The organism is Paenibacillus sp. FSL H7-0350, assembly GCF_038593195.1.
Lineage (GTDB): Bacteria > Bacillota > Bacilli > Paenibacillales > Paenibacillaceae > Paenibacillus_AQ.
This window is the reverse complement of sequence record NZ_CP151972.1, coordinates 3,979,334-4,037,004: the sequence shown is the minus strand read 5'-3', so window position 1 is coordinate 4,037,004 and position 57,671 is coordinate 3,979,334. Positions and strand designations below refer to the sequence as shown.

The window sequence follows — 57,671 nt, the reverse complement described above, 5'->3', positions numbered from 1 at the left end:
AAAGGGGGCCAGCGCCTTCCCAATGATGAGTTGTACTTCGGGCTTGCAGAACGAAGTTCCGCTGGAACAAAGGGAATGTGGAGGTTCCCATCTATACAATTCATCCCTTTCCGCAATTGGTTCATTCCATTCTACAATAGTCCTCACCGATAACAAAGAAGCTCCCTCTTCATCATCTTGAACTGTGACCCGATTTGAGGACGGTTTAAAAGAAACACCCTAGAGCTAGCTCGCTAGGAGATGACTCCTGAATTCGTCAGGAGTCATCTTTTTTAATGTCCATTGGTATCGCTCGGAGTTATAGTAGGCAATATATTCCGAAACACGAGCCCTGACTTCCGTAAGATTCTGACAATCTCGAACGCTCATTTCATCTTTCATATGCCCAAAGAATGACTCCATCGATGCATTATCCCAACAGTTCCCTTTACGGGACATGGACTGTTGAAAACCTGCCTGCTCAATGAGAAGACGAGTTTTAGGATGCGTGTAGTGCATGCCCTGATCGGAGTGGAAAATGGCTTCTGGATGAAGGTTTCCATCCAGCCGTTCCAGCAGGCGCCGAATCGTCTTTTCAACGAGTGGTAACTCTAGTGTCCCTGCTACACAGTCGGCAAGAATTTGTCTCGTTGCTCCATCTTTTATGCACGAAAGATAAGCCCACTGTCCGTTTCCGTACCGCAGATACGTGATATCGGTTAGAAAGACTTTCTCCGGCTCGTTCTGGTCAAATTGGCGTTTCAGTAAGTTTGCACAGGTCTGATGCTCCTGCGTAGCCTTTGCCATCTTACGGTACGGGTTAGCTTGCCGTATGGCCGCGACAAGGTTAAACTTACGCATTAATCGGCGAATCTTCTTGTGGTTCATGGTGACCCCGCTGAGGTGCTCCAAACGCATCTTAATCACCAAAGCGCCAGCTCTTCCTTGTAATGCGTCGAAGTGTTGCTTAATAAGAACAAGGTCACGCTCGTCGTCGGCTGTACGAAGTTGGCGTCTTTGCTCGGAGCCCAGCCATCTGTAATAGCCACTGGTGCTCACGGCGGCGACTTCACAGAGATAACGCGTCATGCGGCTGAGTCCATGGGCTCTCAGGGTGTAATGAATGATCTCGTAGCGCTCCGAAGGTGTTAAGGTCTTCCTTTGTTCCGTTCGAGCGCTTCGAGCTTTTTTAGAAAGTCGACCTCAGCTTCTAGTAATTTGATCTTCGCCTTTGCGCGCTTCAGTTCTTCGTCAGCAGACAAGGGACTTGCAGGCTTTCGCCCAGCGCTGCCTTTGCCACGCCGTTCTTCCAGTAGTCCCAGTTCACCATATTTAGCAAAGCTATCTCTCCAGCGTTTCAAACTATGCTTTGGTTTTTTAGAACCGATGAGATCCAGGTCAAAGCCCGCCCTAAGAAATATTTCTGACGGGGGTGTCCCCTCGTTGTAGGCCTTCACTGCCGCCAACTTAAACTCAGCAGTATACGAAATATTCGTCTCGGATACTCGCTGAACATTTGGATTCTTCTCTAATCTTCTGATGATATCTTCCGTAAATAGGGTTCGATTTAAGTTTCCCACAGCCTTATCCCGCTCCTTTTCCAATATTCTGATTAAAACACAAAAGACCCACAAGATGGTCACTTTTTTCAAAGTGTCTTTCTTGTGGGTCACAGTTCATCTGAAGGGGGAGCTTCTTTCATACAATCAGCGGCCAGGGTCTCAGTCCGGCTGGCCCTCAGCGACCTGGATGGTGAAGATGAAGGTAGCTCCGCCCACCACATCCGGCTTGGCATAGATCGTACCGCCCATGAGGTCGACCAGCATTTTGCAGATGGACAGACCGAGTCCGGTGCCGCCGAACTTGCGGTTGATGGTGGCTCCAATCTGGGTGAACGGCTGGAACAGGTATTTCATCTTGTCCGCCGGAATGCCGATCCCCGTATCTTCGATAATGAACTCTAGCTCCAGCAGCTGGTCCATGACCTGCCGGAGGCGGACATCCACCTTGACGCCGCCGGAATGCGTGAATTTGATGGCATTGCCGATCAGGTTATTGAGTACCTGCCGCAGACGGTTGGGGTCACCGGTGAGCAGGGCAGGGATGTCAGGATCAATAAAGGTCTCCAGAGTCAGGCTGCGTTCTCTGGCCAGCGCCCGGAACAGATCAACGGTCTCCTTGAGGCAGGAGTGAAGATTGAACAGCTCGTAATCGAGCTCCATTTTACCGGATTCGATCTTGGTGAAGTCCAGGATATGTGTAATGACAGAGACAAGCGCGTGACCGCTGGTATGAATGATCTCAGCCATCTCCTGGTCGTCAGCGGACAGCTCGGAGGAACGAAGCACATCTGACATGGCAATAATTCCGTTCAGCGGGGTACGGATCTCGTGGCTCATCATGGCGAGGAAGCCGCTCTTGATCCGCAGTGCCACCTCGGCCGTCTCCTTCAGCTCGGTCAGGATGCTGTTGGCGGTCTCCAGCTCCTGCGTTTTGAGCTGCAGCTCCTTGTGGGTCTGGTAGAGACGGACGAAGCCGTCAATCTTGCTTTTTAACACGGTCGGATGGAACGGCTTAGTCAGGTAGTCAATTGCTCCGGCCGAGTAGGCCATCATATAATTCTCCAGTTCGGAGGTCAGCGAGGTTAAGAAAATAATAGGGATATCCCGGGATTTCTGACGCATCTTAATCCGCTTCGCCGTTTCAAACCCGTTCATGCCGGGCATGAGCACATCCATAATGATCAGGGCGAACTCCTGCTCCAGCAGACATTTCAGAGCATCCATGCCGGTGAGGGCATGAACCAGCCGGTAGGGCGACTCGGCCAGCAAAGCCTGAATGGACAGGAACTCGTCTGTCCGGTCATCTACAACCAAAATATTAATCGGATACTCCATGCTGCCTCCTATTGAATCAACCATAATTTCAGCACTCTCACCAGTTGTGTGGTATTAATCGGTTTGGATATATAATCGTTAGCTCCTGCTTCAAGGCATTTGACCCGGTCTTCCTCCAGGGCGCGGGCGGTCAGCGCAATAATGACGATCTGATCATAGCCCGGGTTACGCCGGATATGCTCCATCGTCTCGTAACCGTCCATCTCCGGCATCATGATATCCATGAAGACCAGTTCAACGCCCGGGTGGGTCTCCAGATGCTCCAGGGCTTCTCTGCCATTCTGGGCAAAGCTGATCTCCATATTATAACCTTCCAGCACACTGGATAACGCAAAAATATTACGCATATCATCATCCACAAGCAAAATACTTTTGCCGGCAAAGGCGGACTCCGGATTATGCAGATTCTCAATCAGGCGCTGCTTATCCAGAGGCAGGTCTGCATGCTTGCGGTGGAGGTACAGGGCAGTATCATCATAGAGACGTTCCATTGAACGCACGTTCTTGATTACAATACTCTCAGCGTAGTGCTTAAGGCGCTGCTCATCTGTCTTGCTCAGATCCTTGCCTGTATAGATAATGACCGGCAGGGTCTGCAGCTTGCGGTTGGTCTTGACCTGCTCCAGCAGGTCGAAGCCGGAAATATCCGAGAGGCCCAAGTCAAGCACCATACAGTCAAAATGATGGCTCGCCAGATGCTCCATTGCTTCTCTTCCGGTACCCACCGCAATAATGTTCACATCGGGATGGGCGATGAATTCAACAAGACTGCCGCGCAGAACCTTGTTGTCTTCGACAATCAGCAGACTCTTCACCGGACGGCGGATATAAGTCTCGATCTGGAGGAAGGCTGCTTCCAGCTCCGCATAATCATTCGGCTTCTTCCAGAAAGACAAAGCGCCCATCGACAGGCTCTGCTGGTTCTCCTCGGCTGTAGAGATTACATGCACAGGGATATGCCGCAGCTCCGGCCGGCTCTTCAGGCGGCTGATAATGGACCAGCCGTCCAGAACGGGAAGATGCAGGTCCAGCAGAATAGCATCAGGCTTATAGGCATGGGCCAGGGCAAGTCCCTGATCGCCCTGGAAGGCGACGATGGCCTTGAAGCCCCGGCTGCGCGCCAGCTCCAGCAGCCGGGCGGCGAATTCGGCGTCCTCCTCGATAATCAGCAGGGTGATATCTCCGCTTAGCAGATTGCCCCGGTCATCATCCATCTCCGCATATTGCAGCAGCTTCGGATTGGAGATGGAAATGTCGGGCACGAAGGACTCGCGGAAGGCCGGATTCTCACGGCGGATAGGCTCGGAAGCCGGAATCTCCGGAGAGGCTGCTGCTGAATAGGCTGCGGCAGCAAGGGTCTGGGCATCCTCTCCCGGTTCCACAGCGGGAATAATCAGGGAGAAGGTGCTGCCCTTGCCCTCCATGGAATCCACCTCAATTCTTCCGCCGAGGAGTGTAGCCAGCTCCCGGCAGATCGTGAGGCCGAGGCCAGTGCCGCCGTATTTGCGGCTGGTGGTGCCGTCCGCTTGCTGGAAGGCCTCGAAGATGCTCTCCAGCTTAGAGGCGGCGATGCCGATACCGGTGTCGCTGACGGCGAAGATAACCTCCCCGCCGCTGGTGCGGATCGACAGGGAGACGGAGCCTTGCTCCGGTGTGAATTTGATGGCGTTGGATAACAGATTATTCAAGACCTGCTGCAATCTGTGACCGTCAGTCATCAGATAATCAGGCAGCCGGTTGTCGGAATGGACATCGAACCGCAGGTTCTTCTTCTTGGCCTGCTGCTCGAAATGGCGGTGGATATGATTGCTGAGATCCTGCGGGGAGACCGGCTCGATGACCGGGGTCATTTTGCCGACCTCCAGCTTCGCCAGATCAAGAATCTCATCGATCAGCTGCAGGAGATCCTTGCCTGCCGAGAAGATCGTATGCACGTATTCCAGCTGCTTCGCTTCCAGATTGCCGTCCTTGTTCTCGGCAAGAATCTGCGAGAGGATCAGCAGGCTGTTCAGCGGGGTGCGCAGCTCATGGGAGACATTCGCCAGGAATTCTGATTTGTACTGTGCAGCCATGAAGATCTCCTGTGCCTGAGCCTGGATCTCCTCTTTCTGCTTCTCGGTAAGCTCGACTTGAAGCAGCAGCTGATCATGGGAGGCGGCCAGCTCCTCCTTCTGGGTCTGAAGCTCATCGGCCTGAGCCTGCAGTGTATCTGTCTGGGACAGCAGCTCCTCCGTCTGAGATTGTAACTCCTCCGTCTGGGCCTGGAGCTGCTCCTTCTGCTCCAGCAATTCACTTGTCTGGGCCTGCAGCTCATCGGCCTGGGCCTCAATCTCGGCTTTTTGCTCCTCTGTCAGCTGCATTTGCGTCTGGAGGTGTTCATTGGAGCTTAGCAGGCTCTCAGCCTGAACCTCCAGCTCTGTCTTCTGGTCATGCAATTGCTCAGTCTGCGTCCGGAGCTCCTCGGTCTGAGCCGCAAGCTCCTCGGTCTGAGCTTCAAGCTCCTGCGTCTGGGCCAGCAGCTCCTCGGTCTGAGCTTCCAGTTCATCCTTCTGCTGTTGTGTCTCATTCAACAGTTCTTCAATTCTGGCGACATCCGCCAGCGTATTCATCATCACGCCCATGTTCTGTCCGGTGCGTTCAATCAGCTGCATCTCCTTGGAGCTGAACGGGCTTAAGGCCGCCAGTTCCATGACAGCTACAACTTCCTGTTCATGCTTAATAGGAACGATAATCAGCGAGGAAGGGGCAGCTTCTCCGAGACCGGAGCGGACCTTGATATAATTCTCCGGGAGATCCTGCAGAACGATCATCTGCTCATCCAGTGCGCATTGTCCGACCAGGCCGCTGCCCAGCGGTATGGATTCCTGTTGCCTTGCGGCATCATCGAAGGCATAGCCGGCTGCGAAGCCCAGCTGACTGCCCTGCTTCAGATAAATAGCCCCATAGCTTCCGCCGACAGCGGTAGCCAGCCTGCGGATGAACACACGTGAGGCTGTTTTCAGCTGGACAGAGCCCTGAAGCAGCAGCGCCATCTCTGACACCTGCGTATTAATCCAGGCCTGTTCCTCGGCTCTAAGCCGCAGCTCGCGCTCTTCAGCGGTTCTGTGGTGAAGGTCAGCTGCCAGCCCGAAAAAGGAAGCCGCCAGCTGCCCGAATTCATCCGTCCGCACAGTAGCCGCCGCCGCAGGGTTAAGACGGTCTGCGGCGATATCCTGCGAGATCTCCATAATCCGCTTCAGGCCGCGGTCTACATTCCGTCCGATACTGTAAAGAAGTCCGATACTGACCAGAATGCCGACCGAACCTAACCCTGCTGCAATCATGCGCGAGCCACCCTCCATAAAGAGGAGTGATATAGTAATCATACTGCCTAGCAGCAGTATAGTAACTGAAGTTGCTAACCACACCTGTTGTTTTATTCTCATTGTTCGCCGCCTTTGTTCAGTTAGAATGTTAAGCTATATAATTATAGCTTTTATGGAACTTCAGTGATATAGAAGACAGGAAGAAAACACCGTACACCTAAAATTTACATGGCGTTCCGGAGTCAGGCCTGCTTTTGCCTGGGGTTTCATGAAAACTTTGAAATCACCGCAATTTACTTAAAATTTTGCTTGTAAGCAGCGGGGAGAGCGTGTAAGATAACAGACATGCTTCATGAATAGATTTCATATAACAGATTCATATAACTCATATAATCTTGGGAATATGGCCCATAAGTTTCTACCGGATAGCCACTGTAATTATCCGACTATGAGTGAAATAGCGCATCTAGGGTTCCGTTTCTTGTGCTGCGGCACGGGAAAGGCTGGTCCAAGCGATGCGGACACGTATATGTGTTACACCACCAAGGGACAAAAACCCAGAAGGACAGATTCACTTGAGAGAAACACTCAGGGAATCTGTCTTTTTTATTTTATCTGCTTTTTTATTTCTAAGGAGGAAGATCCGCTGTAATGAAAGTATTGGAAGAACGTATTAGACAAGAAGGCTTAATTCTATCGGAGACTGTACTGAAAGTGGACTCGTTCCTGAACCATCAGGTAGACACAGCGCTTGCGCTTGCGATCGGGAAGGAATTCGCAGCGGTCTTCGGGGACCGGCAGATTACCAAGGTGCTGACTGTAGAGGCGAGCGGCATCCAGTTCGCCATGGCGGCGGGAATTGCGCTGGGCGTGCCGTTCATATACGCCAAGAAGAAGAAGGCAGTCACCTTGTCTGAAGCGGTGTATTCGGCACCGGTTCACTCCTTCACCCGTCAGGAGGACTACCAGATCAGCATCTCGCAGAAATATCTCGGACCGGACGATACCGTATTGATTGTCGATGATTTCCTGGCTACCGGTGCGGCACTTGTAGGGTTATGCGATATCGTAGCAGAGTCCGGGGCGCAGCTGGCGGGGGTCGGCTGTGTCATCGAGAAGAGCTTCCAGGAGGGCCGCGGTCTGCTGGAGCAGCGCGGAATTCCAGTGTATTCTCTGGCGCGGATTGCTTCCATGTCGCCGGGGGAGATTCATTTCATAGATAATGAAGGATTAATCAAGGAGAGTGCAGGATGTTAAGCAAACAGAAGATATTCGCCTTAGGGCTTCAGCATGTACTGGCGATGTACGCCGGAGCGGTCATAGTACCGCTGGTTGTCGGGGGAGCGCTCAATTTGAACGGTACGCAGATGGCGTATCTGATTGCAGCGGATCTGTTCACCTGCGGACTGGCAACTCTGCTGCAGATTATGGGCAGCAAGTATTTCGGAAGCGGGCTGCCGGTGGTTCTCGGCTGTACCTTCACGGCCGTCAGCCCGATTATCGCCATTGCTTCAGGCTCCAATCTGGCAACGGCTTATGGGGCAATCATTATCTCCGGGTTGTTCGTGGTGCTGGCAGCTCCGGTGTACGGGAAGCTGCTGAAGTTCTTCCCGACCGTAGTCACCGGCTCGGTAGTCACAATCATCGGACTGTCGCTGATTCCCGTTGCGATGAATAATGTGGCCGGCGGCCAGGGAAGCGCCGACTTCGGGCAGCCCCGCAATCTGCTGCTGGCTCTGATTACTCTGCTCGTTATTCTGGCCGTGAACCGGCTAACCACAGGGTTCCTGCGCTCCGTATCCGTGCTGGTGGGACTTGTAGTGGGTACTGTAATCGGTTATGCCATGGGCATCGTGCATTTCTCTACCGTGACCACAGCTTCCTGGGTGAGCGTTGCACAGCCGTTCTACTTCGGCTGGCCGCAGTTCAGCATCACCGCGATATTCACAATGATTATCGTGAATATCGTGTCTATGGTCGAATCGACAGGGGTCTACTTTGCCGTTGGTAAGGCGACGGACCAGCAGGTGGAGCAGAAGCAGATCGTGAACGGCCTGCGCTCCGAGGGACTGGCCATCATGCTGGGCGGCCTGTTCAACGCCTTCCCGTACACCGCATTCTCCCAGAATGTCGGCTTACTGTCGCTGACGCGGGTGAAGACGCGGAATGTTATTTTTGCGGCTGGCGGAATTATGATCGTACTCGGTCTACTGCCTAAGCTGGCAGCATTGACTACAGTTGTGCCGAATGCGGTGCTGGGCGGGGCGATGATTGTCATGTTCGGCTCGGTCGCCGCTTCCGGCATGTCGATTTTGTCCGATGTGGATCTGCGCAAGGACGGCAATCTGCTGATCGCCGCCTGCAGCATCGCGGTGGGCCTCGGCTCTGCGGTGCTTCCGTCCATGTTCGACCAGCTGCCGGAATTCGCCAGAATGCTGCTGCAGAACGGAATCGTATCCGGATCGCTGACAGCGATCATTCTCAATATCTTCTTGTCGAAGACCCAGGAGAGTGTGGTTCCTGCAGCCGCCGCTCCGGAAACAAAGTAAAATATTCCATACACGTAACTCTAATCAGATGAACAGCCGATTCCGAAATAAATGGAACTCGGCTTTTTTTTGCTTCAGATGAACGGAGCCTGTTGTATAATTTATACAATGACAACTAGAAGGGACTGGCAGAGGATATGAGAAGGTATTGGCTGAGTATTCTCGGCAGTCTGGTGCTGGTGCTGATCGTTCCGCTGCTCTCGGTCCTCCAGACACATCAGACCAAGGGAGACAGGCCGCAGGCCGTGCAGGGCGTGATTGACCTTCGCTCCTGGGACTCCCGCCACGACGGAATTATGAAGCTGGATGGAGAGTGGGAGCTGTACCGTGATGTGTTGCTGTCGCCCGGGGATTTCCATCCGGTGAATGCAGGTAAGGAGGTTCCCGCTGCCTCTACGATGATTCAGGTTCCGGGGAAGTGGAACGACGAGATCGCTGAAGAGGGCGAGCGCAGAGCTAAAGGCTATGCTACTTACCGCCTTCAGGCGAAGATTACTCCAGGGGAAGCTGTAGTCTATGGTCTGCGCACCAGCAACATCCGGAGTGCGGGCAAGGTCTATCTGAACGGACAGGAGATTGGAAGCAGCGGAACTCCGGCAGCCTCGCCCTCTGAGGGTAGACAGAATAACATGCCTTTTATGGGATTCGCCTCGGTAACCGGGGATACCCTGGAGATTATTGTGCAGGTGGCTAACTACAGCTACTCTTCAGGCGGAATCGTTCAGCCGATTGTAATCGGTAATCAGGCCGCTATTTTGAAGCACAGGGAATTTGCCCTGTTTGTAGACGGGGCTTCATTGATCGGATTCTTCGTGTTATCTCTCTTCCTGCTGATGTTCTCCAAGGTGAGGGAGAGCCGGGGGGTCACATTGTATCTGGGCTTGTTCTGCATAGCGGCCTTTGTCTACATTTTCACGCATGGCGAAAAGCTCATCCTGACGGCGCTGCCCGGCTTCCCTTACGAGATTATACTCAAGCTGCAGCTCGCGTCCTCTACACTGGTCTATTATTATCTGCTGCACTATGTCGCCAATTCAGTGAATTACCCGATGTCTTTCGGGGTAATTAAGGCCTCCAGGCTAGTTACGGCATTCCTGCTGCTGATTGCTGCCTTCGTCCCGGCCTATCTGTTCAGCTATCTGGAGGTGCTGCTGCTGACCTGGGGCTCGGTAAGCCTGGGCTTCGTGCTCTACTCCATGGTCCAGGGCACCCGGAGAAATCCGAAGAATATGTTCCTGATGATGGTCAGCATCGAGAGCCTGAGCGTGGTTATTATCTATTATCTGGTCAGCTTCATGGGCCTGGGCTTCAGCTATTTCATCCTCTCCTACGAGATTCTTCTGTTCGGGTTCGTACAGGCAATTCTGATGACCCGGCAATACGCAGCCTCCTTTCAGGAGGTGGAACAGCTCTCCCGCCGCCTTTTGTCGCTTGACGGATTGAAGGATGACTTCATCTCTGACACCTCGCAGGAGCTGCGGAGACCGCTGCAGGGGATTGTCAACATGGCCAAGGTGCTGGCACAGGGTACGGCCGGCTCCATCAGCGCTGCCCAGCAGGATCAGTTGCTCACGATTGTCTCCACCGGCAAGCGGCTTACAGCCCTAATCCATGATATGTCGGACTTCGCGAAGCTGAATCACGGCGCGCTCTTCCTCCGCCGGCAGGCCGTCGATCTCCGCATGGCAGCTTCCTCCATTATGGCGGTCACCCGTCAGGTCTATGGCAACAGCCAGCTGGAATTCCGGCTGAATCTGCCCGGGCAGATTCCGCTGCTGGAGACGGATGAGCAGCGGCTTGCCCAGATCCTGCATAATTTATTGGCAAATGCAGTGAATTATACGCCCAGAGGCGTGATAACGCTGTCTGCTGAGGTTAAAGAAGAGTATGTTGCCATTATCATAACGGATACCGGTCAGGGCATCCCGCCTGAGCGTCTGCGTACGATCTTCGATGCAAATGATCCAAGCGGTCCTGCCGCGAGTAAGGTCTACCGGGAGAACGGGCTTGGCCTCAGTATTACCCAGAGACTTGTAGAGCTGACAGGCGGAGAGATTGCGGTGCATTCCGAGCTGGGGCACGGCTCGGTCTTCAGCTTCACCCAGCCGGTATTGCAGCGAAGCAATGCGCTGCTGGAGGAGGCATTCGGGGAGCTTCACGGCTGGGAGACAGCGCCTTCGTACCCGCTTCCTGGAGAAGAGCCTGTGCTGCTGCCGTCTGAGGACTGTTGCTCCATTCTGGTAGTGGATAATGATCCTGTTAATCTTCGCGTGCTGGTCGGCGTACTGCAGCTGGATAACCATTCAGTGATTACCGCCAGCAGCGGGGCTGAGGCGATTCAGATCATCCAGCAGCATCCTGAGCTTGATCTGGTGATTGCCGACTGGGTGATGCCGGAGATGCCTGGGCTTCTGCTCTGCAAGGCCATCCGTGAACGGTTCACTTTGTCCGAGTTACCGATTCTGCTGCTTTTGGCGAGCAGCCGGCCTGATGACATTCTTGCAGCCTTCGAGGCTGGAGCGAATGATTATCTGAGCAAGCCGGTGGAGGTGCGCGAATTCAAGGCACGGATGCAGACCCTGCTGGATATGCGCAAGTCGATCCGCGTATCCGTCCAGTCGGAGATTGCTTTCCTGCAGGCGCAGATTAAGCCGCATTTCTTATATAATGCGCTGAACGCAATTATCTCGGTCTGTCCGGTGGACCCGGACAAGGCCACAGAGCTGCTGCTGGACCTCAGCCAATATCTGCGGAGCAGCTTCGACTTCCAGAACCGGGGACAGACGGTTTCTATGGAGAAGGAGCTGGGACTGGTCAAATCATATCTTGCGCTGGAGCAGGCACGATTCGATGAACGGCTGAATATTGAGTTCGATGTACCGGAGGATGTAATGGCGATGGTTCCGCCGCTAAGCATTCAACCGATTGTGGAGAATGCCGTGAATCATGGCCTGATGCAGAAGGAGGCCGGAGGGACAGTAAGGCTGACCGTCGAGCTGCTGCCGGGCAGGCTCAAGGTAGCGGTCACGGATGACGGTGTAGGCATGACCCCGGAGAAGATTGCAGAGATCCTCTCGGAAGAGCGGACAGAGGGGGGCATTGGACTGCGCAATATTCAGCACCGTCTGCTCAAGATGTACGGAGCAGGCCTGAATATCGACAGTGCACCGGGAAGGGGGACCGCTATATCATATACCATCCCCACCTAAAGGCAGCTGAGAACGACGAAGAGGAGGTGAGTCTGGACGATGAAGGCCATATTGATTGACGATGAGAAACCGGCACTGCAGCATCTGGAGCGTATGCTCCAGAAGGATGGACGTCTTACGATTACCGGGAAATTCACCTCGGCACGCCTGGGGCTTGCGCATCTGGAACGGGAGAAGGCGGATATTGTATTCCTGGATATCGGGATGCCGGAGATGAACGGACTGGAAGCCGGTGAATACATTGCCGGGCTGGACCGGAGTATCCGGATTGTCTATATCACCGCGTACAGTGAGTATGCTATCGAAGCCTTTGAGCTCAATGCTGCAGATTATTTACTGAAGCCGGTGACCTCCCAGCGCTTAAGCAAAACCCTTGAGCGTCTGGAGGTCGGCAAGGAGAGCGCTGAAGGGAAGATGCCGTCTGCCCCGGCGTCTGCGGCGCCCGTTAAGGAGCTGTCCATCCTCTGCTTCCACCGCCTTGAATTCACAGACAGCACGGAGCCGGGGCGCAAAATGCAGTGGAGAACAAGCAAGGCGCAGGAGGTCTTCGCCCTGCTGCTGCATAACCGCGGCCAGTGGATACTCAAGGACACCATTGTGGATCTCGTCTGGCCCGATTTCAAACCGGAGAAGGCCGTTACGAATCTGCATACAACGGTATACCATATCCGCAAGTTGCTGAAGGCTTGGGATATGGAGGTGCTTGTGGAATTCTCACAGGAGCGGTACAGGCTGACCAAGGAGCAGGTGCTGCTGGATGTGGAGGAGTTCGAGCTGGGCTACGCCGGTACGCCAGTGGAGTCCGAAGAGGAATGGCTGCGCCGGGAAAAAATACTGAAGCTGTACCGTGGAGACTATCTGCAGGAGCATCATTACGACTGGGCAGAAATCCGGCGCAAGGAGCTGCAGGTCCGGTATATCCGCATGGCGCTGCATTCCGCCGAATATGAGCTGTCCTCCGGGCGGCCCCGGCTGGCGCTGGAGCGGCTGCTGGATCTGCAGGCAGCAGATCCTTATTCCGACCAGCTCTGCAGGCTGATTCTGCGAAGTTACGCCGACCTGGGGGATTTCATCGGGTTCAGGACACACTACGATAAGTACAAGGAGCTCCTGGAGAATGAGCTGGGTATCCGCCCCGATCAGGTTATGGACAGCTGGGTCCAGAAGGTATTGTAAGCCCGTAGCCGGCCACTGCAAAACTGCTTGTTGTCATTATTATTTATATGCTGTGGTATACATATTCAAGGCTGCGGAGTTGAAACGAAAGCGTTCATGACAGCGTATCAGAAGCATACGAATATTCAAGAGGAGATGGAGTGGGAATGGATAACGGGTTGAAGGTCATCCTGTTCGAGAAGCTGCCTGAAGGCGACCTGCAAATGATTGAAGAGCGTGTCTGGAGCATGAATATGGTCACGGCGCTTGAACATGTCAATTATATTGTCGTTGGCGGCCGTGAGTTCGAGGCGGTTGAGGGAAGGCTGAATGTGGACGAAGGGAAGCTGGAGCTTCTGCTGGTTCCCATGCGTACGGAGGGTTAAGGATGAATACCAGGAAAGGAGGTCCCAAGTTGGCAAAAGACGAAAGTGCTAAAGAGCCCGCAATCAGCAGGCTGTTCACGCCGGACGGCAAACCGGTCCGCGTATTATCCACCTCGCTCGGCATTGCCCTGCTGGCTAACGCATTATTCATTCCCGGCGGCGCAGGCGCAAGCGGCAACGGCGGCGGGGAGCCTAAGCTGGTCTCCTGGTCTACCGAGGAGGTTAAGCAATATTTCGATAAGAATGTAGACTGGAATATTCCATACCCGGAAGACCAGGAAGAGAAAGTTCAGGAAGGGCAAGGGGCTGTGACCTCCGGCGGTACGACGGTAATCAACAACTACGGCGGCTATAACTCGGGGTTCGGCTGGGATGATGTGCTTCTGTACCACATGCTCTTCAATAGCGGTTCGTTCTATTCCTCCAGAGGCTGGTACAATGACCGGCCTACTTATTATGGAGGTACACGCAATACCTATAAACCGCCCTCCTATAATAGCGGACGATTCCAGAACAAGCCGGTGGCCGGCTCAGTGGTGAAGCCGAAGACTTCAACTTCATCCACCGGCTCTATTACAAGAAGGAATACCTCTTCCAAATCGGGCGGCATCGGGGGTACCTCCAGCGGCCTGGGTTCGAGCAAATCCAAATCCGGCTCCAGTAAAAGCTCCGGCAAAAGCTCGGTGCGCTCCGGAAAGAGCGGGTTCGGCGGATGATCCAGGCGGAGCAGGCATTCGAATATATAGACCAGTCCAGTCTGGAGCGCGCTCCCCGGGTAGAGCGGCTGCATGAGCTGGGCTTCACCTGGGCGGATCTGGAGGAAGAGGAATACTGGCTGGACGCGGTGGCTGTGATGCGTAGTGAGACCTACGAGGAATTGAAGGAAGCCGCCGCAGCGCTCTGGGCGATTCTGGATAAGGCCGTGCGTTATGTCCATCTCAGACATGACCTGTACGACCTGCTGGGGATTCCTCCGGTGCTGTGGCAGATGCTGGATGACTGTCCATTGCCGGAGCCGGGACTAATCAGCCGGTATGCCCGGTTCGATTTTGCCGTGGCAGGGGATGGTACGATCAAGCTGCTGGAGCTGAATGCGGATACTCCCACCGGTTATGTGGAAGCATCTATTGCTACGCCGTGGATCTGCGCGGAAGCAGGCGTCGGAAGCGCAAATGCGGCCATGAAGCAGCAGCTTGCCGCAGCCTGGAGCGTGGAACGGCCTGACACGGTAGCCTGTGTGGATTATGGCAGCCATGAGGAAGACAGTGGAACGATTGAGGCGCTGGCCGCGCATAGCGGACTGGATGTCCGCTGTGTCGATTGCCTGGATCTGTGGATTGATGAGGGCGTGGTCAAGGACGGGGAGAACCGGATCATAGAGCGGATGTTCGCGCTGTATCCGAAGGAGTGGATGGCCGTAGATGAAGGCGGCGAGGCTCTGGCCTATGCCATTGAGAGCGGGAAGCTCCAGCTGTTCAATGGACCACATAGCATCATCCTCCAGTCCAAGGGGCTGATGGCTGCTGTCTGGGGAATGTATGAGCTTGGCCTGCTGTTCACGGAGACGGAACGTGAGGCAATCTCCCGGTACATCCTGCCGACATACAATAAGGCGGTCTTCTCAGAGAGCTTTGTATCCAAATCCGTATTCGGCCGTGAAGGAGGATCTGTACGGATCTTCGATGACAACGGCGCGCTTGAGATCGAGGACGAAGAGGGCTACGACAGCAGCCAGCTCTTCCCCGTGGTCTATCAGAAAAGGGCCGAAATGGCCCGGATCATGACGGCGGAGGGTGAGCTGCACCTGCTGACCGGCATGTTCGTTATTAACGGAACGCCCTGCGGGCTGCTTGGCCGGGCCGGCGGGCCGATTACAGGCAATGCCAGTCATTTTATCGCGCTAGGAGTGAGGGGGCTTGAAGATGTTCAAGAGTAGAGAGGGGCGTGCTGCCGGGCACAGATCCCGGAGCGCCCTGCTGACTGCAGTGCTGCTATTGGCGGTTATGGTGCTGAGTGCATGCTCAGCGAATAGCGGCAGTGTATTTCACACGGGTACTAATACAACGGATAGTGTATCACGTGTACCATGGGATTACCGGGTGGTGGAAGGCAAGGTTGGCGATCTGGTCGGCAGCGATATGACTATATTGCCGGATAATGAGCTGCTTCCCAACGACGGGAATTATGCTACAGGTGACACGGTCTGGACGCTTCAGTTCATGGACGCCGAGCTGGTGACGGATGCCGACCAGAAGAATGAGATCAAGCTGTCCGCCTGGACGACGCTTAAGTCTTACGCCGACCAGAAGGCTGCCACGGAGGATCTGGCTAATCTTAAGGTATCCATCACAACGGATGTAGACCTGGTTGGCGTGTACAAGACGGAATACCAGAGCAAGACCAGAAATTTCGCAGTGCTGGAGCTGCCTTCCGGCAACCGGATTAAGCAGCCGATTGACGACAAGCGTTATACCGCACTGGAGAAACAGAAGAAAGTCTCTGTGGTGCTGGAGGAAGTACATGATTTCGCCGACTATGATTCGGCCTATGCGAAATTTCGGGGGTGGGCTAAATGACGATCGTAATTAATCTGGTGGTCAGTATTCTGACCATTGTTCTGCTTCAAGTGCTGGGTATGGTAATCTTCGCGCTCATGACTCCCTTCAAGGATATGGAGGAGCTGAAGAAGGGGAATGTGGCAGTAGCGCTGGCGTTCGGCGGCAAGTTCCTGGCGACGGCGGTCATTCTTGGGGTGGCCGCCTACACCAATACCTCCATCTGGTTCATGATGCTCTGGTTCGCGGTAGGCTATGTCTGCCTGATCGCTTCTTACTGGATCTTCGAGCTGTTCACTCCCGGTTTCCGGATTTCAGAGCAGCTGGAGAAGGGTAATGTTGCGGTTGGTGTCATGCTCTGCATGGTGTTCATCGGGACGGCCTTCGCAGTCAGCAGTCTGATTATTTAGTTTTGGCAGTCGGGCGGCGGCTGTGCCCCGCAAGGGACTCGGCGCAGGCTGATGCCCGCCGGCCCAATTCACCCGGGAGGCAGGGATGAGCGTTGCATTTTCTAATCCAATTATCCGGCAAGCTGCTCCATCTCAAGAAGAAGTCCATTGCATTTATTATTCTTGCCTTCATTCTTCTAAGCGCAACCATCGCCTTCCTGCTGGAGCCGAACACGTTTCATAGCTGGTTCAACGCCTTTTATTGGGTAATGACCACCATGGCTACTGTCGGGTATGGCGATTACTTTGCCGCTACCATCACCGGCAAGGTGTTTACGATTTTCTTATATATCTTTGGCATCGGTCTGCTCAGTCTGGTAATAGGCAAGATTGTTGAGGCCATGGGCGAGATGCAGCGCAGGAGAGGAGCCGGAACCTTGACCTTTCACGGACATAATCATGTCGTGCTGATTAACTGGAACCGCAAGACACAGGCGGCAGTAGATGAGATTCTGTGTTACGACAGGGAATGCAAAGTGGTCATTATCGATGAGAACGGACGGCATCCGCTGGAATCCATGGAGCAGGTCCACTTCATCAGCGGCGATGCTGCAAGCGATGACATTCTGCTGAAGGCGAATATCGGGAGCGCCAGAGCAGCGATTGTGTTCAGCGACACCCGTATCGACGAAGCTTCCTTGAGCGACGGCAAGTCGCTGCTGATTGCTTCCAGCATTGAGCGGATTGCCCCGCAGGTACATACAACCGTAGAGATTATGCAGGAGAAGAACATTAAGAACTTCAAGCATGTGCAGGTGAACGAGTTCGTGCTCTCCCATGATGCGATCTCCAGACTGGCCGTCCGCTCTGCTCTGCAGGAAGGCAATTCTGAGGTGATCACCCAGCTGCTCAGCCGCGAGCACGGGGATGATATCTATGAGATTCCCCGCCGCAGCGGCTGGACAACCTATGGGGAGGCCTTTCAGGACCTGCTTCGCCAGGGGGCGACCCTGCTGTCCGACCGCGGTGATCTGGGCATTAACCGTAAGCTTGGCCAGCCGATTCCGGCAGATGCCAGACTCTACATCGTCGCCGATGAGGCCACGTACCGGAGAATCAAAGAGAGCTAGAGGCAATACTAAGGTATTCATAGGAGCTGTTCCGGTCGTTAAGACCTGGAGCGGCTCTTTTTTTGGGGCAAAAAGGAGAAAAATGTGATGCTGACACATAATGTTCGAAGAAACAGTAAATAATGTGACAATAATTACCGTTATATTAGTATGAATCAATTGTTAGTTGTCATTTAAGGATGTGATCGATTGGGAAGCGGATATAAGAAGGCTGCTGTTCTGGGGATGTCGCTGCTCCTCTTAACCTCCTGCGGCGGTAATCAGGCCGGGCCAGCGCCATCCTCTCCCGGCTATACTCCGGCGGTCTCTCCAGCAGGGACTACACGGCCGGATGAAGCGCCGCAGCTAGAGCCTACACTGGAACAGCAGGAATTATTCAATTTCATAAATACGCAGCTTACAGGACCCGATGGTGTATATACGAATCTGAAGGAGACCTCTGAATCGGCAGAGGTGGCTACCGGCCATGAGATTCTAAGCGAGTCCGCTTCTCTTCTGATGGAGACCGCCGTCCGGACCCGTAATCAGGAGCTGTTCGACCGGCAGTGGGAGACAGTCCGGAGAACCTTCGATATGGAGGGTGGTTTCAGCTACCGCTACAGTCCCAAGCAGCAGAAGCGTTATCCCGTGAATGCAGCGGTGGACGACCTAAGGATGATCGGAGCGTTATATGAGGCGGGGCAGGCATTTGACCAGCCGGAATATACCAGAGAAGCCGATAAATATGGAGAACGTTTCTATAAAAACAACACTAAAAAAGGTTACATTTATGACATCTATGACAATTATTTGAAAATGGTCAACGGATTCGTAACTTTATGTTATATTGATCTGAGTGTGTTGCAGAAATTGTCGATATCTAGCGAATTACAAGATATTTTGTTGAATAATATGAGCGGTATTTTGGAGGAGGGATATTTGTCCGATTCTTTTCCATTCTATGAGACCCGCTTCGATTACAAGAGTGGACAGTACAGCTCCGAAGGCATCAACTCGGTAGAATCTCTGCTGACTATTCTGCATCTGGCAGAGACCGGCCGTCAGCGGCCGGCAAGCATCAGCTACATCAAAGCTCAGGTCGCAGCGGGAACCTTATTCGGACAATATACCCGTGAGGGCAAGCCGGCTAATGACATTCGTTCAACAGCGGTCTATGCGCTCACTTCCATGATTGGAGCTGTGCTGGAGGATGGTGACCTCTATCAGTCCAGTATGGACCGGATGAATGAATTCAGGGTGACAGATCGTTCAAGTCCGCTATATGGCGGCTTCGGTGATCCTGCCTCCGGGCAGGCGTACTCTTTTGACAATCTCATGGCACTGCTGGCTTACTCCTATAAGGCTCCATAATATAACCAAAAGGGGAATCGGAATGATAGACAACTTAGAGCTTACATCCACCCGGCCCGGTATCACGTTAGCTGGCTTTCGGATTACTCCGGCATTTGCCGCCGCGTTCTGTGTGCTGCTGGTGACGGCTATTTCGCTGTTTACCTCCCCTTATATCGGCATGGCGGATAACGGAGACTTTTACCGGATTATATATAGCAACGGCCTGTATTTCAACGCTCCGGACTATGACAGCCAGTACTTCGGCTATTTCGTGAAGCAGTTCGGAATCTTTCAATATTTCAACGAGAACAGCACGATGGTGGTCTCCTCCCAGTCCCTGTTCATCAAGCTGGCGATCTTCGTCAACAAGCTGTTTTTCAGCCGCGAGGTCTTCGATATCCGCTTCCAGGCTGCAATCTACACAGTGCTGTATGTTGCCGCAGTCTACTTGCTGGTTGAAGCGATCACGCTGAAAATGTCGCCTAAGCGGGGTATGGCGGTCGCGGCGCTTGCGGTGTTCATTTTCGGGGATACAGGCTACACCAATTATTTCAGCTCCTTCTTCGGCGAGAGCCTGGTGATGGTGACCATGATTCTGGTGTTCGCCTCCTGGCTGCTGCTGTACCGGAAGAGATATAACGATTATGCCATGCTGGCGATCCTGTTGATCAGCACCCTGATCCTGACCACCTCCAAGCAGCAGAATGCCCCGGTGGGGATGGTGATTTCCCTGCTCTCAATACCGCTGGTGCTGATCCGCCGGGACAAGCTGTTCCGCTGGGTTACGCTGCTGTCGGCGGGTCTGATGATGTTCGCCGGAATTGCGACGTATCTTAATATCTCCAAAGAGTTCGTGAATATTAACCAGTACCATGCGATGACGCGCGGGGTACTGATGGAATCCAAGAATCCGGAGACGGCGCTGGATTCCTTCGGCATCAATGAACAGTACGCGATTCTCAAAGAGAATACGTACTATGACCAATACGGGACGGTGGATGTGAAATCCGAGCTGCTGGATAAAAATTTCTACAGCCGTTACGGCTTCGTCTCCATTCTGACCTATTATGCTTCTCACCCGAATGAACTGGGCTCGATCCTGGATACGGCTGCTGAGAGTGCCTATAAAATCAAGCCGGCAGCTATGGGGAACTATGAGCAGTCGGCAGGTAAGGAGTTCCGGGCGCAGAGTCATTTCTTCAGCTTGTACAGCACGCTTAAGGAGAAGCTGGCTCCCCGCCCATTTGCCTTCATTCTTCTCTGGATGGCCGTGACGATAGGGGTCTATATGCCATCGTTCGTCCGGTCCATCCGCACCCGGGATTTCCGGGGCATGCAGCGTCTGCTGGTGATTCTGGCAACGATGCTGGTCGGACTGTCGGGTATCGTAGTCTCCATTATCGGGGCGGGTGACGCGGATATTGCCAAGCATGAGTTCCTGTTCACGCTGGCCTTCGACCTGATTATCTTCCAGACGGCTGCCAGCGTAATCGGACGCGGAATCTCTTCACGCAGATCAGTGCCGTCTGCGCCGTCTGCACGGCCGCTCAAGGAATATGCGGCGCTGAATAAAGGGGTGGGCATGTGAGACGCAGAGGGATCTTCATTCTGCTGTTCATTGTATTGGCAGGTGATCTGCTGCCCTCTGCCGGGCGGGCATCCGCTGCCGCTTCTCCGGCTCCGGCGCAGCGGATTCTGCTGCTGTTCGACAGCCTGGCGAAGAATACAGGCCAGGAAGGGAATGTGGCCGAGCTGCAGCGGCTGCTTGCAGCCAACAGTGTACAGGTCACGCTGAAGCCCATCTCCTCTTATGCGCCGGGCGGCATGAAGGGCTATTCCGGCGTGATCACTGTGATTAACAATGATGAGCTTGAGATTACGAATCAAGCCTACCTGCAGGAGGCAGCTGGGTATAAGGGGGCTATGCTGCATGTTGGATATAGACCGCCTGCCCGGATGCAGCAGGCGCTGCGGCTGAAGACCGGGGTATGGCATAGAGCAGGTGCAAGCCTCTCCATCGGCGGATTCACCGGCATTCCGCTGGAGGCCGAAGGGATGCCTTATATAACAGCTTCCGACGCGGGGCGTTCTTATGGAACTTGGTCCTCATCCGACGCGGGGGCAGAGGTGCCGTTTGCGGTAAGCAGCGGCCGGGTGGCATACCTTCCTTATCTGAAGCAGGGCGATTTCACAGCCATAGCAGCGGCCTATGTGCTGAAGGACTGGCTGCACTATACTGCGGAGCCGCAGATGTATCTGGTCATCAAGGAGATCTATCCTTTCTCGGATCTTAATCTGCTGGAGCAGATGGCAGACCGCCTCTATAGAAGCGGTGTTCCCTTCATCGCCAGTGTACGTCCGGTATTCGCGAATACGGATTTCCCCGCCATGAAGCGGTATCTGGAGGCGCTCAGAGCCGTCCAGTCCCGCAACGGAAGTATCGTTGTCAATGTCCCGGCGGTCAGACCGCCGATCAATTCGAATGACCGGTCGCTGCGCGGGAAGATGAATCAGTTCATTAATGTGCTGGCGGAGGGGGGCGTGGCACCGCTCGGCGTTGCTGCCGAGAGCTATTGGACGTATGACAAGGAGTATTCTGCCGCAGGCATGGGGTTCTTCAATTCGGCGGTGCTTTTTCCGGATGGAGAGACTCATTATATGGAACAGACTGACACTTCAGTGGCCTTCTCTTCCTCTCTGTACAGTCTGCCCCCGGAGCTGCTGCAGGGAATTGGCAGAACAGGCAAGGCGATGCCGGAGCTTCCGCTGAATACAGCGGTGACGCTGGATCTTCCGGAGGATGAGCGGGGGTTGGAGGAACTTCTGCGGAATTTGAATGCGGAATGGTATACCTTCGCAGACTATAAGCAGGAGGCCCATACGGTCCGCACGGACATGCACACCCTTGAGTCTGCTGACGGGGTGATCCGCATGGATGGCAACACACTGGATGTCGATTATACCCCGCAGAAGGTCGCCGTTGATTTCCAGTACAAGGAGAAGCAGGCGACGAGCTTCAACCGGCTGTTCAGCGTGCAGAATCAATTCTTCATCATCGTGATCCTGGCTGCGCTGCTCTTGTTCGGCGGCTTGCTCACTATCGGCTACAGGCTGTACCGCAGGAAATATTTGAACAAGTAATCCCGTGAAAATATAGCGAGTTTAGGAGAATACTATGACGATCTCAGACGTATTGATGGTGATCGCGGTCATCTGTATCTGGTCCCTGCTGCTGGTGAATGTGATGCTGATTATAGCGGGGTATCTGTACTACATTCAAACGGAAAACGAACCGGAGCCGGAGATTACCGGGGAGCATCCCATGGTGACGATTATGGTTCCTGCTCATAATGAAGGAATTGTCATCAGTAAAACCGTGGAATCCCTGCTGGCACTGGATTACCCGCATGACCGGTATGAGATTATCGTCATCAACGATAATTCGTCAGACAACAGCGCCGGGCTGCTGGCTGCTATCCAGAAGCGGAATCCGCTGCGCAAGCTGATCATTATCAATACAGACGCCGTCACAGGCGGCAAAGGGAAATCCAATGCGCTCAACATCGGCTTCACCCGCAGCAGCGGGGAGCTGATTGCGATCTATGATGCCGACAATACGCCGGAGCGCACGGCGCTGAAATATCTGGTGGCAGAGATTATGAATGATGCCTCCCTGGGGGCGGTAATCGGCAAGTTCAGAACCCGCAACCGGGATGCCAGCCTGCTGACCCGGTTCATTAATATCGAGACTCTGTCCTTCCAGTGGATGGCACAGGCGGGGCGCTGGAAGCTGTTCAAGCTCTGTACGATCCCGGGAACGAACTTCATTATGCGCCGGACGATTGTCGAGAGTATCGGCGGCTGGGATGTGAAGGCGATTGCCGAGGATACGGAGATCAGCTTCCGCATCTATATGATGGGTTACCGGATCAAGTTCCAGCCGAAGTCGGTCACCTGGGAGCAGGAGCCGCAGACGGTGAAGGTATGGTTCAAGCAGCGGACACGCTGGGCGAAGGGCAACATCTATGTCATTGTGAAGAACCTTCCGCTCCTCGTCGACCGGAAGGCGGCGAAGATCCGCTTCGATATTCTGTATTATGTCTCAATCTACTTCCTGCTGCTGATCTCGCTGGTCACCTCCGATATTCTGCTTGTGCTGCATGCCATGGGGTATGTACATACGACCATCGCCGGACTCAGCAGCTTCCTGTGGCTGCTCGCCATTGTGCTGTTCGTGGTGGGGATCTTCGTTACCCTGACCACGGAGAAGGGCGAGATGAGCCTGTCGAACCTGTGGATCATTCTGCTGATGTACGTCTCGTATTGCCAGCTTTGGATGGTAGTGGCCGCTTACGGGCTGTACAACTATCTCAAAGACGTTATTTTCAAACGGGAAGCCAAGTGGTACAAAACCGAGCGTTACTAGTGCGCCGGAGGTCCAGAAATAAGATGTCAGGAGATACGGAACATGATGAAAAAACAGATTCTAACAGTGCTGCTCTGCCTCTCCCTCTTCCTGGTTCAAATCCCTGCGGCGCAGGCGGCGGTGCTTCCCGGTGAATCCGGAGCAACGTATGAGACGCTGTTCACGGGCAGCGACGTCTCGCTGAGGGGCGCAAGCTCCCAGCAGCAGTTCTTCACAGTCATGGATTACTGGAATGTGGATAAGGTGATGATCAATCTGCAATTCCAGACCTCACAGATCAGTGAGGATAAGCTGTCGAGCGTAACACTGTCGCTGAACGGTATTCCGTTCTTTTCCTTCCGGCCGTCCCTGGATAATAACGGACAGCAGAGCCTGAGCGTGGAAGCGCCCAAAGGGTTCCTGACGAAGGGGAGTAACACGCTAAGGATACAGGGGAGCTTAAGAACCACGACGGGCGGCTATGAGCTGTGCAATATCGATGATATGCAGGACAGCTGGCTGCATCTGTTCAACACCTCGAATATTGCTGTGAATTATACGCCGAAGCCCATTACTGGAGGCATTCAGGATTTCAGTGCCAGATTCTCAGGAATGGATATGGTAAAAAATGCACAAAGCCTGCTCGCCGTGCCACAGAATGCCAGCGGGGCAGAACTGGAGAGCGCTACCTACGCCCTCTCGGGATTCGCCAAAGGCAACACGCTGAACGACAGAACCATTCCCCTGCTGCCTTACCGCGAGGATACCGTCAAGGACAAGAGTGCGGTAGTGCTGGTAGCTATGTATGATCATCTGCCGGAACGGGTGAAGAAGCTGGTAAGTACGGCGGACGACCTTGGCACTCATGCGGTCATTCAACTGGTGGATAAGGATTCCCTGCCAACGCTGGTGGTGACCTCGAGGGACGAGAGCCTGCTGATCAAGGCCGGACGGCTGATGGCAAGCCGGGAGCTGATGAGCCAGCTCCGCAAGGATCTGAAGGTTGTTACTAATGCTACCGATGTAGTGAACCCTGCGCCGGCCATCAGCTCGAACATTACGTTCACGGAGACGGGGGACAAGCTCACCGGGCCGAATCATCAGGAGCAGACGTATTTCGTCTCCCTCCCGTCCAACCGCTCCATTGCGGATGACGGCAGAATCAGCCTGGATTTCCGGTATGCGGCGAATCTGGACTTCAACCGTTCCCTGGTGACGGTGAGCATCAATAATACGCCCATCGGCAGCAAGAAGCTGACGAAGGAGCTGGCGAACGGCGATGTGCTGAATCTGAGTGTGCCGCAGAGCCTGAATATCTCCGGCAACTTCACCGTGACGGTGGCTTTCGATCTGGAGCTTGCGAGCATGCTCTGTACACCGAACAAAGAGCAGATGCCGTGGGCTTACATCAGCAAGGAATCACTGATGCGTCTGAACACGAAGGACCGCACCGACCTCCTGCTGAGCAATTACCCTTATCCGTTCCTGCGGGACGGCATCTTCAACCGTGTGGCGGTGGTGCTGCCGGAGGAGAAAGATGATTACACCTACCGGAGCCTCGGGAATGTCTTCAATATGCTCGGGCAGTTTGCCGGAGGAAATACCGGTGATGTCCACTTTTACAGCGATAACGCAACAGCGGATAACCTGAAGGACAATAATATTATTGCGATCGGGAGCTATAAGAATAATAAGGTGATCCGTGACAACAACGGTAAGCTCTTTTTCAAGTATAACAAAGACGGATCAACCCTCCTCTCCAATGAGAAAATCGCCCTGGACGAGCAGTACGGAGCCGCCATCGGCACGCTCCAGCTCCTGGAATCTCCTTACGAGAGCGGACGCGGCCTGCTTGCAGTCACTGCGGTTAGCTCCGAGAGCTACTTCTTAGTCTCCAAGCTGATCGGGAGCGAGAAGGACAGGTGGAGGGTGTACGGTGACGGCGTTGTAGCGGATAAGGACGGCACGGTGAATGCCTACCGCTTCAAGACGGTCTCCGGAGCCAAGGCGGACTCGCTGGTCTCGCGGGTGATGGAGCGCAGTGATGTGCTGGGCTTCGTGACGGCAGCGGTGATGATTGTGACGCTGGTGGTCGTGGCGCTGATTCTGATGCTGCGCAAACATAAGAAGAAACGTGGTGATCAAGCGTGAGACGTAACCGCAGCAGTCTAACCTCGGATCTGGGCTTCCTGGCCTTTCTGGTCCTGATCTTTGCCTGCATCGTATATATCGCGGGCTCACCGGATAACTACGTTCAGAACATTATTATTCTGAATGTATCGTTCATCCTGGCGCTGGTCACGTATTTCACCACGGTCACGGCGGGACTGACGTTGAATCTGGCGTTTGTCTTCGGCTACGGCTTCTTCGTGGTCTATCAGACGGTCTCCCAAGGCGCTTCTATCGGTGTAGAGACGTATTTCTGGCTGATTATGACCCCGCTGCTTACGGTGGTATTGTGGGTCTTCACCACAAGCACCCGTGAGCTGCAGGCGGAGAATGAACGGCTGCTGAAGCGCACGAGTAATCTGGCTGCGGTAGATGAGAATACGGATCTGCGCAACAGCATTTCTTTTCAGAAGGATGCCAGCCTGTTCACCGGAATCTCGGTCCGTTATAAAATCCCGCTGACGCTGCTTGTGGTGAAGGTGAAATACTGGAATGAGATCCGCCGCCTGATCCCGGAGGAGCAGCTGTCCGAAGCCATCTATGATGTCTCGCAGCTCAGCCAGTCTAGCATTCGTACCAATGATGCGCTGTATCTGCTGGACAAGGAGGATGCTACCTGGGGCCTGCTGCTCTTCACGGACCGGGAAGGGGCCAAGATTGTCATTGAGCGGATCAAACAGCGGCTGCAGGACCTGAATGACTCGGAGTTCTCCGGCAAGTACAAGGTCACCCTGGGGCTGAAGATCGGTGCGGTGGAATATGCGGCGGACACCATCGAGAATCCGCTGGATTTCATTGTCCAGGCCAAAAAGGAACTGGAATACGATGTATAATGAGTGGGAGCAGGAAGTCCTGCAACCAATCTGACAGGAGGACTGGACGATGGATTTGGGTCTTGAGGGGAAATCGGTGCTCGTTGCGGCAGCGAGTAAGGGGCTGGGACTGGCGACCGCCCTGGAGTATGCCCGTGAAGGGGCGCGGGTGACGATTGCCAGCCGGAGCCTGCCGCAGCTGGAGAAGGCGCGGCAGGCGATCCGTGAGGCTACGGGGCAGGAGGTCGCCGTAGCGGAACTGGATGTGACCCGCCCGGAGGAGATTGCCCGGGCGGTGCGGACGGCCGCCGAATTCGGCAGCGGCCTGGAGGTGCTGGTCACGAACGCCGGCGGGCCTCCGGGCGGCAGCTTCGGGGATATGGCCGACGCTGACTGGAGCGGCGGCTTCGAGCTTACGCTGATGAGCGCGGTCCGCCTGATCCGCGAGGCGCTGCCGCATATGCGCAGCGCAGGGGGAGGGCGGATCGTCAGCATCAGCTCGGTCTCGATCAAGCAGCCCATCGCGGGGCTGATTCTCTCGAATGTGTTCCGCGCAGGCGTGAGCGCGCTGAACAAGAGCCTGGCTACAGAGCTTGCCCCGGAGGGCATCCTGATCAACAGCCTGGCCCCCGGACGGATCGGCACAGACCGGATACTCCAGCTTGACGGCAAGCGGGCGGACGCGCAGGGCATCACGCTTGCACAGATTCAGGAGGAAGCCCTGAAGGCGATTCCGCTGGGGAGAACCGGCACGCCGGAGGAGTTCGGCAAGGCGGCCGTATTCCTCGGTTCTTTTGCGAATACGTATATTACCGGACAGTCCCTGCTGATCGACGGCGGAATGGTGAAATCGCTCTAGGACAGGCTCTTGACTCAGCGGCTCATTTCACGTATGATAGTATGGCGTGTAAAAATCGGAAGATTTACGCATCTCCCTTCGTCTAACCGGATTGTTCAAATAGACCAAGAGATGGCTTCAATACTTCTTCATAAGTTGTATTAGTTCGGAAAGGAGGTTACTACAATGAAACAAGGCATACACCCTAAGTTCAACCAGGTTATTTTCTTCGATGCTAGCGTAGGCTACAAATTCCTGAGCTCATCCACCAAATCATCCGGTGAAACAATGGAATGGGAAGACGGCAACACTTACCCAGTGATCCGTGTAGACTCCAGCTCTGCATCCCACCCGTTCTACACAGGTAAACAAAGAGATACCGAAACTGGCGGCCGCGTTGACAAGTTCAAACAACGTCTCGCTCAGAAGAAATAATGGTATTCCTATAGAGGATATTCCCGCATCCATGCAGATGGTGAAGGAGTATCCTCTTTGTTTTGCGTACTTACTTTTGTAAGAAAGATTCATTTGTACGAAAGAGTAGGATATAATAAGGCAAATCAATCTCAAAAATAGGAGAAATATGACATGCCGTGGATGCAGGGTTATCCGTTTTACTTGGTAATGGGCAGCGTTCTAAGTCTCTACATGGGCATCGGTTCTTACAGGCACCGCCATACACCAGGAAGATGCTATTTATGGATATTGATGCTGCTGGTCAGCATGATCTTCGCAGCTACGGCCGGAGAGATTCTACCCGGTTCCTTCGCGGCGAAGCTATGGTGGAAGAATGTGCAGCAGGGCCCGCTTTTTTTGAGTGCGATCTTCACCTATGCGGTTATTAAAGAGTATGTATCCCGTTCCTCTGAGGGTTTGTCCAAGAGGCTTATTTACTTTTGTATCCCGGCGGTGCTTGATGTGCTGCTGATCTTCACTGACTCCTACCATCATCTGATGCGTAGCGAGGTCGGACTGGCTACGGTGGCTGGTGTTACCGGAATCGTAGTGAAGCCCACGGTGCTCAGTATGATCCTCATCGCGTACGATCAGTTATTCGGACTGTATGCTGTGTATTTGCTGGCCATCTCTCTCCTGAATGGGCCTAAGTATTATTTCCGCCATAATGCGTTGCTGTTATTCAGTCTGCTGGTGCCGGTCCTGGCGGTGTTCCTGCTTCCGCTGCTGCAGATTACGATTACAGGTTTCACAGCCTTCACCTACTTGCCGCCAATCGTGGCCGCTTACCTCACCTTGTTCCGCGATCCCAGATTGTCCTTATATCCGCTGGCTAAGAATAAAATCTTCGAGAATATGAAGGACGGCATTGTCTTGACGGACCGCTACGATTACATCATGGATGTGAATGAGGCGGCAGATGCTATGCTCTCCGAGCTGCTGGAGGAGAAGCCGGCGACCTGGATGGGCACTAGCATTCAGCCGCTGCTCAGGCAGCACGGACAGTTGTCGGTCTGCTATGCCGAGCGGCGGGAGGGGCAGTTTGAAATCGAGCCTCCCGGCCGGAGCGGGTCCTGTTATGGAGTGGCGCTCATTGCTACGGAGCAGGTCCGGGGGAAGGGGGCGGGGATGCTGCTGGTCTTCAGTGATCTTAGCGAGAAGAAGAGGTATGAGCGGGAGCTGCTGCATCAGGCCACGGTGGACGATCTGACCGGGCTGTACAACCGCAGGCATTTCATGAGGCTGGTACAGAATTACTCTGCGCAGATCGGCGCGGGTATGGCCTTGCTGCTGTTCGACATCGATGATTTCAAATTAATTAATGATACATACGGACACATGGCCGGTGATCAGGCGCTGGTGGATTTATCTGGCAAGATTATGCAGGTATATCATAACAAAGGGATTGCCGGGCGCGTAGGCGGCGAAGAGTTCGCCGTCTGCTTCTCCGCCGGCAGCGAAGCTGCGGCCTTGAAGGAGGCAGAGAGCTTCCGCACCGCTATGGGCGAGCACATCGTTGAGCTGGACGGGGGACATCACATCCAGCTTACGGTGAGCATCGGCATTGCTTTTACGGATCAAGCGGATGTGACCTTCGAGGATCTGTACCGCGAGGCGGACGAGGCCCTCTATCTGTCCAAGGCTACCGGGAAGAACCGGGTAACCTTAGGCCGCGAACCGCTGGTGCGTCAGGCGGCTAAGGGGTAGGGGGCGGCGGGTTTACACGTTGATCCTTTCCTCCCCGAATCAGGTGTGAAGCGATAGGCGCGGCCTCACCCGGGCTTGTTCTGGCTGAGACGCGTCAGCTTCAGGACCGTGCTGCTGCGGTCGTAATGGATCGCTACGCCTAGCTCGGAGCATAGTGCATCTAGCGGAATCATGACTTTCCCGTTCCGCAGCTCCGGCGGAGTTCCGGTAAGGAGAACCCTCCTCCCGTTCACGGTCAGAATCATCGGCGGCTCGAATTGCTTCAGCTGCTGGATGGACAGCTCTGGCGTGAGTGTCCGGTTCCCTTCATTGATCCGTGGAGCATTCAGCGTAGTTCTGGAGCCGAGGCCCAGCCCGATATTGAATTTCAGATGGATGCCGAGTGAATCGCAGATTTCCAGCAGCTTTTCGTTATAGGAACCGTAAGGGAAAGCGATAGCCGAATCCGTATTGTCCAATTCTTCTTTCAGCCTGCGCTCTGCATGAGCGAGGTCCCCGGTTACTCTTCTGTAGTATTCTTCATTCAGTTCATTCCGGTTCTCGTCATGAATGTACAGCAGGGAGCTCGCCGCCGGGCGGGTGCCGCCCTCTGCATCGACCACTGCATAATAATGCAGATTATACGTATGATTATAAAAGCCCATTCCGGCGCGCTTCATCTCCCGCATCTGCTCCCAGGTCAGCTTGGGCACCTGATGCTTATTAGTGTTGTCCACATCGGAGACAATGATGAAGTTCACTGCAGTGTAGCCGTACTTTTGCAGAATGGGAAACGCCAGCTTATAAAAGCTCTCATAGCCGTCATCGAACGTCAATAGAACCGCATTATCGGGAACCGGCGCGCGGTCAAGCATGAATTCCCGGTACTGCTTCATCGTAATGACATGGAAGCCCTCCTGCTTCAGCAGCTGCATCTGCTCATCGAACTGTGCGGCGGGTAATACGCCGGGATAGAGCATTAACGGGGTTTCCGTCAGATGGTGATACATGAGTACCGCCACATGATCCTTGTAGTACACACCCTTGGGGAGCGGAGCCTCCTTCTCCCAGCCGATACGCGCATGTAGAATCCGTTCAGCGAGGTCTTTATCCACCATCAGCTTGTGATCCGCTGTCAGCGCGTAGGCATCTGTCGTGATTTTGACTCCATCCAGCCCGGTAATGTTCAGCTTGGTCGTCGCCTTATGTCTAAACGGCACAGGCAGGAGGACCACCAGCAGCAACAGGATGAGGATATAACGTTTTTGCGGTTTGTGCAGGTTCAGTTTCAATGTCCGATTCTCCCCATCTCCCGAATATACAACAATAATAAACCTATAAGGTCTGCCAAGACAAAAATGTGACAGGATCTTAACTAAGTAATGTGGTTTTTGTTAGGTCTGTGGTGGTAATTAGAAATATAGTAATATCAATATATTAACAATTTGCCGATTAGCAGATACTGGGGGGCGGCTATGGAGGATTTCAGAGATCGGATGAGGGCTGTGCAGCAGCAGCAGGACGGGCTTTTGAAGGAATACCAGTCTTTAATTGAAGAATACGAGAGCAGTGATCTCGTCCGCGAGAACGAAGTGTTAAGACGGGAAAATGGGGCAACCAGGCAGAGCCTGGCGGAGCTGAAGGCTCAGGCGGCGAGGCTTGAGCGCGACAACTCAGAGCTGCGGACTGCGCTGGCGGAGCAGATTCTGGATGAGAAGCTGGGTATTCTGCGGGTATCGCGGCAGAAGCTGCAGACTTATTTTGCCTCACGGGATCATGCGTACCTCGACCGGCTGACGTCCTTCGAGCAGGACGCGAAGCGGCGTATAGAGCAGATGTACAGTATCGGGACCCGCGAGCTGGGCCAGGAAAAGACCCAGATCACTTATATTCTGGATGAGGTGCAGGCGAAGCTGAATGAGAGTATTCTGCTGCGCAGACAATGGCAACGGGAGGCAGAACGTTCGCTCAGAGGGACGATAGACAGCGGTCTGGATGATTTGACCGCCGAAGGGGTTGACGAGGAGACCTTGCTGCGCCGCCGTAAGCAGAACCGGATCGAAATGAAGATCGGCCTGAACTGGATCAACCGCCTGGGGATTCTGCTGCTGATCCTGGCAGTGGGCGCCGGGTTCAGATACACTTACTCCACCTGGTTCAATGATTATATGAAGGGCAGCGCCTTCTTCCTGCTGGGGGCAGTCATGCTGGCGGGCGGGGAGTGGCTGTTCCGCAAGGGGCGGGGAGCCTTCGCTTTGGGGCTGATTGGCGGCGGGGTGTCGGTGCTGTACGGCTCGATATTTTACAGTTATTTTCTGCTGGAGATTATCGGGTTATGGGCCGGGATCGGCCTGTCGGTGCTGGTTACGCTGTCCGCTGTGCTGCTGTCGCTGCGCTATGAGTCACGGACGATCTGTTCTATGGGGCTTGTAGGAGGGTATCTGCCGCTCTTCTCTTATATTGGAGCCTTCGGGCTGGAGGGCAGTGCAGTGTATGCGGCAATGGGGTATCTGTTCGTGCTGAACCTGCTGATTCTGCTGATCTCTCTGCGCAAGCGCTGGGTGGTTGTCAATTACATCAGCTTCCTGTTCAACACGCCGTCTATCCTGCTGCTGATTTATCTGGCGGATAGCTACGCCGCGGGCATTCTCTGCGCTGTGCTGACCTTCGCCATGTATCTGGGGATTACACTCTGGTATCCGTTCAAGTTCAAGACGAAGCTTAACTGGCTGGACTTCGGCCTGCTGGGCTGTAACACGCTCGTTAGCTGCATAACGCTGTATCTTCTGTTCCTGAATGCCGGGCTGGATGAATTCACAGGCGCGCTGGCGCTGGCCTTCTGCCTCATGTATCTGGGGCTTGGCGTGCTGCTGGAGAAGCAGATGCCGCAGGAACGCGAGAGCCGTCTGCTCTTCTATGTCACCTCACTGACCTTCGCCATCCTGATGATTCCGTTCCAGCTGGGAGCGGCCTGGTGGTCGATCGGCTGGCTGGTGGAAGGCGTGGCGCTTACGGTCTACGGACATCTGTACCGCTTCAAAATGGCAGAACGCGCAGGCTGGGGCATCCTTTCCCTCTGTCTGCTGACCTTCTTCGGATTCGACGTTCTGCTGCAGCTCTCGGATTATAATGCGGTAATCTACTACACGAACTCCTATTTCGATCTGAAATATACATTTATTACGGCGGGAATGGTGATTGTAGCCTTATTGTATGCCATCCGTTATTCGAATCAGGAGACGCTGCTCCGCAGTACGCCTGCGGAGGTGCAGGCTACCGTATGGTTCAAATATGCGGCTATCGTCAATTTCTACGGGTATGCAGTGTATGAAGCATTGCGCCTGTACGACTGGATGGTGCCGGAGGATATGGCGCACAATGCCTTTTACAAGCTGCTGCTGGCGGGTCTGCTTACCTCTGGACTGGCTTATGCGCTTCCGAAGGTGAATGTTCTGTATGACAAGGTGGTCGGCATTATGGTATTGGTGCTGCACGGGATTGCCTATGCGGTCTGTATCGGCATTACGCTGGGTCTGCCCAGTCTTCCGGAAGGGTGGTCCGGCAGCACTGCTGCCGATGTAGCGGCGCTGGGTCTGCTTATTCTGTTCAATGTATTCGTATGGTTCAGCAGTGCAAGGCTGCTGCGGACAACGCTGCTGCGCGATTATAAGAATATAGAGCTGTATCCGGTAGCTATGGGTATCTATCTGCTGGTGATGGTTACGGCGTTCCTGGGAGTGCAGATGCAGGTACGTGACGGCGGGCTGGCCTTCAGTCTGCTCTATCTGCTGCTGGCTGTGCTGTTCATTATGTACGGCTTCTGGAAAAGATATCTGTATATCCGCCGCTTCGGACTGGCGCTGTCCCTGCTGGCAACCGGCAAGCTGTTGCTCTATGACTTGACTCTGCTGAATACCGGCAGCAAGATCATCGCTTATTTCAGCTTCGGACTCTGCCTGCTGGGGATATCCTACCTCTATCAGCGGATAACAGTCAGAATGGAGGAAGCTTATGCGCTTGCTGAGCAAGACAGGCCGGAGAGCTAGGGCGGCTGTGCTGCTCGCTGTATTGGGCGGACTCGTGCTGGGTTCCGGCACCTTCCCGGCGCACAGTGCGGCAGCGGCATCCGGCGGAGCGGAGAAGACGGACGGCGGGCAATGGAAGTTCTCTCGCGAAATCTCCGTGCCGGAGGCGGCTCCGTACTATGAATTGTATCTTGATGAAGCGGTGTACCGTTCGGCGGCAGAGGACTTGCGTGATCTGCGTATACAGGACAGCACCGGCGCTCCGGTTCCCTATTATATGGAGAGCGGAGCGGAGACGGTGGAGGAGCATAGCGCGGTCTATGCCTCAGAATTGATTCACAAGGCAGTGAAAGGAACGGATACCCTGCTGGATTATCAGATTAAGCCGCTTGCCGAGGATGTCGATATTCAGGGGAACCGACTGGTGTTCGAGTTGCCCGCAGAATCCTTCCTGAAGCATGTGGAGGTATGGGGAGGCTATGACGGGCAGGCCTGGGAGCAGCTCGGCACAGGGGATCTGTATGCCACAAGCGGGTTAAGTGCGGACAGCATTACGCTGGAGCGCAGCTACAAGTTCGGCTATTACCGGCTTGTAGTGAAGAACAACCCGGAAGGGCTGGAGTTCCCCGGCCTGACCCTGGTAGACAGCAGCCGGGAGTGGAGTACGGCTGCATTCATGCGGCAGAAGACGCCGCAGACAGAGATTAAGCAGGTGGAGAACCGTACCGAGATCATGATAAGCAACACGGACCGGCTGAAGATTGGGAAGGTGATGCTCGGCAGCACCGGGAATTTCCTGCGGCGCTATGAGCTGTATGACAGTGCCGGGATTAAGATACCGGTCACCGGAAGCGGAGAGCTGTACCGGCTGGACTTCAAGGATACCCGGATCTCCCGGACGGAGATTCAGCCGGAGGCCCCAGCCTCATCTAATAGCCTGCGTGTGGTTATCTACAATCTGGATGATGCCCCCATCTCCATCACAGATATTAAGATCGAATATCTGGTAGACCGGCTTGTATTCGCGGGCGGGGAGAAGATGCCGTATTCCTTGCTCTATGGCAATGCGCTGGCAACCGCTCCGCAGTATGATATTATTAATTTCAAAGACCGGATCGGCGGGGAGAAGCTTGTGCAGGCTGCGCTGGGTGCAGAGACCCTGGTACCGGTAACGGCAGCAGATCTGCCCGGCACAAGCTGGTGGCTTCAGGGCCGCTGGGGCTTCAATGCCATTATTATTGCGGTCTCGCTGCTGCTTATTCTCATCGTTGCCCGCAAGCTGGGCCAGGCGAAATAGGAGATGCGGCACGAACCCGCAGAAAGAAGGATTACCGCATGACCCTGATTATTATTGGTTCCATTCTGCTTGCAGTTGTTGCCGCTGCGTATCTTCTCATGACCGTCTATCCGGCGTTCGGGCGGAGGGCCGGGACGCAGGAGAAGGCCCGTAACCTCCGTTCCGCCCATTACAGCAAGGGCAAATTTGCTTATCCGCAGACTGCAGACCTGAGCGGTGAGAAGGCCGGAGGCAGCGGACTCTCCATTCTGAGAGACTTCATTAAGGGCAACCCTCACTCCAGACCCGCTGAGCCTCTTCAGCCGCAGCCGCTGTCGCCGTCCTCTATTGGACAGGGCCGCGACACCCGGGTTACCTGGTTCGGGCATTCAGCGGTGCTGCTGGAGATGGACGGCCTGAACCTGTTCCTCGACCCTATGCTGGGCCATGCACCGTCACCGTTTCCGTTCATTGGCGGCCGCCGCTACAGCAAGCAGCTTCCGCTGGAGGCTGCCCTTCTGCCGCAGCTGGATGCGGTGGTGCTCTCCCATGATCATTATGATCATCTGGACTATGGGACCATCCGCCAGTTGAAGGATAAAGTGGGACTGTTCATTGTACCACTGGGCGTTGGCGCCCATCTGCGCCGCTGGGGGGTGGCCGCAGAGAAGATCCGTGAGCAGGACTGGGGCGATACGCTCAGCTATGCAGGGATTACCTTCACCTGCGCCCCGGCACGACATTTCTCGGGCCGGAGTTTGCTGGACCGCAACACTACACTGTGGTGCTCCTGGATTATTCAAGGGGAGAAGACCAAGGTCTTCTTCAGCGGAGACAGCGGGTATGGCCCGCATTTTGCCGAGATCGGACGTACGTATGGTCCCTTCGATCTCACGCTGATGGAATGCGGCCAATACGATCCGCGCTGGGCAGATATCCATATGCTGCCGGAACAGACTGTCGAGGCGCACATCGATGTGCAGGGAGGTCTGCTGATCCCCATCCATTGGGGCGCATTCACCCTGTCGATGCATGACTGGACCGATCCGGCAGAACGGATCTCGGCTGCTGCGGCGCTGAGAGGGGTACGGTTGGCCACGCCGAGAATCGGGGAGACTGTAACCGCAGGGGCCGCCGGATATCCGGTTCTTCCCTGGTGGAGATGAGGCTGCGCGCACGAAGGGGACTTGTGGTACAATCAGGGTTCACAGAACCCAAGGAGCTGACGAACGAAGATGAGTAATGAAGTGAACGAGCAGGAACTGGTGGAGGTATTATCAGCACAGACGAAGGTGGCCCAAGATGTCATCCGGCTGGTGCTGAAGCATGAGCAGGCGTTCATCAATAAGGCCAAGGCCAATGCCAAAGGCGAGATTGATATCGATAATGATGATCTGGTCGACTATGTGACTGCGCAGCGCGATGTGAAGCTGGACGAGCTAACGGTGGAGACTATTCTGGATGCAGAAATGGATTACTTGATGGACAAGGGACTGGCCGGATATATCGACTGAATCCTGTAGCCGGAGGTGCATGGCGGATTCCAAGAACCCGTGCGCCCGGCAAGGTTTCTCTAAAATTTAAAATTTATTTCGGGTAATTGGCAATAATCCTTTGCATTTGGGAAAACAGTGTGCTACAATGAAGTTAATCATAAATTTAACCCTTAATTCACATATTGTAAAAGGTTATCAATTTGTGTTTGAAGCCTTTTCCAATGTGTGAATTTTTATTTGTTCGTACAATACGTAGGAATAAAAGGACATGTGTTAAATAAACTTTGGAGGTAATATCATGCAAACAGGTACAGTAAAATGGTTCAACGCAGACAAAGGTTTCGGTTTTATCGAGGTTGAAGGCGGAAGCGACGTATTCGTACACTTCTCCGCAATCACTGGCGACGGCTTCAAATCTTTGGACGAAGGCCAACGCGTTGAGTTCAACGTAACTCAAGGCGCTCGTGGACCACAGGCTGAAAACGTTGTAAAACTGTAATATCACAAATAAACTGCCCTTAACATCAGTTGAGGGCAGTTTTTTTTATGACTAGGTAAGAGAAAGAATAAGCATCCGTTCTGACACAACAGTCCGTAGGACGCACTAACCAAGCTATTAGGAGGGGTACTTATGTATTTTCGTAAAAAAGCGATGGTAGATCTTCCACAGGAAGAGACAGCCATCTGGTCCTGCACCAAGGAAGAATGCACCGGATGGATACGCGACAACTTTGCGTTCCAACATGTGCCGACCTGCTGGCAATGTAATTCACCCATGACCCGGAGCATGAAGATGCTGCCTACGCTCGTTAATAAGAATTTGGACGCGAAGGCCATTAAGAAGAGCGTTACTATTCGTTAGGCTGCCGCCCTCTGATCGGTTCATATAGAATTAGAGAATAGCAACCCTAGTACAGCAGTCCGTTCCTTGCCCGCAATGGGCTATTTTTTTTGTTTGACAATAATGGATAATACAGGGATGATGGAGCTATGAGACAATATTTTCTGCTTCTGACGCTCCTTGCGGTTGCCCTGAATACAGTGGGGATTTTTTATCATAAGCCTATGTTTAACATTATCGCAATTGGTATGATTCTGATCTTGATTCCGCTGGATATTTATCTGGAGCCGACCCGCCGCAAAGTCATGAGTTACTGCATCGGCGCGGTATTGCTGGCTCTGCTGTGGGCGGCCCTGCATTTCGAATGGATTACTCCGCTAATGTTCATCTAGGTAGTCTTCTCTGTAAGCCCTTAGGGCAGCTCCTTGAACCGGGAGAACTGTGCTAAGGGCTATTTGTTGTTGGGCCGTCTTTCCCCTGCGGGCAATGATTTATCTTGACAAAACTCCCGGGGTTTGGAGAATAGAGTTGGAAACGCTGCCAACGAAAGAGGGAATTCTGATGCTTCAGAGGTTCAGAGAGCTCAACACACTGCGCAATCAGATATTCATCGGTTTTTTGCTGGTGATGCTCATTATTATTCTGGTTTCTGGGATATTTGTGTATGACCGTGTCTCTATTCTGCTCAAAAATAATGCCGAACGGCATATCCAGCAGACGGCAGTTCAGGCCAACGGAAGGCTGGACGCGCTGACCGGTCAGATTGATGGTCTGATGGAGCAGGTGGCCAATCATCCTACCGTTCAGCAGCTGCTGCTGGAGGAGCTGGACGGCAATGAGGTGTCCTTCAATCAGCGCCAGTCGCTGCTGCAGATTGTCTCCAGCTATCAGGCGTACATGCCGAGCGTGGGCTCGCTGGAGCTATATACCGCTGATTACAGGCTGCTGTTCCCGATTAAGGAAGGCAGCCTGGAGAGCAGAATTAACGAGCAGCATATCAGTGAGGCTAATGCCCAGAAGGGGCGGCTGGTCTGGATCGGCGTTGATCCGCATGATGAACAGAGCCTGCTGGCGATCCGCCAGGTCAGCCTGATGGACCGCTGGTTCTCACGGGGGGGCTACCTGATGGCCCGCATCCAGCGCAGCTACTTCCAGCTCGACGATCCCTTCTCCGGCAGCGATAGCGGGGAGTCAGTGCTGCTCGTGAATGATGAAGGCCAGCTTCTCGGGAGCAGCGGTACACCGCAGGAGGATCTGCTGCCGCTGCTGGAGAGCGTCGATCAGACGGTCAGCTTCCGGGGCAAGGAGTATGTGCAGGTCAAGCTGCGCTCGGACAAGACCTCCTGGACACTGCTGGTGCTGACGCCTGTCAGCTATGTCACTAAGGGGCTGTCTGTGCTGCGGACGGTACTGCTGGTGTCAGGCGGAATCGGAACCCTGCTGTTCCTGATAATATCCTTCCTGTTGTCGACAATGATTACCCGGCCGATCATTCACCTGATCCGGGCGATGCGCAAATCCCGCATGGGGGTGCTGACCCCCAATTCGCAGAAGGTATCTACCATGGAGCTGCGGGAGCTGAATAATACCTATAACGGTATGGTGGCTAATATTAATGATTTGATCAGGGTGGTCTATGAGAAGGAGGTCCTGCAGAGCCGGACTGAGCTTAAAGCCTTGCAGGCGCAGATCAATCCCCATTTCCTGTTCAATATGCTGGAGGCCTTCAACTGGTCACTGGAGGAGAAGGGGGAGGAGGAACTGGCCGGATTAGTGGTGATGATGTCCAGGCTGTTCCGCTACATTATCGGCAGCCCCCATAACAAGGATGAATGGGTAACGCTGAGCGAAGAGGTCGAGCAGATCAGGCGGTATTTGCGGATTATGGAGATGCGGATGGGGGAACGCCTGTCCTGGGATATCAGGCTTGACCCGCATGAGGCTGCTGTACCAGTGCCCAAGCTGCTGATTCAGCCGATTGTTGAGAACGCGATTCTCCATGGAGTGGAGAGCCGCGTCGGCAAGGGCGCGATTGAAGTGATCATCAGCCCCTCCTCCCGCAAGGGGTGGACCTCAGTTGAGGTGTCGGACAACGGGCCGGGTATGGATGAGGCTACGCTGCTGGCACTCCGCGATGCGCTGGATGGCGGGCCGCCGGTCTCTGCCAAGGGCAGCGGAGTGGGGCTGGTGAATGTGCAGCGGCGGCTGAAGCTGTACTACGCGGAAGCGGACATGCAGACGGAAGGCCTGATCGTGGAGAGCCGGCGGTCTGAGGGGACCGTAATAAGGTTTGAGATTCCAAGCAATGGAGGAGATACCTATGAGTCTGGGCAATAAGACGATTCTAATCGTAGATGATGAACCAAGAACGCGTCAGGGGATTAAGCAGACGCTGGAGGTATGGGCGGCAGGCCGGTATATCGTGGAGACCTGTGACAATGGGGTGGAAGCGCGCGAGCGGCTGCGGCATGAGCGGGTTCATCTGCTGATTACAGATGTGCGCATGCCGGAGGTGAGCGGGCTGGATCTGATTCATTCGCTGCAGGAATCTCCCCGGAAGCCGGTGATCATTGTCATCTCCGGCTATGCGGAGTTCGATTATGTGCAGCAGGCGATGCGGCTGGGGGCGGTCAATTATCTGCTGAAGCCGCTGGACAAGTCTGAGCTGCTGACAGTGGTTGAGGATGCGCTGAAGCGGGAGGAGGAGCAGCAGCGCCATGTGAAGCTGGAGAAGCTGGTGGATCACAAGCTGCTGGAGATTGACCCGGAGCAGTCCGGGATGGGGCAGCCGGTGAAGGAGGCAATTGCCTATGTGGAGCAGCATCTGCACGAACAGCTGACGATGGCTGAGGTAGCGGGGCTGATTCACCTGAATGCCAGCTATTTCAGTGTGCTGTTCAAGGAGCAGGCCGGGGTGTCCTTCACTGAATATCTGTCCCGTCTGCGGATTCAGCGGGCGAAGGAGCTACTACTCCAGACTGCGCTGCCGGTCGGGGAGATCGGAGAGCGTGTAGGGTACCGGACGGATAAATACTTCATTAAGGTCTTCAAGTCCTTGGAGGCCATAAGCCCTAGCCGATACCGTCAACAGATGAAGGGAGGAACTCAGGAGATCCAATAAATGTGGTATTTTAGCCAATAAGTGTGCCCTTATCTGCCTCAGGGTACGATGCTAGAATTTTAATGATAGCGATTACATGGGCAATTTCGGCCTTTTGCAATGTGAGATGGGGAGGCAAGGCAATGCGAAGGAATCACATGACCAAGGGGCTGCTTCTGGCCTGTACCTGGCTGCTTGTTCTGACGGGTTGCGGCTCTGCGGGAGACAATAATAGTACGCTCGCAGCTAACGGCGTCTCTTCCCCCAAAAAAACTATTCATATGATGCACATCTGGCCCGCCGGACTCTCTGCGCAGCAGTATAAGCTGGTCAGCCAGATTATCGCAGAGTATGAGAAGGAGCATCCGGGTATCCTCATCAGGCAGGATGTGCTGGAGAATGAGCAGTATAAAAGCAAGCTCAAGGTGCTCTCCGCCTCCAATGACCTTCCCGATGTGGGTATAACCTGGGCGGCCGGCTTCATGGAGCCTTATGTAAAAGGCGGATTATTCGCTCCGCTGGATGACATCCTGAACGGCGGGCAGCTTAAGGATAAATTCGTGAAGAGCACTACAGAGTCTTATGCTGTTGATAACAAGACCTATGCGCTGCCTCTGGAGATGAACATCTCACCGATCTTTTATAATAAAGAAATCTTCGCCCAATATAATCTTCAGGTGCCTTCAACGTATGAGGAGTTCAAGGCAGTTGTGAGAGTGCTCTCCGGTCATGGTGTGCCTCCGGTGGCGCTGGGCAATAAGGACCGGTGGACAGGCTCGCTGTGGTATATGTATCTGGCAGACCGCATGGCCGGAAGTGAGACGCTGAAGCGGGCGACGAAGGGGACGGGTTATTTCGATGATCCCGGACTGGTGCAGGCTGCGGCGGAAGTACAGAACCTCGTCGATATGAACGCCTTCAACAACGGCTTCAACGGCTTGTCATATGATGAGGGCAAATCGGAATTTATGGAAGAAAAGGCGGCCATGTACCTGACCGGTACCTGGGAGCTGCCCAACTTCACGACCAACCCGGAGACTCCGCAGGCCTTCAAGGATAAGGTCGGCTTCTTCAAATTCCCTACGGTGGAAGGCGGGAAGGGCAATTCGGGCGACTGGGTAGGCGGTCCGGGTGTCGGACTGTTCGTAGCGGAATCGTCCAGGGTGAAGGAGGAGGCTAAGGCTTTTGTCGAATACTTCGTCTTCAAATGGGGCGAGGCTTCAGTGACGAGTGCGGGAGTGATTCCGGCGACTAAGGTCGATACCACGAATGAGAAGCTGCCGCAGCTATACGTGGATCTGTTGAATGAACTGAACAATGCCAGCAGTATTACCTTGTTCGCGGATGTGCAGATGAAGCCGAATGCTGCCCAGGTCCATCTGGATATGATCCAGGCGCTGTTCGGCAAAGCGGTCACGCCGGAGCAGTTCGCAGCCAGACATAAAATTGCAGTAGCCAAAGGGAACTGAGTATGGGACGAGCTTACGACAAAGGGATGCTAATCAGCCGTATTTCCGGTGGCTGATTAGCATCCCTTATTTGAAATATAAGAATTTTTATGGTTCACGTGATAAATTATCCTTCTATTTCTCGCTGAAACGAATGCCGTCCTATTGAAGGACGGCAAGGCCGTTTTCGCTTGTCTGAGGAGCTGCCGCAGAATTAGTGCGCCGGGGCTGCCGGAGCCGCTTCCGGCGGTTCATGCTGGATCAGGCCATGCTTCTCCCAGGCTCTGCTTTTCCAGCGGAAGTACATAATGACGGCCCGTACCCATTCGTCGAACGCTGTGGCCAGCCATACCCCGGCCAGACCCAGATCAAGCGTGAATACCAGGAAGTAGCCCAGCGGCAGACTCATGCACACCATAGAGATCATGCCCATGTAGACCGGGAACTTGGCATCGCCCGACGCGCGCAGCGAGTTGATAATGACCAGATTGCAGGTCCGCCCGGTCTCCAGGAAGAAGCTGAGCAGGATCACCTGGGCTCCCATGGTGATAATCAGCTCATTATCCGTGAACAGGCCCAGCAGCGGCTTGCGGAGCAGAATGACGATCAGGTCCATGATGACTGTGACCAGAAGTGCCCACTTCACACTGGTGAACACCCGTGAGTAAGCCTCCTGCGTTCGTTTTGCACCTACAAGATGGCCCACAATAATTGAGGTCCCCATTGCCACCGCTACGCTGAACAGGAAGATGTAGTTCGAGATATTGACCGCATACTGGCGGGTAGCCATGGCCTCGGCCCCCAAATAGGTGATGTACAGGGTGAAGACGAGCTGGCAGCACTGGTACATTACGGATTCGAAGGCGGATGGAATACCGATTTTGAGAATCTGCAGCACATATTTCTTGGAGAGGTGAACGTAATAGCTCCATTTCACACGTACCTCCATAATGCGGTAAAGCAGCAGGAAGAAGATCAGGAGAGCGATGGAGCGGCTGATTACGGTTGATACGGCAGCGCCCTCTACACCGAGCGCAGGCAGTCCGAAATGACCGAAGATCAGCAGATAGTTACCGCCAACATGGATGACGTTCATAAGCAGCGATACCGCCATCGTCTGCTTGGTGAAGCCGTGGGTGCGGATAGTTGCAGCCAGCGCGTTGATAAGGGCCTGCAGGAAGATCGCGCCTCCGACAATGTTGATATACGAGCGGGCGTAGGCGAGAATGTCGCCCTTCACGTTCAGTGCTTGCAGCAGATGACCTCCGAATAGCAGCATGACTGTACTAAGTACGATCCCTACCGCAAGATTCAGGGTAACTGCGTTGCCGATCACTCTGGCGGCTTCCTTGGGCTGCTTGGAGCCGAGGTATTGCGACACGACGATCGCCGCGCCGTTCCCGATGACACTAAGCGCCAGAATAGCTATGGCAATAATCTGATTGGCCGCTCCGACACCGGAGACCGCATCATCTGACACAGAGCTGATCATGAAGGTATCCATACTTCCCATAAGCATGAACAGGAACAGCTCCAGGAAGATCGGCCAGGTCAGCTTCATTAGGTTGAATGTCTTGGGCTTGCTTGTTTCCATCATACACCTTCTTATTAGGATTCCTTGCGGCTGTGAATCTTCGAATCAAATGTATGGTAGCACAGCTGTTGTGAAAATGCAGTAGGATTTCCGACATGTTGCCTAAAAATCCGCCGGCTTCGCCCAATAGTATCCTCCAGGTGACTACCTCACAAAAAAGTGCCTACTTCCCTTATCGGCAGTATATCCCTAAACTGAGAAACAGCACTTCCTAAAATACATTACGGATAAGGAGAACTTACACATATGAAATTACAGTTAGCACTCGATCTGGTGGATATTGCTGGAGCCAAGGCGGTTGTTGCAGAGGTTGCCGAATCTATAGATATCGTTGAGATTGGAACACCTGTCGTTATCAATGAGGGGCTGCATGCGGTGAAAGCGATCAAGGAAGCTTTCCCGGCGCTTACAGTGCTGGCCGATCTCAAAATTATGGATGCCGGCGGTTACGAAGTTATGAAGGCAGTGGAAGCGGGCGCGGGTATCGTGACTGTGCTGGGTGTATCCGATGATTCAACGATCCGCGGTGCGGTTGAGGAAGCGAAGAAGACGGGTGCTGAGATCCTGGTCGATCTGATTAACGTGAAGGATCTCAAGGCCAGAGCCGCTGAAGTGGATGCGTTGGGTGTGGATTATGTCTGCGTGCATTCCGGCTATGACCATCAGGCCGAAGGTAAGAATTCCTTCGCGGATCTGAGAGATATTAAGAGCGTGGTAACCCGGGCCAAAACGGCAATTGCCGGCGGCATCAAGCTGAGTACGCTGCCTGAAGTGATTGCTGCGCAGCCCGATCTGGTAATCGTGGGCGGCGGCATTACCGGCGAAGCTGACATGAAGGCAACTGCGGCGGAAATGAAGCGCCTTGTAAGCCAGGCTTAAGCAGCCATGGACACGCAGTATTACGCACATGAAATTGTGAAGGAGCTGGAAGGCTCCGTCTCCGGGCTGGATGCCGGAGAGGGCGAGGTGCTGACGGAGCTGCTGCTGCGTGCAGGTCAGATCTTCGTGGCTGGTGCCGGGCGTTCCGGCCTGATGGGCCGGGCCTTCGCCATGCGGCTGATGCAGGCCGGGCGGACAGCTTATGTGGTCGGAGAGACGGTAACGCCGGGCATTGGCCCCGGCGATGTGCTTGTACTGGGTTCCGGCTCAGGCGAGACGAAGGGACTGGTCTCCATGGCTGAGAAAGCCAAGGCAATCGGAGCAGCTGTAGTCCTCGTAACCATTCAGCCGGACTCGGCGCTCGGACGTCTCGCAGATCATACAGTCAAGCTGCCCGGCGCTCCCAAAGAACGGCCGGACGGCGGCTATACGACGCTGCAGCCGATGGCCTCCTTGTTTGAACAGACGCTGCTTGTCTTCTATGATGCAGTCATTCTGCGGATCATGGAGCAGACGGGGCAGACCTCCGGCCGGATGTTCGGCAAGCATGCCAATTTGGAATAGCATACGATTTGGAATAGAATAGAGCTTGGAATACAATTAAGCTATCACACGGATGCTTTCCTTGACGGGAGGGCATCCTTTGCTGCCTAAATGCAAATATAAGAATTTATATGTTGCACACGACAAACTATCCTTATATTTCTCGCTGAAACGGTACCGTCCTTTAAAAGGACGGCGAAGCCGTTTCCACTTGGGTGGCTGATGGATCTGTATTATGATGATAGCCGGAAGGGGGCTGAATATTGGCGACTGAAATTAAAGACCGCATCAACCTGAAGGAGATCAACTGCGAGAAGGAGCTCACGCTCGCTGTGATCGGCGGGAAGTGGAAGCTGATTATACTGTGGCACCTGGGACTGGAAGGGACCAAACGCTTTAGTGAATTGAAGAAGCTGATTCCCCATATTACCCAGAAAATGCTGACCAACCAGCTCCGTGAGCTGGAGGAAGATCAGCTGGTATTCAGGCAGGTATATGCGGAGGTTCCTCCGCGCGTCGAATACTCCCTGACAGAGTATGGACATACGCTGATGCCGGTGCTGCGTATGATGTATGACTGGGGCAAGAATTACGGGGAGAAGGTAATCTGGAAAGATGTAACTCCCTCTGATAGATAGGTTCTGTAAATGCAGATTTACCATTTGTATTGTGTGAAATTAAGTTGTACACTATTTTATGTGTATATTTGATTTATTGGAGGGAATGGTAGTTATGCTAAAGACAGAATATAGCCCGCTGCTGGAGACGTTCAAATTCAAGAGCGGGATTGAACTGAAGAACCGTGTGGTCATGGCGCCGATGACTAACTTCTCCTCGAATGAGGATGGAACTGTCTCCCGGCCGGAGCTGGACTATTATATCCGCCGTTCGGGCGGAGCGGGGATGGTTATTACCGCCTGTGTCTATGTCTCGCGCGGCGGGAAGGGCTTCCCGGGTGAATTCGGAGCTGACCATGACGGTCTGATTCCAAGCCTGCGTGAGCTGGCAGAAGCTATCAAGGGCGAAGGGGCGAAGGCGGTGCTCCAGATCTTCCATGGCGGACGCCAATGCCCGCCGGAGCAGCTGGTTGACGGGCAGCCTGTCAGTGCAAGCGATGTGCCGGCTGAGCTGCCTGGCGGCGGACATGGGACAGTTCCGCGCCCGCTGACAGACGAAGAGATTACCGGAATTATCGCCGATTTCGGAGAAGCGACACGCCGGGCGATTGAGGCCGGCTTCGATGGCGTTGAGATTCACGGTGCGAACGGGTATCTGCTGCAGCAATTCTTCTCGCCGCACTCCAACAGACGCGAAGACCGCTGGGGCGGAGATCTGCAGAAGCGTCTCACCTTCCCGCTGGCCGTTCTGCGCAGTGTCAAGGCTGCGGTGAAGCAGCATGCACAGGGTGGCTTCCTTGTAGGCTACCGCTTCTCGCCTGAAGAGCCGGAGACACCGGGGATTACGATGGCTGACACGTTTGCCCTAATCGATGCGCTGACAGCGGAGGGGCTGGATTACCTGCATGCGTCCCTTATGGAGCTGTGGTCGCTGCCGCGCCGGGGAACAGAGGATAGCCGTCCGCGCATTGAACAGATCGTAGACCGGGCGGGAGACAAGGCTCCAGTAATTGGGGTAGGCTCGCTCTACTCTGCCGCCGACGCCCTGAAGAGTCTGGACAGCGGCATCAGCCTGGTGGCCCTGGGCCGCCCGCTGCTGATTGAACCGGACTGGGTGCAGAAGCTGGCCGGAGGCCGGGCCGATGAGATTAAGACTGAGCTTGATCCGAATGCACAAGCAGAGCTTGTGATTCCGGACCCGCTCTGGAGAGCACTGATCCATACACCGGGCTGGCTGCCGGTGAAGAAATAAGTCTAACAGACGGATAACGGTCTGTGACCTTAGCATGTTAAGAACCCCGTGCGCCCGTTGTTCCAGGGCGGCACGGGGTTTTTGCCGTATCAGCATCTATGATACAATTGTACTAAATCAGGGACGACCGGAAATGGGGGGGCGGCAGAGATGAACGTACAAGGAAGAGACGGAGGCTCTGATGAGGCAGAAGGCGTGGATTGCGGGGCGGAGAACAGCTCATTGCAGCGGACCCTTGAAGTCATTGGCGGGAAGTGGAAGGGTGTTCTGCTCTATCATCTGATCAGCGGGCCGAAGCGGTTCAACGAGCTGCGCAGACTATGCCCCGGCATTACACAGCGGATGCTGGTGATGCAGCTGCGGGATCTGGAGCGTGACGGTCTGGTCCACCGGAAGGTGTACCCTCAGGTGCCGCAGAAGGTAGAGTACTCCTTGACCGAATGGGCGCAGGGACTGGAGACTGCGATCCTCAGCATCAAGCATTGGGGAGAGGAATACCGGGAGATCCTCGCAAGAGGCGAAGACAGAGCCCTGGATGAAGACGGACAGGCCAGCAAGAAATCCCGGGACGAAGCCCCACGCAGCGCAAAAATCCCCGAATAAGCGGTATGCGCTTGAACGGGGATTTTTTGCTGCATAAGTTAACCCTACTTACGCTTTCTGCTCAGCCAGACGGGCAATCTCAACGATAACCTGTACAGCCTGCAGCATGACGTCTACAGAGGCGTATTCAAATTTGCCGTGGAAATTCTCGCCTCCGGTGAAAATATTCGGTGTAGGCAGCCCCATATAAGAGAGCTGTGAGCCGTCAGTCCCTCCGCGGATTGGACGGATAACCGGCGTGATGCCGAGGCCCTCCATCGCTTCCCGGGCGATATCGACGATATGCCGGACGGGCTCGATTTTCTCGCGCATATTATAATATTGGTCATTCATCTCCAGCACGATGTTGTCCGCCCCGTACGTAGATTTGAATTCCTCCACAATCGCGGCGATATTCGATTTGCGGTTCTCGAACTGCCCGCGGTCAAAGTCGCGGATAATGTAATGAAGCTTGCTGTGCTCGGCACTGCCTTGCATGGAGATCAGGTGGTAGAACCCCTCGTAGCCGTCTGTGAATTCAGGAGCTTCACCGGCGGGCAGACGGAGATGGAAGGCCATGGCGATTTTGGACGAATGGATCATCTTGCCCTTGGCTGTACCGGGATGGACATTGACTCCGTGGAAGCTGATCTTAGCGGCGGCGGCATTGAAGCTCTCATATTCCAGCTCCCCGAGCGGGCCTCCGTCCACGGTGTAGGCATAGGAAGCGCCGAAGGCGGCAACGTCGAACTTATGCGGGCCGCGTCCGATTTCTTCATCGGGGGTAAAAGCGACCCGGATCTTGCCATGCTTAATCTCCGGATGCGCCAGCAGATGGGCCATAGCCGTCATGATCTCAGCGATGCCCGCCTTGTTGTCCGCCCCCAGCAGGGTGGTGCCGTCGGTTGTTATCAGCGTATGCCCCTTGTAGCCGCTCAGCTCCGGGAAGCTCTTCGTGGACATGATAATATTCTGGGCTTCATTCAGCACCAGATCCTGCCCGTCATAATTCTCTACAATCTGCGGCTTCACATTCGTGCCGGTGAAATCCGTGGCGGTATCCAGATGGGCCAGGAAGCCGATCACCGGAACCTCTTTATCTGTGTTAGCGGGCAGCGAGGCCATGACATATGCATGCTCGTCCACCGTAATCTCCGTCAGTCCCAGCTCCTGCAGCTCCTCTGCCAGCTTATGCGCCAGTACCATTTGGCCTGGAGTGGACGGGCAGGTCTCGCTGTCCTCGCTGGATTGGGTATCCATTTCAGCATACGATACAAAACGTCTAATTAACTCTTCCTTCAATGCAGGTCATCTCCTCTTCAGCTTCGTATGTCTATATTATCACGATCCGGCCCGGGTCTCATACTTTAGGCGGATGGTGTGGAGTGAAGGGGGATGGAGGCTGGCGGGAGGCGAGGGGCAAGCTGGAGTGAGGAAGGCAGCGGGAAAGCGGGGGAGGAGCGGGAACGCAGGTTATGGCTGCTGCACCGGAGATTGGCTGGAGACAAGCTTGGCCGAGAGCAGGTAGCGGTCTGGCGCTGAGCCTACATAAGAGAACGGGTAGCAGGTAATCAAGGTGAGTATGGAATCTTTGCTGGGCTTAATCGCTCCCCTTGTATCTCCATCAACAATCCGGCTGCCGGTCACTTCATAGGTGAAAGTTCCATCCGCTGTCGCAAGCTCAAGCGTGTCTCCGGTCTCCAGTTCGCCGAGGCTGCGGAAGACGGTGTCACGGTGTCCGGCCAGCACGCTGTTCCCGGAGGCACCCGGGGCGGCGCTTGCTTCATCATGTCCTGCCCCCTGTTTAAGCTCCGCCCGTCCGGTTCCCTCCAGAATGGCAACCCGCTTCTTAAGCTTCGGAAAATAGATCTCTCCAATGACTTCGCCCGTTATATAAGCAGGCTTGTCACCCTTTGGTGCTTCCGCGCTGCTAACTATACCTTCGGGCAGCGGTATTTCTTCTTCGGAACTTACGGGCGTCTGGGCTTCCTCCCTCTTTTTGTCCCAGATTCTCAGGGCTTCGCGGGCTTCGGCGGGCGCTTTAAGGATCTGGAAGGCGGAATACACCATAACACACACAGAGAGCATGGAGATCAGCTTGACGGCCAAAGTGAACCCGCTGCGCATCTTCATGCTCTTTCTCCTCCTTACATATAGGCAAAGTTACTTCTTCTGTCCCAGCCTGCGGAGCACAAGCATACTGATCATGGCGACAACCAGGCTGGCCGCAATCAGATTGTACCAAGGGCTGGCTGTGTCCGGCAGTCTGCCGTCTTCCTCCGGCCCGCCCAGCGGAAGCGCGTCATCTGTAAGGTTGATCTCTTTCCCTGGTGAAGGGGCTGGTGTACTGCCAAGTGCAGCGGCTCCGGAATCCGGGGTCGCGGACGGACGGTTGCCGCCGTCTTCCTCTCCTCCGCCTAACGGAACAGGATCTTCACTTACAGTTACTCCACCCGCAGGCGGTGTTGCCGTCGCTGCTGGTATTGGCGATGGTGTACTGCCAGGAGAGACTGTACCGTCTGTTGAATCCGTAGGGGCACTTGTTGCTGCTGGCGTACTGCCGGGACTGACCGTGGTGCCCGGTGTTGACCCGGGTGAAGGTGTAGCTGAAGCTGCTGGCTCAGCCGTCGGTTGCGGTGAGGGGGTTGGCCCGGCTGTCGGCGCAGGCTCCGCTGTAGCTGTGAATTCAAAGGCGACACTTACCATCTTCTCCTGGAACTCGTTGCCTGCCTCCGGCGGGAACAACACCTTCATTTCGATAGCTTCCTCTTCCCCTCCGGCAAGCGAGCCGATGGTCACTACCCCCGGGGCCTCGCTCATCACCCCGGAATAGAGGATTACTCCCTCTTTTTGCAGAGTCATTTGCAGGATATTGTATAGATCTACGTCCCCGGTGCGGAATTGGAAGGCAACTGCATAATCAAACGGGTCATTTCCGTCATTGATAATCTTATAATCCGAAGCCATCGTATCTCCCGGCTGCATGTTGTTCATGGTTGCCGTACTGGTCGTATGCGAATTGACGGTGAGCTTGATCGTATCCTCAGCGCTGACCCCTCCGGCATGCCAGATCACACCTGCCAGAACGGCCAAAATATACGCGCCAATTATGGATGTATGTCTCTTCTTCACTCTCCCCGCCCCTTTCTGTGCTGACCTTCGGCAGCCACCAGCCACCAGCCACAATCCGCCCCGGTTCGCGTTTCTAAATCATAGTTTGTCGAACAAAGTGGTTTCTTGAAGAACTACTACATATTAAAACGATAGTATAAATCAGAACAAGCATTAACCGGCCTGGATGAGCCTGAATGTGCGATGAACAAGCCTGAATGGTAAGAATGCGTTGTCGTTCGTTATAACGAATAATAATTACAGTATAATCTTAAATGGGCATAAAGAAAAACGGGAAAAGATCCTTTAAGTAAACGAATCCGGCTGTTTACTATAAATTAATGACGTTTATTAGGCGTTTACTGTGTTTAACTCGTTATTTCTACGTATATTAATGATTTTTGTATTTTATAAAGAACGAATGAGGCTAGGGAGGTTCGGCTCAATAATTTCCGCACCGAACACTTTTGTTTTTTGCTGCAATGCTAAAATAGCCCACTTAGCTACCCCAACGGAGTTCTCCACAGGTAGTTAAATGGGCTAAATATATAGACTGGCCAGTAATCAGATTAGTAGACCATCAGAATAAAACAAGTGATTTCATTCCATAAATGCGGCCAAGCATCAAGCTAAGTTCGTAGCGGAAAGGAGGGATAAGTGTATTCCGTGCAACTAAAAACACTGAAACAGAAGGCTTTGCCCTCCTAACTGTAGTCTGTACAACTAAATTTGCCCGGATGGGCGAAAATCAAGTTATAGAGGCTGTTTAATTGCACGAAATACAGCTAAACGGTAATTTGGCGGCATATCAGGCGATTTAGTTGTACAAATTACAATTAAGCAATACTACCCACTTATTACTTCTTCAACAGGTCGGCCACAAGCTCATATGAGTGCAAGCGTGCAGAGTGGTCATAGATCTGTGAGGCGATAATCCACTCATCCGCATCCGTCTCTTCCTGAATCTGCAGCAGTCGTTCCTTAATCAGGGCCTGGTCGCCGGCGATGGAATATTGTTGTTTGCTCAGGAGCAGTGCTTTCTCCTGGGAGGTCCAGATTCCGTCCAGACTGTCTACAGGCGGCTGGAGCTTACCGGTGCGGCCACGGATTATGTTCAGGAATTGCTGCTGCTGGGAAGTGGCAAGTCTGCGCGCTTCCTCTGCCGTATCCGCTGCTGTAATTCCCAAGCCCACCATAACATAAGGCTTGCCCAGTACAGCTGAAGGCTTGAAGCTGGTGCGGTACAGATTCAGTGCCGGCAGCAGATAATCCGGTGCAAAGTGGCTGGCAAAAGCAAAAGGCAGACCCAGCTGGCCCGCAAGCTGGGCGCTGAAGCCGCTGGAGCCAAGCAGCCAGATCGGAATGTTCAGTCCTTCACCGGGCACGGCGCGGACACCGGCCGGACGGGAGCCTGATCCTTCGGGGTCGAAATACGCCCGCAACTCGCTAAGCTGCTCGGGGAATTCACTGCCATCGCTGCCGAGACTGCGGCGCAGTGCTCTGGCGGCTGCCTGGTCGGAGCCGGGGGCTCTGCCCAGACCCAGATCAATCCGTCCCGGATACAGGGACTCCAGTGTGCCGAATTGCTCGGCAATCACCAGTGGTGCATGGTTGGAGAGCATGATGCCGCCTGAACCAACGCGGATGGTGTTAGTTCCAGCCGCCACATGTCCGATAACAACGGAGGTAGCAGAGCTGGCAATGCCGGTCATATTATGATGCTCTGCCAGCCAATAACGGTTATACCCCCATTTCTCAGCATGACGGGCCAAATCAAGGGTGTTATGAAAAGAATCCGCCGCCGTTCCGCCCTCCCGGATAGGGGCTAAATCCAGTACGGAGAATGGTATATCGTGCAATTGCTTCACATGAATCCCTCCTATAGTAGATGCCTACAGCATCAGTAGCATTATTTGCAGCCATGAATCAATATACCCGCCAATTATAACATGAAATAATATAATTTACACACTTTAAGTAAGCGGCATGACGGGGAGGGGGGATTTGAAGGGCGAAAAGCACAAAATGTAAGCGCATAACAATTTGCTTGCCAATTTAAGGGAGCCTTGCTATAATCGCTTTGAAAAGCTTTTCTAACTTAAGCGGCTAGGCCAATCCTGATAAGGAGGGCACACGTTTCGGGCAAAAAGAATAAGAAGGAAGTCAGACTATGAAGCCAACTATCAGAGATGTCGCCAAGATGGCCGGAGTATCCATCAGTACCGTGTCCCGTGTAATGAATGCGCCGGATACGGTAGTGGAGAGCAAGCGAAGCCGGGTCATTGAAGCGATAGAAGCGCTCAAGTATCAGCCTAATGCATTCGCACGGGGACTAATTTACAGGAAGTCTTTCACCCTCGGGCTGCTCATTCCCGATATTGAGAACCTGTATTTCGCAGGGGTGATCCGGGGAATGCAGGATGCCTGCATTAAGCTCGGTTACAGTCTGATGATTTGCAATACAGACCGTGACAAGGAGCGGACATTGTCCTATATGGATACTTTTCATGAGAAGCAGGTGGATGGTGTTGTGTTCGCCAGTGATATTCTGCACCCTGAGTATTATGAGAAGCTGGTGGACTGCAGAATTCCATTCGTGCTGGTCTCCTCCCATTCCGATGAGTATGAGGTAGCGTCAGTGGAGGTGGATGACGAGAAGGCGGCGTATGATGCTGTTAAATTCCTGATTGAGTTGGGGCACCGGGAGATCGGGATGATCGGCTTCAATCATGATAATTCGGTGTCCGGGCCACCGCGGATGGCGGGGTTCGTGAGAGCCTTGAGCGAATCGGGGCTGGAGCGTAATATCGGCAAAATCAAGTACGCCAACCACCGCTTTGAGCAGGCCTATCAGGCTACGCACGAGCTGTTCACTGAATATCCGGAGCTAACCGCTGTATTCTGTGTAGCGGATGAGTTCGCCATGGGAACGATCTCTTACTTAAAGGACCGCAATATTCTGGTTCCCGGTCAAGTGTCGGTCATCGGCTTCGATAATCTGCGGATGTCGGGGATGTTCATTCCGAAGCTGACAACAATCGCACAACCTATCTATCAGCTGGGATACCGGGCGGCAGAGAAGCTGCATGAATTGTTGACCACAGGCGAGGTGGCTGTCATGAAAGAGAAGATGGAACATAAGCTAATCGTAAGAGAATCCTCGCGTGAGAAATGAGACGTAGTTCCGGCGGGCTGAAGCACGGCTGCCTGACAGGGCAGCACGGTTTCTTCGGACTATTTTGAAAAGCTTTTCAGAATGGCGGGTTACAGGAATGTGAGCGAATCGTTTCGGGAACCGGTTCAGGAACTGTTTCAGGAAACGTACCCGCAGCAGAAGGTACTAACGCACTATTGGAAGCGCATACATTATAGTGGATATGGAGAATGTACGTTTGAATTAGCGGTGTTAATGAGTGTGGGTGCCTGGTGTCCGTGAATTTCGATAAGGGGGTGAGTTGCTGCTCTGCCGGAAGGGGTTCCGGTAATGAAGCTGGCTTGATGCAGTCTCTAAAAACAATTAAAGGGGATGTATGAAACAATGAAGAAAGCTCCAGCACGTAAACTGTCACTTGCGATGGTGCTGTGTCTATCCTTCACCATGATGCTCAGCGGCTGCGGCGGCAATAACAACGCTGCACCAACGCAGGCCCCGGCGGCTACAGAAGCGCCGACAGCAGCACCTTCGGCAGATAACAACGCAGCATCAACAGATAGCCCAGATCCCGCTGCGGCAGGCAGCCCGTTGGACTTGGCGATGAAGGGTGAATACAAAGGCACGAAGGTCACGATGTTCGGACCGTTTGTCGATGCGGACCAGGTGAAGTTCGAGAGCAGTATTAAGGAATTCGAAGAGAAAACCGGCATTGATATTCAATACGAAGGCTCTAAGGAATTCGAAGCCACAATTAATATCCGGGTCGATGGCGGCAATGCGCCGGATATCGCGGACTTCCCGCAGCCGGGCCTGCTGGCCTCTATTGCTAAGACTGGCAAGGTTATCGATCTGACCGGGGTGCTGGATCAGGCGAAGCTGACGGCCAATTACAATAAGAGCTGGCTGGATATGTCCACCATGGACGGCAAGGATGGCAAGATTATGGCCGGGATCTGGAACCGCAGCAATGTGAAGAGCCTGGTCTGGTATCCGAAGAAGCAATTTGACGAAGCGGGATATACGGTTCCGCAGACTTGGGATGAAATGATGGCTCTGACGGAGCAAATCGCCAAAGACGGTGACCCGGCCTGGGCAATCGGTATCGAGAGCGGCGCGGCAACCGGCTGGGCGGCAACCGACTGGGTAGAGAACATCATGCTGCGGACTACGACGCCTGAGAATTATGACAAGTGGGTAAGCGGGGAGCTGCCGTTCACTTCGCCTGAAGTGAAGAACGCGGTGGAAGTAATGTCCAAGATCTGGCTGAACAAGGATTATGTCTACGGCGGTGCTAAATCCATTGTCACTACTGCCTTCGGTGATGCTCCGAAGCCGATGTTCGAGAACCCGCCCAAAGCCTGGTTCAACCTGATGGGGAACTTCATTACCAGCTTCTTCCCGGAAACGGCCAAGGTGGATACAGACTATGACTGGTTCTATCTCCCGCCGATTGATGAGCAGTATGGCAAGCCGGTCCTGGTGGCAGGCGATATCTACTCCATGTTCAATGACCGCCCGGAGGTACGCGCGGTAATGGAATTCTTCACTACTGGCGAATCGATCAAAAGCTGGGTGCAATCCGGCGGTGTCATTGCCCCTATGAATGATGCTTCCCTCGACTGGTACCAGTCCGAATCCGACCGCCGGATGGCGAAGCTGGTACAGGACGCCTCTACTCTGCGCTTCGATGGCTCGGACCTGATGCCGGGTAAGGTGGGTGCAGGTACCTTCTGGAAAGGCATGACTGACTATGTGAGCGGAACTGCTACGCTGGATCAGGCCCTGGAGCAGATTCAGTCAGGCTGGAAGAACTAAGGACCAGGCAAGCGCGGAATTAGACGCCAAGAGGTTGAAGGGGCGGTCTTGAACAATCAGGCCTGCCCCTCAACTGGTGTTAACGGGTGCTTATGAAGAAGGCTCTGCTCCAACAGAGCCTATAGGAGGAACCGATATGGATGCACAAATAAGGCCGGAGCCGGGTGCCGCCGGGGCGCAGGTAAAGCAGAGGATTAGCGGCAGGGCAGTGCTGCTATCGCTGGGCGTCTTGCTTGCGAATATTGTGGTCAACGGGCTGATTTTTCTGTTTTTCCGCGATTCAACGCTTCATCCACTGCTGACTGCGGTGCTCGCAGTGTTGTGGGGCGTGCTGGGCGTATATCTGATCTATTACACCTTGACCTGGGCAGTAGAGCAGTACCCGGACCATGTCCGCAGGAAGGTGCTGCCTTATGTTTTTGTCGGACCGGCTGTCCTTATTCTCGGTTGGCTGCTGATTCTGCCGGCCCTGCGGACGCTGTACTTAAGCTTCTTCAACGCGTCCTCCGAGAAGTTCGTCGGACTCAGCAATTACGCCGCGATCTTTAGCGACCGTCTGATGGGCACTGCCTTGCGCAATAACTTGCTATGGGTGTTCGTGGGCACGCTGGCCTGTGTCTGCTTCGGGCTGCTGATTGCTATTCTTGCCGACCGGAGCAGCTATGAGCGGATCGCCAAATCTATTATTTTCATGCCGATGGCTATTTCCTTTGTTGCCGCCGGGGTCATCTGGAAGTTCGTCTATTATTATCAGCCGGGCGATGAGCAAATTGGACTATTGAATGCGATTGTCACCTATTTCGGCGGTGAACCGCAGGCCTGGACGAGTATGCTGCAGCCGTGGAACAACTTCTTCCTTATTATCATTCTGATCTGGATGCAGACGGGGTTTGCGATGGTCATTTTCTCCGCAGCCATCAAAGGAGTGCCCGAGGATATTTTGGAGGCTGCACGGGTGGATGGCGCGGGTGAGGTGAAGATCTTTTTTGGCATCATGATTCCTTACATCTCCACAACGATTCTGACGGTGACCACCACGATTATTGTCTTTACGCTGAAAATATTTGACGTTGTCATGGTGATGACAGGAGGTCAATACGATACAGAAGTTGTTGCGACGCAGTTCTACCGGCAGTTCTTCATGTACCGTAACTTCGGCTACGGCTCTACGCTGGCTATCGTGCTCCTGATCGCGGTATTGCCTGTTATTCTTATTAATCTGCGGCAGTTCCGCAAGCAGGGGGGATTCTAATGGTAGGCACCAAGAAAAAAAGGGGCAGCAAAACGGCCGTCAATCTGATTCTGGGCGTCATCTGCTTCCTCTGGATTTTGCCGACGTTCGGACTGTTCGCGTCCTCCTTCCGTCCCGCAGCGGATATTTTGCAGACGGGCTGGTGGAAGGTGTTCCCCCATCAGGAATGGAAAGCGGGCGAGACGGTGCAGCTCTCCAAGGAGGTTGATCTGCGTGAGCCAATTGAGGTGAATGGCAAGACCTATACGGATGAACAGCTCAAGGCAGGGGTGAAGGCGGATGGCAGCCGCCTGATGTGGGAGAACCGCAGGGCACGCACGGTTAATATGCAGGAGCAGGGCTGGCAGGCAGTGCCTGACCTTACGCTCGACAACTACAAGAATGTGCTGTCCGGCAAGGAGTACACACTCAAGGAAGCAGACGGCAGTGAAACGGTACAGAAGGGGAGCGGATTATCGCAGGCGTTCTGGAATACACTTACAATTGCTGTTCCGGCGACCGTGATTCCGGTGCTGATCGCCTCTTTTGCCGCATATGCCTTCGCCTGGCTGCGGTTTCCGGGACGGAAAACGCTGTTCGTGATCATTATTGCGATGCTGGTCATTCCGATTCAGGTTGCACTAATTCCGGTACTCAAGGATTACACGGCGCTTGGGCTGAACGGCAGTTATCTTGGAATCTGGCTGGCACATACAGCCTTCGGGCTGCCGCTGGTCACGTATTTTATGTACAACTTCATCAGCCAGCTGCCGAAGGATCTGTTTGAATCGGCTTTTATTGACGGCGCGAGCCACTTTACGATTTTCAGCAGACTGATTCTGCCGCTGTCCGTGCCTGCGCTCGCTTCCATCGGGATCTTCCAGTTCCTCTGGGTATGGAATGATTATCTGGTGTCGCTGATCTTCATCGGGAACCAGCCGTCGGTGCAGGTCATGTCGATGAAGATCGCCGATCTGGTCGGCTCGCGCGGCAATGACTGGCATCTGCTGACCTCGGCAGCTTTTATCTCGATGCTGATGCCGCTGGCGATCTTCTTCCTGCTGCAAAAGTATTTCGTCCGGGGTCTGATGGGCGGCTCAGTCAAGGGCTAAGCCGCGGCAGGGACAAGAGAAGTCGGCAATCGGGAGGAGAATACGAAGATGAGACCGGAGACAAGTACGGAGATACGCACAGAGATGAAAATAAAGATGAAGTCCTGTGAGCATCCTCCCCCCTTATACCCTTACAGGGAGTGGAGTATTGAAGAGGAACACTACGAGGATGAATACAATCAGCGGAGCGAGAGTGTGTTCACACTCGGCAATGGCTATATTGGCATGCGCGGCAATTTCGAGGAAGGCTACTATGGCAAAACAGGTCGGTCGGTTGCCGGGAATTATCTGAACGGGTTCTTTGATTCCGAGCCGGTCGTCTATCCTGAGGGGGCCTTCGGGT

51 protein-coding genes and 1 riboswitch (2 of these 52 running past the window's edge) are annotated in these 57,671 nt (G+C 54.1%); of the genes, 40 read left to right on the top strand and 11 right to left on the bottom strand.

What is annotated here, in order from left to right; genetic code table 11:
- The 5 genes from NYE24_RS18370 to NYE24_RS18350 all read right to left on the bottom strand — a co-directional run.
- On the bottom strand, positions 1-91 hold the start of the coding sequence (locus tag NYE24_RS18370) for an AraC family transcriptional regulator (protein WP_342476361.1). 770 nt of this gene lie to the left of the window's left edge; only the first 91 of its 861 coding nucleotides appear in the window; it begins with the start codon at positions 89-91; its stop codon lies off the left edge, out of view.
- A gap of 134 nt (positions 92-225) precedes the next feature.
- Complete coding sequence (locus NYE24_RS18365; RefSeq protein ID WP_342479259.1) at positions 226-1,092, bottom strand: IS3 family transposase; 867 nt, start codon at positions 1,090-1,092, stop codon at positions 226-228.
- A 35-nt stretch (positions 1,093-1,127) separates the two neighbouring features.
- A complete protein-coding gene (locus NYE24_RS18360; protein ID WP_342476360.1) occupies positions 1,128-1,652 on the bottom strand; it encodes an HTH domain-containing protein in 525 nt (174 codons plus the stop codon).
- A 48-nt stretch (positions 1,653-1,700) separates the two neighbouring features.
- Positions 1,701-2,876 (bottom strand): ATP-binding protein, encoded by a 1,176-nt coding sequence (locus NYE24_RS18355; RefSeq protein WP_342476359.1) that lies wholly within the window; start codon positions 2,874-2,876, stop codon positions 1,701-1,703.
- A gap of 8 nt (positions 2,877-2,884) precedes the next feature.
- Positions 2,885-6,301: a response regulator gene (locus NYE24_RS18350; protein WP_342476358.1), complete on the bottom strand. Its 3,417-nt coding sequence runs from the start codon at positions 6,299-6,301 to the stop codon at positions 2,885-2,887.
- Positions 6,302-6,546: 245 nt separating this feature from the next.
- A riboswitch (purine riboswitch) is annotated at positions 6,547-6,650 on the top strand.
- Positions 6,651-6,832: 182 nt separating this feature from the next.
- On the opposite strand from NYE24_RS18350, the gene NYE24_RS18345 reads away from it, so the two are divergent.
- The 19 genes from NYE24_RS18345 to NYE24_RS18255 all read left to right on the top strand — a co-directional run bounded on the left by NYE24_RS18345 (position 6,833) and on the right by NYE24_RS18255 (position 29,273).
- The gene (locus NYE24_RS18345) at positions 6,833-7,438 is read left to right on the top strand and encodes a xanthine phosphoribosyltransferase (protein WP_342476357.1); all 606 of its coding nucleotides are present in this window, start codon (positions 6,833-6,835) and stop codon (positions 7,436-7,438) included.
- Positions 7,432-8,730 (top strand): nucleobase:cation symporter-2 family protein, encoded by a 1,299-nt coding sequence (locus NYE24_RS18340; RefSeq protein WP_036691933.1) that lies wholly within the window; start codon positions 7,432-7,434, stop codon positions 8,728-8,730. Before NYE24_RS18345 ends, NYE24_RS18340 begins: the two co-directional genes overlap by 7 nt.
- Positions 8,731-8,867: 137 nt before the next feature.
- A complete protein-coding gene (locus NYE24_RS18335) occupies positions 8,868-11,939 on the top strand; it encodes an ATP-binding protein (RefSeq protein WP_342476356.1) in 3,072 nt (1,023 codons plus the stop codon).
- A 39-nt stretch (positions 11,940-11,978) separates the two neighbouring features.
- The gene (locus NYE24_RS18330) at positions 11,979-13,115 is read left to right on the top strand and encodes a response regulator (protein ID WP_342476355.1); all 1,137 of its coding nucleotides are present in this window, start codon (positions 11,979-11,981) and stop codon (positions 13,113-13,115) included.
- A gap of 146 nt (positions 13,116-13,261) precedes the next feature.
- Positions 13,262-13,480, top strand: a complete 219-nt coding sequence (locus NYE24_RS18325) for a hypothetical protein (protein WP_036691939.1) — start codon at positions 13,262-13,264, stop codon at positions 13,478-13,480.
- A 29-nt stretch (positions 13,481-13,509) separates the two neighbouring features.
- Complete coding sequence (locus tag NYE24_RS18320; RefSeq protein WP_342476354.1) at positions 13,510-14,196, top strand: hypothetical protein; 687 nt, start codon at positions 13,510-13,512, stop codon at positions 14,194-14,196.
- Positions 14,193-15,416 carry a glutathionylspermidine synthase family protein gene (locus tag NYE24_RS18315; RefSeq protein ID WP_342476353.1) on the top strand — a complete coding sequence of 408 codons (1,224 nt, stop codon included), beginning with the start codon at positions 14,193-14,195 and terminating at the stop codon, positions 15,414-15,416. The genes NYE24_RS18320 and NYE24_RS18315 overlap by 4 nt, the downstream gene beginning before the upstream one ends.
- Positions 15,403-16,056 carry a signal peptide protein gene (locus tag NYE24_RS18310; RefSeq protein ID WP_342476352.1) on the top strand — a complete coding sequence of 218 codons (654 nt, stop codon included), beginning with the start codon at positions 15,403-15,405 and terminating at the stop codon, positions 16,054-16,056. Before NYE24_RS18315 ends, NYE24_RS18310 begins: the two co-directional genes overlap by 14 nt.
- Entirely contained in the window at positions 16,053-16,445 is a 393-nt protein-coding gene (locus NYE24_RS18305) for a DUF350 domain-containing protein (RefSeq protein WP_036691943.1), read from the top strand. Before NYE24_RS18310 ends, NYE24_RS18305 begins: the two co-directional genes overlap by 4 nt.
- Positions 16,446-16,537: 92 nt before the next feature.
- Positions 16,538-17,554 (top strand): ion channel, encoded by a 1,017-nt coding sequence (locus tag NYE24_RS18300; protein WP_342476351.1) that lies wholly within the window; start codon positions 16,538-16,540, stop codon positions 17,552-17,554.
- Between the two features lie 189 nt (positions 17,555-17,743).
- Positions 17,744-18,904 carry a hypothetical protein gene (locus tag NYE24_RS18295; RefSeq protein WP_342476350.1) on the top strand — a complete coding sequence of 387 codons (1,161 nt, stop codon included), beginning with the start codon at positions 17,744-17,746 and terminating at the stop codon, positions 18,902-18,904.
- A 22-nt stretch (positions 18,905-18,926) separates the two neighbouring features.
- Positions 18,927-20,474 carry a hypothetical protein gene (locus NYE24_RS18290; RefSeq protein WP_342476349.1) on the top strand — a complete coding sequence of 516 codons (1,548 nt, stop codon included), beginning with the start codon at positions 18,927-18,929 and terminating at the stop codon, positions 20,472-20,474.
- Positions 20,471-22,027 (top strand): hypothetical protein, encoded by a 1,557-nt coding sequence (locus NYE24_RS18285; protein WP_342476348.1) that lies wholly within the window; start codon positions 20,471-20,473, stop codon positions 22,025-22,027. The genes NYE24_RS18290 and NYE24_RS18285 overlap by 4 nt, the downstream gene beginning before the upstream one ends.
- 34 nt (positions 22,028-22,061) lie before the next feature.
- Positions 22,062-23,312 carry a glycosyltransferase gene (locus NYE24_RS18280; protein WP_342476347.1) on the top strand — a complete coding sequence of 417 codons (1,251 nt, stop codon included), beginning with the start codon at positions 22,062-22,064 and terminating at the stop codon, positions 23,310-23,312.
- Positions 23,313-23,354: 42 nt separating this feature from the next.
- A complete protein-coding gene (locus NYE24_RS18275; RefSeq protein ID WP_083678224.1) occupies positions 23,355-25,442 on the top strand; it encodes a cellulose biosynthesis cyclic di-GMP-binding regulatory protein BcsB in 2,088 nt (695 codons plus the stop codon).
- Positions 25,439-26,293 carry a diguanylate cyclase gene (locus NYE24_RS18270; protein WP_036691958.1) on the top strand — a complete coding sequence of 285 codons (855 nt, stop codon included), beginning with the start codon at positions 25,439-25,441 and terminating at the stop codon, positions 26,291-26,293. The genes NYE24_RS18275 and NYE24_RS18270 overlap by 4 nt, the downstream gene beginning before the upstream one ends.
- A gap of 49 nt (positions 26,294-26,342) precedes the next feature.
- Positions 26,343-27,131 (top strand): SDR family oxidoreductase, encoded by a 789-nt coding sequence (locus NYE24_RS18265; protein ID WP_342476346.1) that lies wholly within the window; start codon positions 26,343-26,345, stop codon positions 27,129-27,131.
- A 165-nt stretch (positions 27,132-27,296) separates the two neighbouring features.
- Positions 27,297-27,545, top strand: coding sequence for a type B 50S ribosomal protein L31 (locus tag NYE24_RS18260; RefSeq protein ID WP_036691962.1), 249 nt, complete (start codon positions 27,297-27,299; stop codon positions 27,543-27,545).
- Positions 27,546-27,698: 153 nt separating this feature from the next.
- Positions 27,699-29,273 (top strand): diguanylate cyclase, encoded by a 1,575-nt coding sequence (locus tag NYE24_RS18255; RefSeq protein WP_342476345.1) that lies wholly within the window; start codon positions 27,699-27,701, stop codon positions 29,271-29,273.
- Positions 29,274-29,338: 65 nt separating this feature from the next.
- Here NYE24_RS18255 and NYE24_RS18250 read toward each other — a convergent pair whose 3' ends face one another.
- The gene (locus NYE24_RS18250; RefSeq protein ID WP_051493243.1) at positions 29,339-30,544 is read right to left on the bottom strand and encodes a polysaccharide deacetylase family protein; all 1,206 of its coding nucleotides are present in this window, start codon (positions 30,542-30,544) and stop codon (positions 29,339-29,341) included.
- A gap of 183 nt (positions 30,545-30,727) precedes the next feature.
- Here NYE24_RS18250 and NYE24_RS18245 point away from each other — a divergent pair, with 183 nt between their 5' ends.
- From NYE24_RS18245 to NYE24_RS18200, 10 genes are all read left to right on the top strand, one after another.
- Positions 30,728-33,298, top strand: a complete 2,571-nt coding sequence (locus tag NYE24_RS18245; RefSeq protein ID WP_342476344.1) for a DUF2339 domain-containing protein — start codon at positions 30,728-30,730, stop codon at positions 33,296-33,298.
- Positions 33,264-34,574, top strand: a complete 1,311-nt coding sequence (locus NYE24_RS18240; protein WP_036691970.1) for a DUF3999 family protein — start codon at positions 33,264-33,266, stop codon at positions 34,572-34,574. Before NYE24_RS18245 ends, NYE24_RS18240 begins: the two co-directional genes overlap by 35 nt.
- Before the next feature lie 38 nt (positions 34,575-34,612).
- A complete protein-coding gene (locus NYE24_RS18235) occupies positions 34,613-35,719 on the top strand; it encodes an MBL fold metallo-hydrolase (RefSeq protein ID WP_036691972.1) in 1,107 nt (368 codons plus the stop codon).
- Between the two features lie 69 nt (positions 35,720-35,788).
- Entirely contained in the window at positions 35,789-36,067 is a 279-nt protein-coding gene (locus NYE24_RS18230) for a hypothetical protein (protein WP_341027480.1), read from the top strand.
- A 280-nt stretch (positions 36,068-36,347) separates the two neighbouring features.
- Positions 36,348-36,548, top strand: coding sequence for a cold-shock protein (locus tag NYE24_RS18225; protein WP_019914790.1), 201 nt, complete (start codon positions 36,348-36,350; stop codon positions 36,546-36,548).
- A gap of 132 nt (positions 36,549-36,680) precedes the next feature.
- The gene (locus NYE24_RS18220) at positions 36,681-36,911 is read left to right on the top strand and encodes a cold-shock protein (RefSeq protein ID WP_036691977.1); all 231 of its coding nucleotides are present in this window, start codon (positions 36,681-36,683) and stop codon (positions 36,909-36,911) included.
- A 128-nt stretch (positions 36,912-37,039) separates the two neighbouring features.
- Complete coding sequence (locus NYE24_RS18215; RefSeq protein WP_076162015.1) at positions 37,040-37,282, top strand: hypothetical protein; 243 nt, start codon at positions 37,040-37,042, stop codon at positions 37,280-37,282.
- Positions 37,283-37,451: 169 nt separating this feature from the next.
- The gene (locus NYE24_RS18210) at positions 37,452-39,227 is read left to right on the top strand and encodes a sensor histidine kinase (RefSeq protein WP_342476343.1); all 1,776 of its coding nucleotides are present in this window, start codon (positions 37,452-37,454) and stop codon (positions 39,225-39,227) included.
- On the top strand, positions 39,211-40,011 hold the full coding sequence (locus NYE24_RS18205) for a response regulator (protein ID WP_036691982.1): 801 nt from the start codon (positions 39,211-39,213) through the stop codon (positions 40,009-40,011). Before NYE24_RS18210 ends, NYE24_RS18205 begins: the two co-directional genes overlap by 17 nt.
- Before the next feature lie 122 nt (positions 40,012-40,133).
- Positions 40,134-41,459, top strand: a complete 1,326-nt coding sequence (locus NYE24_RS18200; protein WP_036691985.1) for an extracellular solute-binding protein — start codon at positions 40,134-40,136, stop codon at positions 41,457-41,459.
- A 193-nt stretch (positions 41,460-41,652) separates the two neighbouring features.
- On the opposite strand, the gene NYE24_RS18195 is transcribed toward NYE24_RS18200, so the two are convergent.
- Positions 41,653-43,032 carry an MATE family efflux transporter gene (locus NYE24_RS18195; protein ID WP_036691988.1) on the bottom strand — a complete coding sequence of 460 codons (1,380 nt, stop codon included), beginning with the start codon at positions 43,030-43,032 and terminating at the stop codon, positions 41,653-41,655.
- 246 nt (positions 43,033-43,278) lie between these two features.
- On the opposite strand from NYE24_RS18195, the gene hxlA reads away from it, so the two are divergent.
- The 5 genes from hxlA to NYE24_RS18170 all read left to right on the top strand — a co-directional run bounded on the left by hxlA (position 43,279) and on the right by NYE24_RS18170 (position 46,926).
- Positions 43,279-43,911 (top strand): 3-hexulose-6-phosphate synthase, encoded by a 633-nt coding sequence (gene hxlA / locus NYE24_RS18190; protein ID WP_036691992.1) that lies wholly within the window; start codon positions 43,279-43,281, stop codon positions 43,909-43,911.
- A gap of 6 nt (positions 43,912-43,917) precedes the next feature.
- Complete coding sequence (gene hxlB / locus NYE24_RS18185; protein WP_036691994.1) at positions 43,918-44,475, top strand: 6-phospho-3-hexuloisomerase; 558 nt, start codon at positions 43,918-43,920, stop codon at positions 44,473-44,475.
- A gap of 242 nt (positions 44,476-44,717) precedes the next feature.
- On the top strand, positions 44,718-45,092 hold the full coding sequence (locus NYE24_RS18180) for a helix-turn-helix domain-containing protein (protein ID WP_036691997.1): 375 nt from the start codon (positions 44,718-44,720) through the stop codon (positions 45,090-45,092).
- A gap of 94 nt (positions 45,093-45,186) precedes the next feature.
- Complete coding sequence (locus tag NYE24_RS18175) at positions 45,187-46,323, top strand: NADH-dependent flavin oxidoreductase (protein WP_036691999.1); 1,137 nt, start codon at positions 45,187-45,189, stop codon at positions 46,321-46,323.
- Positions 46,324-46,473: 150 nt separating this feature from the next.
- Positions 46,474-46,926, top strand: a complete 453-nt coding sequence (locus NYE24_RS18170; protein WP_083678220.1) for a helix-turn-helix domain-containing protein — start codon at positions 46,474-46,476, stop codon at positions 46,924-46,926.
- A gap of 48 nt (positions 46,927-46,974) precedes the next feature.
- On the opposite strand, the gene pepT is transcribed toward NYE24_RS18170, so the two are convergent.
- On the bottom strand, positions 46,975-48,207 hold the full coding sequence (gene pepT / locus NYE24_RS18165; protein WP_076162009.1) for a peptidase T: 1,233 nt from the start codon (positions 48,205-48,207) through the stop codon (positions 46,975-46,977).
- Between pepT and NYE24_RS18160 the strand changes: the two genes are divergently transcribed.
- Positions 48,207-48,338, top strand: coding sequence for a hypothetical protein (locus NYE24_RS18160; RefSeq protein ID WP_342476342.1), 132 nt, complete (start codon positions 48,207-48,209; stop codon positions 48,336-48,338). The genes pepT and NYE24_RS18160 overlap by 1 nt on opposite strands.
- 40 nt (positions 48,339-48,378) lie before the next feature.
- On the opposite strand, the gene NYE24_RS18155 is transcribed toward NYE24_RS18160, so the two are convergent.
- The 3 genes from NYE24_RS18155 to NYE24_RS18145 all read right to left on the bottom strand — a co-directional run bounded on the left by NYE24_RS18155 (position 48,379) and on the right by NYE24_RS18145 (position 51,884).
- Complete coding sequence (locus NYE24_RS18155; RefSeq protein ID WP_342476341.1) at positions 48,379-49,038, bottom strand: sortase; 660 nt, start codon at positions 49,036-49,038, stop codon at positions 48,379-48,381.
- A 30-nt stretch (positions 49,039-49,068) separates the two neighbouring features.
- Complete coding sequence (locus NYE24_RS18150) at positions 49,069-50,037, bottom strand: hypothetical protein (protein WP_342476340.1); 969 nt, start codon at positions 50,035-50,037, stop codon at positions 49,069-49,071.
- An 836-nt stretch (positions 50,038-50,873) separates the two neighbouring features.
- Positions 50,874-51,884 (bottom strand): LLM class flavin-dependent oxidoreductase, encoded by a 1,011-nt coding sequence (locus NYE24_RS18145; RefSeq protein ID WP_083678218.1) that lies wholly within the window; start codon positions 51,882-51,884, stop codon positions 50,874-50,876.
- Positions 51,885-52,186: 302 nt separating this feature from the next.
- On the opposite strand from NYE24_RS18145, the gene NYE24_RS18140 reads away from it, so the two are divergent.
- From NYE24_RS18140 to pgmB, 5 genes are all read left to right on the top strand, one after another.
- Positions 52,187-53,191: a LacI family DNA-binding transcriptional regulator gene (locus tag NYE24_RS18140; RefSeq protein WP_036692006.1), complete on the top strand. Its 1,005-nt coding sequence runs from the start codon at positions 52,187-52,189 to the stop codon at positions 53,189-53,191.
- A 363-nt stretch (positions 53,192-53,554) separates the two neighbouring features.
- A complete protein-coding gene (locus NYE24_RS18135) occupies positions 53,555-54,985 on the top strand; it encodes an ABC transporter substrate-binding protein (protein WP_036692008.1) in 1,431 nt (476 codons plus the stop codon).
- Between the two features lie 136 nt (positions 54,986-55,121).
- Positions 55,122-56,237, top strand: a complete 1,116-nt coding sequence (locus NYE24_RS18130; protein ID WP_051493245.1) for a sugar ABC transporter permease — start codon at positions 55,122-55,124, stop codon at positions 56,235-56,237.
- Entirely contained in the window at positions 56,237-57,328 is a 1,092-nt protein-coding gene (locus NYE24_RS18125) for a carbohydrate ABC transporter permease (RefSeq protein WP_076159369.1), read from the top strand. The genes NYE24_RS18130 and NYE24_RS18125 overlap by 1 nt, the downstream gene beginning before the upstream one ends.
- 48 nt (positions 57,329-57,376) lie before the next feature.
- Positions 57,377-57,671, top strand: the start of a protein-coding gene (gene pgmB, locus NYE24_RS18120) for a beta-phosphoglucomutase (RefSeq protein WP_235218356.1). 2,759 nt of this gene lie beyond the right edge of the window; only the first 295 of its 3,054 coding nucleotides appear in the window; it begins with the start codon at positions 57,377-57,379; the stop codon falls past the right edge of the window.

Bases quoted from the DNA above. Each gene is read 5' to 3' on its own strand.
- NYE24_RS18210 (WP_342476343.1), top strand. From the start codon at position 37,452: ATGCTTCAGAGGTTCAGAGAGCTCAACACACTGCGCAATCAGATATTC.
- NYE24_RS18310 (WP_342476352.1), top strand. From the start codon at position 15,403: ATGTTCAAGAGTAGAGAGGGGCGTGCTGCCGGGCACAGATCCCGGAGC.
- NYE24_RS18235 (WP_036691972.1), top strand. From the start codon at position 34,613: ATGACCCTGATTATTATTGGTTCCATTCTGCTTGCAGTTGTTGCCGCT.
- NYE24_RS18290 (WP_342476349.1), top strand. From the start codon at position 18,927: ATGATAGACAACTTAGAGCTTACATCCACCCGGCCCGGTATCACGTTA.
- NYE24_RS18140 (WP_036692006.1), top strand. From the start codon at position 52,187: ATGAAGCCAACTATCAGAGATGTCGCCAAGATGGCCGGAGTATCCATC.
- NYE24_RS18280 (WP_342476347.1), top strand. From the start codon at position 22,062: ATGACGATCTCAGACGTATTGATGGTGATCGCGGTCATCTGTATCTGG.
- NYE24_RS18325 (WP_036691939.1), top strand. From the start codon at position 13,262: ATGGATAACGGGTTGAAGGTCATCCTGTTCGAGAAGCTGCCTGAAGGC.
- NYE24_RS18260 (WP_036691962.1), top strand. From the start codon at position 27,297: ATGAAACAAGGCATACACCCTAAGTTCAACCAGGTTATTTTCTTCGAT.
- NYE24_RS18330 (WP_342476355.1), top strand. From the start codon at position 11,979: ATGAAGGCCATATTGATTGACGATGAGAAACCGGCACTGCAGCATCTG.
- hxlB (WP_036691994.1), top strand. From the start codon at position 43,918: ATGGACACGCAGTATTACGCACATGAAATTGTGAAGGAGCTGGAAGGC.
- NYE24_RS18135 (WP_036692008.1), top strand. From the start codon at position 53,555: ATGAAGAAAGCTCCAGCACGTAAACTGTCACTTGCGATGGTGCTGTGT.
- NYE24_RS18170 (WP_083678220.1), top strand. From the start codon at position 46,474: ATGAACGTACAAGGAAGAGACGGAGGCTCTGATGAGGCAGAAGGCGTG.
- NYE24_RS18130 (WP_051493245.1), top strand. From the start codon at position 55,122: ATGGATGCACAAATAAGGCCGGAGCCGGGTGCCGCCGGGGCGCAGGTA.
- NYE24_RS18220 (WP_036691977.1), top strand. From the start codon at position 36,681: ATGTATTTTCGTAAAAAAGCGATGGTAGATCTTCCACAGGAAGAGACA.
- NYE24_RS18225 (WP_019914790.1), top strand. From the start codon at position 36,348: ATGCAAACAGGTACAGTAAAATGGTTCAACGCAGACAAAGGTTTCGGT.
- NYE24_RS18350 (WP_342476358.1), bottom strand. From the start codon at position 6,301: ATGAGAATAAAACAACAGGTGTGGTTAGCAACTTCAGTTACTATACTG.
- NYE24_RS18240 (WP_036691970.1), top strand. From the start codon at position 33,264: ATGCGCTTGCTGAGCAAGACAGGCCGGAGAGCTAGGGCGGCTGTGCTG.
- NYE24_RS18160 (WP_342476342.1), top strand. From the start codon at position 48,207: ATGCAGGTCATCTCCTCTTCAGCTTCGTATGTCTATATTATCACGATC.
- hxlA (WP_036691992.1), top strand. From the start codon at position 43,279: ATGAAATTACAGTTAGCACTCGATCTGGTGGATATTGCTGGAGCCAAG.
- NYE24_RS18335 (WP_342476356.1), top strand. From the start codon at position 8,868: ATGAGAAGGTATTGGCTGAGTATTCTCGGCAGTCTGGTGCTGGTGCTG.
- NYE24_RS18355 (WP_342476359.1), bottom strand. From the start codon at position 2,876: ATGGAGTATCCGATTAATATTTTGGTTGTAGATGACCGGACAGACGAG.
- NYE24_RS18305 (WP_036691943.1), top strand. From the start codon at position 16,053: ATGACGATCGTAATTAATCTGGTGGTCAGTATTCTGACCATTGTTCTG.
- NYE24_RS18175 (WP_036691999.1), top strand. From the start codon at position 45,187: ATGCTAAAGACAGAATATAGCCCGCTGCTGGAGACGTTCAAATTCAAG.
- NYE24_RS18315 (WP_342476353.1), top strand. From the start codon at position 14,193: ATGATCCAGGCGGAGCAGGCATTCGAATATATAGACCAGTCCAGTCTG.
- NYE24_RS18125 (WP_076159369.1), top strand. From the start codon at position 56,237: ATGGTAGGCACCAAGAAAAAAAGGGGCAGCAAAACGGCCGTCAATCTG.
- NYE24_RS18200 (WP_036691985.1), top strand. From the start codon at position 40,134: ATGCGAAGGAATCACATGACCAAGGGGCTGCTTCTGGCCTGTACCTGG.
- NYE24_RS18345 (WP_342476357.1), top strand. From the start codon at position 6,833: ATGAAAGTATTGGAAGAACGTATTAGACAAGAAGGCTTAATTCTATCG.
- NYE24_RS18275 (WP_083678224.1), top strand. From the start codon at position 23,355: ATGATGAAAAAACAGATTCTAACAGTGCTGCTCTGCCTCTCCCTCTTC.
- NYE24_RS18205 (WP_036691982.1), top strand. From the start codon at position 39,211: ATGAGTCTGGGCAATAAGACGATTCTAATCGTAGATGATGAACCAAGA.
- NYE24_RS18245 (WP_342476344.1), top strand. From the start codon at position 30,728: ATGGAGGATTTCAGAGATCGGATGAGGGCTGTGCAGCAGCAGCAGGAC.
- NYE24_RS18195 (WP_036691988.1), bottom strand. From the start codon at position 43,032: ATGGAAACAAGCAAGCCCAAGACATTCAACCTAATGAAGCTGACCTGG.
- NYE24_RS18230 (WP_341027480.1), top strand. From the start codon at position 35,789: ATGAGTAATGAAGTGAACGAGCAGGAACTGGTGGAGGTATTATCAGCA.
- NYE24_RS18255 (WP_342476345.1), top strand. From the start codon at position 27,699: ATGCCGTGGATGCAGGGTTATCCGTTTTACTTGGTAATGGGCAGCGTT.
- NYE24_RS18265 (WP_342476346.1), top strand. From the start codon at position 26,343: ATGGATTTGGGTCTTGAGGGGAAATCGGTGCTCGTTGCGGCAGCGAGT.
- NYE24_RS18215 (WP_076162015.1), top strand. From the start codon at position 37,040: ATGAGACAATATTTTCTGCTTCTGACGCTCCTTGCGGTTGCCCTGAAT.
- NYE24_RS18155 (WP_342476341.1), bottom strand. From the start codon at position 49,038: ATGAAGATGCGCAGCGGGTTCACTTTGGCCGTCAAGCTGATCTCCATG.
- NYE24_RS18340 (WP_036691933.1), top strand. From the start codon at position 7,432: ATGTTAAGCAAACAGAAGATATTCGCCTTAGGGCTTCAGCATGTACTG.